The following is a 55,574-nucleotide window of genomic DNA, read 5'->3' as shown; positions in this document are numbered from 1 at the left end:
CACCCAGCGCACGCTGACCGCCGCGCGCATGGCTGGAGTGACCGAGTTCCTGGCCAAGCCGCTGACGGCGCGCGGGGTCATGCACCGGATCAACGAGATCGTGAACAATCCCCGCCCGTTCGTACGGGCCAGCGCCTATTTCGGCCCCTGTCGCCGCCGCCGGATCGACCACGAATTCTCCGGCGTCGAGCGCCGCGCGGTCGAGATAACGGACGCCTTGTCCCAGATGGATCCCGAGGACGTCTACTAGGGTCCGCCGGCTCCCAAAAAACAAAACGCCCCGGAGAAAACTCCGGGGCGTTCCAGTTTCAGGCCGCTCTCGAAAGATCAGCCGTGGGCCAGCACCGCCAGCAGCAGCAGGGCCACGATGTTGGTGATCTTGATCATCGGGTTCACGGCCGGACCCGAGGTGTCCTTGTAGGGGTCGCCGACGGTGTCGCCGGTGACGGCGGCCTTGTGGGTGTCGCCGCCCTTGGTGTGCAGGACGCCGTTCTTATCGGTGAAGCCCTCCTCGATGACCTTCTTGGCGTTGTCCCAGGCGCCGCCGCCGCTGGTCATCGAAATGGCGACGAACAGGCCGGTGACGATCACACCCATCAGCATGGCGCCCAGCGAGGCGAACGCGTCGACCTTGCCGGCGATGGCCTTGATCACGAAGAACAGCACCACCGGCGAAACCACCGGCAGCAGGCTGGGCACGATCATCTCGCGAATCGCCGCCTTGGTCAGGATGTCCACGGCCTTGCCGTATTCCGGCTTGACCTCGCCGGTCATGATGCCCGGGTTCTCGCGGAACTGACGGCGCACCTCGGCGACGACCGACTCGGCCGCGCGACCGACGGCGGTCATCGCCATGCCGCCGAACAGGAAGGGCAGCAGACCGCCGAACAGCAGGCCGACCACGACGTAGGGATTGGACAGGTCGAAGGTCACCGGCCCCATGCCGTCGAAGAAGCTGCCCGGCGTCGCATTGGCCGAGAAGAACTTCAAATCCTCGGTATAGGCGGCGAACAGCACCAGGGCGCCCAGGCCGGCCGAACCGATCGCGTAGCCCTTGGTGACGGCCTTGGTGGTGTTGCCCACGGCGTCCAGGGCGTCGGTGGTGACGCGGACTTCGGGCGGCAGACCGGCCATCTCGGCGATGCCGCCGGCGTTGTCGGTGACCGGACCGAAGGCGTCCAGGGCGACGATGAAGCCGGCCAGCGACAGCATGGTCGTGGTGGCGATGGCGATGCCAAACAGGCCCGCCAGATTGTAGGTCACCACGATGCCGACGATGATGGTCAGGGCCGGCAGTGCCGTGGCTTCCAGCGACATGGCCAGACCCTGGATCACGTTGGTGCCGTGGCCCGAGACCGACGCCTGCGCCACCGACTTCACCGGGCGGAAGTTCGTGCCGGTGTAATACTCGGTGATCATGACGATGGCGGCGGTGACCGCCAGACCGACCAGACCGCAATAGAACAGCCCGTCGGCCGTATAGGTGCGCGCGTCCGTCACGACCGGGGCCGGGATCAGGTCGTGCAGCACGTACCAGACGGCGGGAATCGACAGCAGCCCGGTCACGATCAGGCCCTTGTAGAGGGCCCCCATGATGTTCTGGCTCTTGCCCAGGCGCACGAAGAACGCGCCGACGATCGAGGTGACGATACAGACCGCGCAGATGGCCAGCGGCAGCAGCATCATCGCGCCCACGGCCTCCGTGCCGCGGAAGAAGATGGCGGCCAGAACCATGGTGGCGACGGTGGTCACCGCATAGGTCTCGAACAGGTCGGCGGCCATGCCGGCGCAGTCGCCGACATTGTCGCCCACGTTGTCGGCGATGGTGGCGGCGTTGCGCGGATCATCTTCCGGGATGCCGGCTTCCACCTTGCCCACGAGGTCGCCGCCCACGTCGGCGCCCTTGGTGAAGATGCCGCCGCCCAGACGGGCGAAGATCGAGATCAGCGAGGCGCCGAAGCCCAGGGCCACCAGGGCGTCGACGACGCCGCGGCCGGTCGGCTCAAGGCCCAACGGGCCCGTCAGCACCCAATAGTAGCCGGCCACGCCCAGCAGCGCGAAGCCAGCCACCAGCATGCCGGTGATGGCGCCGGAGGTGAAGGCCAGCGACAGCCCCCTGGCCAGCCCCTCGGAAGCGGCCTGGGCCGTGCGGACGTTGGCGCGGACCGAGATCAGCATCCCCGCGAAGCCGGCCGCGCCCGAAAGCACGGCGCCGACGAGGAAGCCCAAGGCGGCCCATTGGCCGATCAGCAGGTAGACGGCGACGAGAATGACCGCGCCGACGACCGAGATAGTGAGGTATTGCCGGCGCAGGTAGGCTTGAGCCCCCTCCTGGATCGCCGCGGCGATCTCCTGCATCCGCGCATTGCCGGGCGACGCCCGCATCAGACTGGCCGTTTGCACGGCGCCGTACAGCACCGCCAGCAGCCCGGCCCCGATGGCCAGATAAAGCCAAAGACTCATTAGGTTCTTCGCCCCTTCGCGCTTCCAATCACGAGGGGGATGCCGGTCCCGGCGGCTGGAGGTAATGACGCACGTCAAACCGCCGCCCGGATCGACGGGCGGGCCTTTGGCCTCGTGCCCCCTCGATGCTCCCAAAATGACAGCCGAACGGCGTCATGCGAAAGAGACTGTCAGATGGTCGGGGGGCGCGCAACCCGCGTCGGCGCAAGCCTTTTCAGCGGTAAAGCTTGGCGCTGGACCTGGAATCAGGGGTTCAGATCGCCCTGGCCGGCCGGCTTAACGGCGCCGGGCTTGGGCGGCATCAACTGCTGGCGGGGGATCTGCTTGACGATCTCGACCGAGGCGACCTTGCCCTTGCCCATCAGTACGCCGCATTGGCTCAGAACGAAGCTGGTCAGGCGCGGACCGTCGACTTCCTTCCAGCTGTCGGCGCGCGTGAACGGCGTCTTGTAGGCGGCGCGTACGATGGCGTCCCGCAGCATCGGCTCCTGATCCTTCAGGGCCGCGGCGTCGGCGCCCTCCTTCAGCTTCAAGGTCATGGCGACGAAGACGTAGTTCACGATCCGGCCATTGGCGATGATCGGGATGGTCATGGAGCCCAGCTTGTAGGTGGGGTCGAGCGCCTGACCCTCGCCCTCCTTCTTCTCGTCCTTCTTGCCGCTGCTGGCGAAGGCCGGCGCGGCCCCGATGGCGAAGGGGGCGGCGAAGGCCGCGGCGAGCAGGAGACGGCGCGAGGGCGTGACAAGATCGGTCATGGCCAAGGTTCATAGCCGACAGGGCTTGAGATTGACCTAACCGCTTCGCGGGATCAGCCGTGCAGCCAGCCCAGGCGCGAGGGCGTGACGTCGCGGCCCTTATAGTAGGCCGAAACCCCCTCGCCTTCCACGAACTCGCCGATCTCGCTGACCTTCACGCCGGCCGCGGCGGCGGCGACGCGGAAGTTCCAGGCCTCGCTGGGATCGACGGCGCAGACGATTTCGTAGTCGTCTCCGCCGGAAGCCAGCGAGATGCGACCTTCGACCTGCTCGGGCTGCTGGTCCAGCCAGGCCTGGCCGCCCGGCGACAGCGGCAGGCGCTCCAGGTCGACCCGCACGCGGCAGCCGCTGGCCTTGGCGATATGGGCGCTGTCGGCCAGCAGACCGTCGGAGACGTCGGCGGCGGCCTTGGCGTGAACGCGCATGGCCTCGCGCAGAGTGACGCGCGGCTCGGGCTGGCGATAGCGGCGCAGCATGGCGCCGTCGGCGTCGATCACTTCGCCCCACTGGGCCAGGAGACCCAGCCAGCCATCGCCGATCGTGCCAGAGACCATCAGGCGGTCGCCAGGCTTGGCGCCGCGTCGCAGGATGGCGCCGCCCTCGGGAACCCAGCCCAGCAGCGTGGCCGAAACCACCAGCGGGCCCGAGGTCGTGACCGTGTCGCCGCCCAGCAGCGATATGTCGAACAGCGCGCCGTCCTCGGCCAGCCCCCGCGCGAAGGTCTCCCGCGAAATGACGTCGGAGCCCGAAGGCCAGCCCACGGCCAGGAAATAGCCATAGGGTTCGGCCGCCTTGGCCGCCAGATCGGACAGATTGGTGCGCAGCAGCTTGCGCGCGACGACGTCCAGGGCCTCATCGGCCAGGAAGTGAACGCCGGCCACCATGGCGTCCTTGGTGATCACCAGGTCATAACCGGGACGCGACGGCAGCACGGCCGCGTCGTCCAGCAGGTCCAGCGCCGCCGGGTCGCCCCGCGTCAGCGGGCGCAGCAGGCGCGCAATGTGGTCGAATTCCGTCGGGGGCGCCTCCGCCGCGGCGGGCGCGGCGTCGTCATCGGCGAACCAGTCGTCTTCGTCAGTCTCGTGCATCACGGGCGATCGCGTCGAGGGCGCCATTGATGAAGCCTGACTCGGGACCCTCAAAAAAGGATTTAGCGATCTCGACATATTCATTGATGACGACTTCGGTCGGAACGTCCGGCCGGTACATCAATTCGTAGGCGCCGGCGCGCAGCACGGCGCGGGCCGTGGCGTCCAGGCGCTCGAGGCGCCAGCCCGAGGCCAGGCGCTTGACGATGCCCTGGTCGATCTTCGACTGGTTGGCGACCACGCCCTTGGCCAGCTCGGCGAAGAAGGTTTCGTCGGCGGCGGCCAGACGCTCGCCCTCGACGTCGCGGTCGAAGCGGTGCTCGCCGAACTCGCGGACGACGGCGTCGACGCCCGCGCCCGAGACTTCCATCTGGTAGAGGGCCTGGACGGCGGCGAGACGCGCCACCGAGCGCGGTTGGATGCGGTTGCCGCTCATCGGGCCTGTCCCAGCAGTTGACGCTTCAGGGCGATGGTCTCGAGGCAGGCCTTGGCGGCCGAACCGCCGCGGTCGCCTTCGCTGACCCGCGCGCGGGTCCAGGCCTGGGCCTCGTCGTCGACGGCCAGGACGCCGAAGCCGATCGCCAGCCGCCGGCCGATGCCCAGGTCCTGCAGGCCACGAGCGGTTTCGTTGGCGACCAGTTCGAAATGATAGGTCTCGCCCCGGATGACCGCGCCCAGAGCGACATAGCCGTCGTAGCGCACGCCCACGGGGCGGTGACCGGCCTCCTCGGCCATGGCGATGACCGTCGGGATCTGCAGGGGGCTGGAGACCGTGATCACGTCGTATTCCGCGCCCTGGGCCTCGATCGCCTGCACGGCTCCGCGCAGCAGCTCGTCGGAGAGTCCCGAATGGCTTCGGCCCTCCACGATCAGCAAGCGGATGTTGTCTTCAACCATCTAGCTTCGAATCTCCACGGCCGCGCTTGCCGCGCGCACACAAACACACATCAGGGATTAACGGACTATAGCTCTTCTTCGACGCTGTCGCTCAGACCTTCTTCGGTCAGGAACTTGGCGAAGTCGCTGGTTTCCTTGAAATCCCGATAGACGGAGGCGTAGCGGACATAGGCGACGTCATCGAGCGATTTCAACGCCTTCATGACCATTTCGCCCACCGTCGAGGACGGAAGCTCGGTCTCGCCCATGCTTTCCAGCTGCCGGACGATGCCGTTGATCATGCGCTCGACACGCTCGCCTTCGACGGGCCGCTTCTGGGTGGCCAGGGCGATCGAGCGCACCAGCTTGTCGCGATCGAACGGCGAGCGCCGGCCCGAACGCTTCAGGATGATCAGCTCGCGCAGCTGCACCCGCTCGAACGTGGTGAAGCGACCGCCGCACTCGGGGCACATGCGGCGACGGCGGATGGCCGCCCCGTCTTCCGACGGGCGGCTGTCCTTGACCTGGCTTTCGGCGTGTCCGCAGAAGGGGCAGCGCATGATGTGGCCCCTCCCGCGGCGCCTAGACCATATTAGTTGTAGATCGGGAAGCGGGCCGTCAAGGCCAGCACTTCCTCGCGGACCTTGGCCTCGACCTCGGCATTGCCTTCCGGGCCATTGGCGGCCAGGCCGTTGACGACCTCGCCGATCAGTTCGCCCACGCGAGTGAATTCGGCTTCCTTGAAGCCGCGGGTGGTGCCGGCCGGCGTTCCCAGGCGGATGCCCGAGGTGATCGTGAACGGCGCGGTGTCGAACGGCACGCCGTTCTTGTTGCAGGTCATGTGCGCGCGCTCGAGGCTGTGCTCGGCGTCGCGGCCGGTCACGCCCTTGGGACGCAGATCCACCAGCATCAGGTGGCTGTCAGTGCCGCCCGAGACGATGTTGACGCCCGACTTCAGCAGGGCTTCCGACAGCGCCTTGGCGTTGGCGATGATCTGCCGGGCATAGTCCTTGAACGCCGGCTGCAGCGCCTCGCCGAAGGCCACGGCCTTGGCGGCGATCACATGCTCCAGCGGACCGCCTTGCAGACCCGGGAAGACGGCCGAGTTGACCTTCTTGATGATCGCTTCGTCGTTGGTCAGCACCATGCCGCCGCGCGGGCCGCGAAGGGTCTTGTGGGTGGTGGTGGTGACGACGTGGGCGTGAGGGACCGGGCTGGGGAACACGCCGCCGGCCACCAGGCCCGCGAAGTGGGCCATGTCGACCATCAGATAGGCGCCGACGCTGTCGGCGATCTGGCGGAAGCGGGCGAAGTCGATCTCGCGGCTATAGGCGCTGCCGCCGGCGATGATCAGCTTGGGCTTCTCGCGCTCGGCCACCTCGGCGACGTTGTCGTAGTCGATCAGCTGATCCTGCTGGCGCACGGTGTAGGACACCGGCTTGAACCACTTGCCCGACTGGTTGGCGGGCGAGCCGTGGGTCAGGTGGCCGCCGGCGGCCAGATCCATGCCCAGGAAGCCGTCGCCAGGCTGCAGCAGAGCCATGAAGACCGACTGGTTGGCCTGCGAGCCCGAGTGCGGCTGGACGTTGGCGAAGCCCGCGCCGAACAGCGACTTGGCGCGCTCGATCGCGATCGTTTCGATCTCGTCGACATATTCACAGCCGCCGTAGTAGCGCTTGCCCGGGTAACCCTCGGCGTACTTGTTGGTCAGGATGGAGCCTTGGGCCTCCAACACCGCCTTCGAGACGATGTTCTCCGAGGCGATCAGCTCGATCTGGTTCTGCTGACGGTCCAGCTCGCGACCGATGCGGTCGAAGATGTCCTTGTCCGCGGTGGCGAGGTCCGCGCCGAAAAAGGCGCTGGTGTTGGCTTGGGTCATTTCGCTCTCCGGGCGTTTGGGGGAGTCGGCAGAGGCGCCCTCTTTAACGGGATGGGCGCGGCGATCAATCTCGGAACCGCATCCCGCTTTGTGCGTTGCCGTCCTGCAGGGCGGTGCTCAACCCCTGCGGAGTTCCAACGACAACAACGGGAATGGGGTATCTCATGGCGTCTCAGGGCGGCGGCACGGACACGACGAACGACAACAACGTCGATATCCTGGGGCTCAGCGCCGAGATCGTGGCGGCTTATGTAGGTCAGAACACAGTCTCTCAGACGGCCATTCCGGAGCTGATCCGCACGGTCCATCACGCGCTCGCCTCGCTGGGCAACGGCGGCGAAGCTCCGCAACCGGCCGAAAAGGCCAAACCGGCGGTCCCGGTGGGCCGTTCGGTGCAGCACGACTTCATCATCTGCCTGGAGGACGGCAAGAAGCTCAAGATGCTCAAGCGCTATCTGCGCTCGCACTACGACATGAGCCCCGAGGAATACCGTCGCAAGTGGGGCCTTCCGCCCGACTATCCGATGGTGGCGCCGGCCTATGCGGCCCGCCGCTCGGACTTCGCCAAGAAGATCGGCCTGGGCAAAGGCGTGCGGCGCGGAAGCTGACCGCCCCTCGCCGTCCAGGCACACGAACGCCGCCGGACTCCGGCGGCGTTTTTCGTTTCGACGATGTGCTGTTCGGTCGAGGTTGAAGTGCGTGCTGTCCCCTGAACGTGGCGAAGGCCACGTTCAAAATGTTTGAGATAGAGCCTGTTTATCCGTTTCGGATGGACGTCCGAAACGGACAGGTTCTACGCCGCGTAGCCGCCCATGCGGGCGACATTGCAATGCGCCCACAGCTTTTCCATGGCCGAGACCAGCTTGCGCATCATGTCGTCGGTATGGAACGGCGTCGGGGTGAAGCGCAGGCGCTCGGTGCCGCGCGGAACCGTCGGATAGTTGATCGGCTGCACATAGACGCCGTGATCGGCCAGCAGCATGTCGCTGATCATCTTGGTGTGGACGGGGTCGCCGACCAGCACCGGAACGATGTGGCTTTCGTTCTCCATGACCGGCAGACCGGCGGCCTTGAACATGGCCTTCAGGGTCGCGGCGCGCTCCTGATGGATCTCGCGCACTTCGGGGTGCTGCTTCAGCCAGCGGACGCTGGCCAGGGCGCCGGCCACCAGGGCGGGCGGCAGAGAGGTCGTGAAGATGAAACCCGAAGCCATCAGACGGATGGCGTCGATCACCTCGGCGTCGCCGGTGATGTAGCCGCCCATGACGCCGAAGGCCTTGCCCAGGGTGCCCTCGATGATGTCGATCTCGCCCATCAGGCCGTCGCGCTCGGCGACGCCGCCCCCGCGCGGGCCGTACATGCCGACCGCGTGGACCTCGTCCAGATAGGTCATGGCGCCATATTTCTTGGCCAGGGCCGCCGTGGCGCGGATGTCGGCGATGTCGCCGTCCATCGAATACACGCTCTCGAACGCGACCATCTTGGGCGCGTCGGCCGGGGCGGCCGCCAGCAGCTCTTCCAGATGCGCCAGATCGTTGTGGCGGAACACCTTGCGCGGACCGCCGCCGTTGCGGATGCCGGCGATCATCGAGGCGTGGTTCAGCTCGTCCGAGAAGATGATCAGGCCGGGCAGAATCTTCTGCACCACCGACAGGCTGGCCTCGTTCGAGACGTAGCCCGAGGTGAACAGCAGCGCGCCTTCCTTGCCGTGCAGGTCGGCCAGCTCGGCTTCCAGCAGGACGTGGTCGTGGTTGGTGCCCGAGATGTTACGGGTGCCGCCCGAGCCCGAGCCGTGCGCGTCGACGGCGGCCTTCATGGCGTCCATGACGACGGGGTTCTGCCCCTGGCCGAGATAGTCGTTGCTGCACCAGACCACGACTTCGCGTTCAGAGCCGTCCTGGCGGGTCCAGGTGGCGCGGGGGAACTGTCCGCGCTGTCGCTTCAAGTCGGCGAAGACCCGGTAACGGCCCTCTTCACGGATCTGTTCGACGGCGCTGCGGAACGCGGCTTTGTAGTCCATGTCGGTCTCTAAACCACCGGCCAGATGGTCCGGAGGTCCCCTTAATTCATGGCTCGGCTTTTCGCACCAAGCGCCGTCAGTGTCCATCTAGGGACTTTTACCTAGAAAATTGAATTGGGCGATTGGCCGCATCGACTTCGTCAATGAACACCGTCTCGAACGCGGCCTGTTCGACGATTCATCCAATCTCCGTCAGCTTTCCCCGGAGCAACTGGATGATGGCCGAGAAGTCCTTGCCGCCGAAGCCGTTGCCGTCGAACAAGGCGTACAGCGCCTCGGCCTGTGCGCCCATCGGCGTGCTGGCCCCGGCCTTGGCGGCGGCCTCCTGGGCCAGCTTCAGGTCCTTCAGCATCATGGCCGAGGCGAAACCGCCCTCGTAGTGACGGTCGGCCGGGGTCTGGGGCCCCACGCCCGGGACCGGGCAATAGCTGGTCACCGACCAGCACTGGCCAGACGACTTGCTGGCGATCTCGAAGAAGCGATCGGCGTCCAGGCCCAACTTCTCGGCCAGGGCGAAGGCTTCGCAGGTTCCCAGCATCGACACGCCCAGCAGCATGTTGTTGCAGATCTTGGCCGCCTGCCCCGCCCCGTGGTCGCCGGCGTGGATGGTCACGCGCGACATCGGCTCCAGCGCCGCCTCGATGGCCGGAAAGTCCACGGCCGCGCAGCCGACCATGAAGGCCAGCGCGCCCGCCTCGGCGGCCATGATTCCGCCCGACACCGGCGCGTCGGCGAAGCGGAAACCCGCCTCGGCCGCCTGCCCGGCGACGGCGCGGGCGCTCTCGACGTCGATCGTCGAGCTGTCGATCAGCAAGGCGGACTTGGGCGCGCTCTTCAGGACCTGATCGCCATAGACGGCGCGCACGTGCGGACCGGCCGGCAACATGGTGATCACCACCTCGGCGTCGGCCACCGCCTCGGCGACCGAGCCGGCCGCCCGACAGCCGGCCGCCACCGCCCGCTCGACCGCCGCCGCCGACAGGTCGAAGGCGTGGACCTCGTGGCCGGCCTTGGCCTGATTGGCGGCCATGCCGCCCCCCATATTGCCCAGGCCGATGAAGGCGATGCGGGTCATTGTGAAGCTCCCGGAAAATGCGAACCGCGCCTCATGGGCGCGGCTCTTATCATTGAGGATCCCGACGCTTTTCGGTCAGCGCGCCGTGGCCGGCTTGCGGAACTTGTAGACGAACTGGTCGGTCTTCCCGCGGATCGAAGGGTCGTAGACGTTGGCCTTGCGGGAGTCGGCCGGATCCTTCAGCACGCGGCTCTCGCCCTCGAAGATGAAGCCGGCGGCCGTGACCTCGGACCTCACCACCGCCGAGTCGATGCGGTGCAGGGTCTCGGTGTCGCGCAGGCCCGAGCCGGCCTCGGCCGAGTGGTCGATGACCAGGTAGACGCCGCCCGGCTTCAGGGCCCTGAAGATCTGGCGGTTGACGACCGACAGGTCGGCCGGCCCCATGAACTTGTCGTGCATGTCGTGATAGTTCTGGGCGGTGAACACCAGATCCAGCCTCTCCGGCGTGGAGAAGTTGGGCAGCGTGTTCAGGATCACCTTCACGTTCGAATAGGCCGGATCACGGGCGATGGCGTTCACCGCCGGCTCGCGATTGGCCAGCTTGGTCAGCTCGTCGGGAACGTAGGCATAGACCACGCCCCTGGGACCGACCGACTTGGCCAGGATGCGGGTGAAGTAGCCGCCGCCGGGGATCAGATCGGCGACCTTCGCGCCTGGGCGCACCCCGGCGAAGGTCAGAACCTCGCCCGGATGCCGGTTGACGTCTCGGACCATGTCGGCGGCCGGACGCGACGGATCGCTGAGCGCGGCGGCGATGTTCGGCGAGATGGCCGCGGCCACCGGGCCCGAAGGCGGCGGCGGGGGCGGTCCCATCATCGGCTGGGTGGCGCAGGCCGCGAGGCCCAGCACGGCGACGAGACTGAGAAGCGGCTTACGCATGGCTATCCTTCCGAACCGACGTGTTCTTATTTCGCGACCCTAGCCTAGCGTGACGGCTACGTCAGCGGCCTCCATTCTTCCCCGCGGGGAAGCGGAGCGAAAATCTCCTCCAGCATGGCGTCCGTAACCCCCTCGAGGGTCTCGGGATTCCACTTCGGGGCGTTGTCCTTGTCGACGATCACGGCCCGGACGCCTTCGATGAAGTCGTGCTTCATCACCACCCGCGAACCGATCCGGTACTCCATGACCATGTTGTCGGCGAAGTCGGTCATGGCCGCGCCGCGCTTCAGCTGCTCGAAGGCCACCTTCATCGTCTGCGGCGATTTGGTCCGCATCACGGCCAGCTGGGCCTTGCCCCAGTCGCTGGAGTCGAGGGTCAGGAACTCCACGATCTCCTCGACGGTCTCGCCGACGAACAGACGGTTGAGATCCTGTTCGAAGCCCAGCAACGCGGCCTTGCCGGCGTCGGCGCGATATTTCTTCAGGGTCTCGTCGATCCGGCGCGGGTCGGCGATGATCGCCTTCTTGAGCCCCTCGATGGCTCCGAACTCGACGAAGTGAGTGGCGATTCCCAAACGCATGCAGTCCGCGCCCTTGATCCGCGCGCCGGTCAGGGCCAGCCACAGCCCCGCCTTGCCCGGCAGGCGCGGCAGGTACCAGCCGCCCCCGACGTCCGGGAACAGGCCGATGCCGGTCTCGGGCATGGCGAAGGTCGTCCGCTCCGTGGCGATCCGCACGTGGGCCGGCATCGAAATGCCGACACCGCCCCCCATGACGATGCCGTCCATCACCGCCACGACAGGCGTGTCGTAGGTGAACAGCAGGTGGTTCAGCTGATACTCGGTGTGGAAGAACCGCCGCGCCTCGACGCCGTCCTTGGCCCCGCTGTCGGCCAGCATGCGGATGTCGCCGCCCGCGCAGAAGCCGCGTTCGCCCGAATGGTCGATCAGCACCATGTAGATCTCGGGATCCTCCCGCCAGTCCAGCAAGGCGCCGATCATGGTCTCGCACATGGAGAGCGTCAGGGCGTGCAGGGCCTTGGGGCGATTGAGCGTGATGCGGCCGACGTTCTTCTCGACGCGGATCAGGACTTCGGGTTCGTCGGTCATGGGAGTCCTAGGCGTGTTCGGCGATGGGCGCGCAGTCGAAGCGCTCGATCTGGCCAGCCATCAACCGATAGACGGCGTCTTGCGGAATGTCCTGGGCCAGGGTCTCGGCGCGTGACAGGCCGGCATAGGCGCCGCGCAGCAGCCGGCCCGCGACGCCGTGGCTGACCACGATCAGCCGGCGCTCGGGCTCACTGGCCTGTTCGTCCAGCCAGTGGGTGATCCGGGCCATCATGGCCTCATAGGTCTCGCCGCCCGGCGCGTGGAAGCCCCAGGCGTCGTCGCCGTGCAGATGCGGGTTTTCGCCCCTCACCTCTTCGCGCAGTCGGTTGGACCATTCGCCGACGTCGATCTCGACAAGGCGCTCGTCGGTCGCGACCGGCAGGCCCAGACGCGCGCCGATCGTCTCGGCCGTGTCCCGCGCCCGACGCAGCGGGCTGGCGACGATGCGCCAATCGGCCGGCGGGTCGCGGCGGACCAGATCGAACAACAACTCGCCCATGGCGCCCGCCTGGGCCCGGCCCAACGGCGTCAGGTCCGACTCCGACCGTCCCTGCAGGCGCCCCTCCCGATTGTGGAAGGTCTGGCCGTGGCGACAGAGATAGATCATCCGCGGCTCATTGGCGGAACATCTCGCGGGCGATGATGACGCGCATGATCTCGTTGGTCCCTTCCAGGATCTGGTGCACCCGCAGGTCGCGCACGATGCGCTCCAGCGGATAGTCCTGGAGGTAGCCGTAGCCGCCATGCAGCTGCAAGGCGTCATTGGCCACCTGGAAGCCGGCGTCGGTGGCGAAGCGCTTGGCCATGGCGCACAGCTTGGTCGCCTCGGGGTGGCGACTGTCCAGGGCGTGGGCGGCCCGGCGCACCATCAGACGGGCGGCCTCCAGCTCGGTGGCCATGTCGGCCAGCTTGAACTGCAGAGCCTGGAACTCCTTCAGCGCTTTGCCGAACTGGTTGCGGGTCTCCATATAGGCCTTGGCCGTATCAAGGGCGAACTGCGCTCCGCCCAGCGAGCACGAGGCGATGTTCAGCCGCCCGCCGTCCAGACCCATCATGGCGAAGCGAAAGCCCTCGCCTTCCTGGCCGATGCGGTTCTCGACCGGCACGCGGCAGTTGTCGAAATTGACCTGGGCGGTCGGCTGGGCGTTCCAGCCCATCTTGCGTTCGTTGGCGCCGAAGCTGAGCCCCTCGGTCCCCTTCTCCACCACGAAGGCCGAGACGCCCTTGGCGCCCTCGCCGCCCGTGCGGGCCATGACGACATAGACATCCGACACGCCGCCGCCCGAGATGAAGGCCTTGCCGCCGTTCAGGACGTAGTGGTCGCCATCCAGCTTGGCGCTCGTGCGCATGTTGGCCGCGTCCGAGCCCGAGCCCGGCTCGGTCAGGCAGTAGCTGGCGATCAGCTGCATGGTCGTCAGGCGCGGCAGGTAGCGCTTGCGCAGATCATCGGAGCCGAAGCGGTCGATCATCCACGACGCCATGTTGTGGATGGTCAAATAGGCGGCGGTCGGCACATCCCCGTAGCTCAGCGCCTCGAAGATGATCGAGGCGTCGAGGCGCGAAAGACCGCTTCCTCCGACATCCTCGTTCACATAGATGCCGGCGAAGCCCAGCTCGGCGGCTTGGCGCAGGGTCTCGACCGGGAAATGCTTCTTCTCGTCCCACTCGGCCGAGAAAGGGGCAAGCTGTCCTTCGGCGAACGCGCGAGCAGCGTCCTGGATTGCGAGTTGATCCTCGCTCAGCGCGAAATCCATGCTCACTTCCTCCCGTTCGGGGCAAAGCCGCCCTCACCTTCTTGGCCGCTGACCTGCCGCGCCGTGCGCCGGCTGTCAACGCGTGTCGCGCGGGCATCCAAGTGTGGCCTGAAATCCTCCGTTACACGGTGTGTAGCGGCTCAGGCGTCGCACCCCCTTGATAACCATCGCCTTTCGGCCCAAATGCCGATCTCGAGTCTGGGCGTTCTCAACAATAACATTTGCATCGACGATTATGCGCTTCGTGAAACTTGCACTCGCCGCTCTTGTCGCGGCCCTGGGAATGGCCGCGGCCACGGTCCCGGTCTATGCGGCCGAGGGCGGCGATATCTCGCGCAGCTACGGCGTGTGGCGTAACCCGCACAACACCGTGCACCTGGAAATCAAGGACTGCGGCCCCAGCACCTGCGGCGTCGTGGTGTGGGCCAGCGCCAAGGCCGAGGCCGACGCGCGCAAATCGGGCACGGACACCCTGATCGGCAAGCAGCTGCTGCGTGACTTCGAAGCCCAGAACAACGGCTCGCTAAAAGGCCGCGTCTGGGTTCCGACCCTGAAGGTCACCCTGGTGGGGTCGGCCGACATCATCGACCCCAAGACCATGCGCGCCAAGGGCTGCGTGATCGGCAACTTCCTCTGCAAGTCGCAGCTGTGGACCCGCATCGACAGCCCGTCGGTGCTGGCCTCGCGCGCCGCGCCCTGACCTTTTCACCCGAACGCGCAAACGCCGCTTGATTCAGCGCAAACGGCGCAGCACCCTCTAAGTGTACGTTGATAACTCAGGCGTCCGAAGAGACGCCGGGGCAACTTGGCCGCCTGTCGGCCGACACGGGAGGAACGGCATGACCGAGGCGGCGACGCTTTCGAAGACCGCGCCAGGCGCGGCTGTGCAGCATTTCGATGTGATCATCGTCGGCGCGGGCATTTCCGGGATCGGAAGCGCCTACCACCTCGGCGCGCAACGACCGGGGACGACCTTCACGGTGCTGGAGGCGCTCGACAGTTTCGGCGGCACCTGGCTTACGCACACCTACCCCGGCATCCGCTCGGACAGCGACCTCTACACCTTCGGCTATCGCTTCAAGCCCTGGGTCGGCCCGCCGATCGCCACCGCCGCGGAAATTCTCGACTACATGGGCGAGGTGATCGCCGAGAACGATCTGGCGCGCCACATCCGCTATCGGCGACGGATCATCTCGGCCAGCTGGTCGTCCGCGGACAAGCTCTGGACGCTCGAGGTGGCCGGTCCCGACGGCGCGGAGCGCTACACCACCAACTTCCTGTGGATGTGCCAGGGCTATTACCGGCACGCGGTAGGCTATACGCCCGACTGGCCCGGCATGTCGGACTACAAGGGCCGGATCGTGCATCCGCAAACCTGGCCCGACGACCTCGACTTGAAGACCAAGCGGGTGGTGGTGATCGGTTCTGGCGCGACGGCCGCGACCCTGGTTCCCAACATCGCCGGCGACTGCGCCCATGTCACCGTGCTGCAGCGTTCGCCCACCTACTTCGTGCCCGGCCGCAACGAGAACGAACTGGCCAACGTCCTGCGCCAGCTGGAAATCGACGAGACCTGGATCCACGAGATCGTCCGCCGCAAAGTGCTGTTCGACCAGAACGAATTCACGCGGCGCTCGGTCGAGGAGCCCGAGGTGGTCAAGGCCGAGCTGCTGGAGGGCGTGAAGGCCTTCCTGGGTCCGGACTTCGACATCAAGACCCATTTCACGCCGCGCTATCGTCCCTGGCGGCAGCGCATCGCCTTCGTGCCGGACGGTGATCTCTTCCAGGGCATCGCCTCCGGCAAGGCGTCGGTGGTGACCGACGAGATCGAACGCTTCACCGAGACAGGCCTGCTGCTCAAGTCCGGCGAGACGCTGGACGCGGACGTCATCGTCACGGCGACGGGCTTCGACCTCAGCGTCCTGGGCGACATCGCGTTCGCCGTGGACGGCAAGCCGCTCGATTTCGCCAAGACGGTCACCTACCGCGGCATGATGTTCACCGGCCTGCCGAACCTGGTCTGGGTCTTCGGCTATTTCCGGGCCAGCTGGACCTTGCGCGCCGACATGATCGGCGACTTCGTCTGCCGCCTGCTGGCGCACATGGAGGCGAGAGGCGTGCGGCAGGTCGAGGTCGCCCTGCGGCCGCAGGACGCGGACATGAAGATCGGCGAATGGATCGATCCCGAGGACTTCAATCCCAGCTATCTGATGCGGAACATGCATCTGCTGCCAAAGGCCGGCGACAAGCCGGAATGGCGACACACCCAGGACTACTGGACCGAGAAGGATCTCTTCCCGACCCTAGACCTGGACGATCCGGCCTTCCGCTATTCTTGAGCCTCTTAAGGGCCCCATGAACTTGCCTAGAGAGGCGGCGCGGTCCAAATCAACGCCATGACCGTTCCGCCCCTCGCCCCCTACCCCGCTTCCCGCCTGCGCCGCGTACGCCAGGCCGACTGGACCCGCCGCCTCGTCCGCGAGACCGAGGTCCGACCGTCCGACCTGATCTGGTCGATGGTGGTGCACGAGGGCGAAGGGACGATCCCCGTCGCCTCGATGCCGGGCGTCGAGCGCCTCTCCGTCAAGGAAGCCGCCAAGGCCGCCGTCCGGGCCCGCGATCTCGGCATCCCCGCCATCGCCATCTTCCCGCACATCGACGGCTCGCGGAAAGACGCGACCGGCTCGATCGCCGCCGATCCGGACGGCGTCATCCCCCGCGCCGTCAAGGCCATGAAGGACGCCGCCCCCGAGGTCGGCATCATGTGCGACGTCGCCCTGGACCCCTTCACCGACCACGGCCACGACGGCGTCGTCGAAGGCGGCAAGATCCTCAACGACCCGACCATCGAGCGCCTGATCGAGCAGGGCCTGATGCAAGCCGAGGCCGGCGCCGACATCCTGGCGCCCTCCGACATGATGGACGGCCGCATCGGCAAGCTGCGCGCGGCGCTGGAAGGCGCGAACTTCCAGGACACGATGATCATGTCCTATGCCGCCAAGTACGCTTCGGCCTTCTACGGCCCGTACCGCGACGCCATCGGCTCGGCCAAGCTCTCAGCCGGTCAGGGCGACAAGAAGACCTACCAGATGGATCCGGCCAACACCGAGGAGGCCATCCGCGAGGTCGCGCTCGACATCGCCGAGGGCGCCGACATGGTCATGGTCAAGCCGGGCATGCCCTATCTCGACATCGTCCGGCGCCTGGTCGACGAGTTCCGCATGCCCACCTACGCCTTCCAGGTGTCGGGCGAGTACGCGATGATCATGGCCGCCGCCCGGAACGGCTGGATCGACCACGACCGCGCCATCCTGGAAAGCCTGACCGCGTTCAAGCGCGCCGGCGCGGCCGGGATCATCACCTATTTCGCCCCCTGGGCCGCCGAGAAGCTGGGTTAGGATGGCTTCGCCGAGAACCGCCTTCAGCCAAGGCCGGTTCTATGGCGCGCCGACGGTCGAGCGCCAACTGCCAGGCGTCCGCCTCGCGCATTTGGAAGCGACGAAACGCGCCGAGCACGTCGACGAACACAGCCACGACGACGCCCATTTCGTGCTGGCCACCCATGGCCGCTACATCACCACCGCCGCCGGCCCCGAAACCGAGGGGCCGGTGCTGGTCTTCAACCCGCCCGGCGTCGTCCACCGCGACCGCTTCGTGGATATCGGCGGCTATTTCCTGGCCGTCAGCTTCGGCCCTTCGGACTGGCGCGCCCTGGCCAACGCCGGACGCGGCGCGGCGATCGACGCTCTGCGGCTGACCGGTCCCGCCGCCCGCCGCGCGGCCCTGCGCCTGACCCGCTCGCTGCTGGCCCGCGACGCCGAGACGCTGTCGCTGGAGGGGCTGAGCCTGGAACTGGCGGCCCAGGCGCTGACGCCGGCCTCGGACGGCGACAAGCGCCCCCCATGGCTGGACCGCGCCGAGACCTATCTGGCCGATGCGTTCGACCAGCCGATCAGCGTCGCGGATCTGGCCGAGATCGCCGGGGTGCATCCGGTCCACCTGGCGCGCGGCTATCGCCGCTGGCTGGGCGCGGCGCCGGGCGACCGGCTGCGCGCGCGACGGCTGGAGCGCGCCGCCGACCTGCTGATGCGCGGCCGCGACCCGATCGGCGAGATCGCCCTGGCCTCCGGCTTCTGCGACCAGAGCCACCTCAATCGCCAGTTCCTCAAGGCCTATGGCGTCACGCCTGGCGAGTTCGCCCGGCTGTGCGGTCGCCGGCCGGAAGTTTCAAGCGTCCAAGACGAGGCGGCCGGCTCAGCCTAGACGGCGGAGGTTCCCTTTGGAGTTCCCGTCTTGAAAGCCTTCGCGTTCGCCGCCGCCCTCGTCCTGACTCCGCTCGGCGCCCAGGCCGCCGACTGGCCCACGGCCACGCCCGCCGCCGAAGGCCTCTCGGCCTCCAAGCTCGACGCGATGTCGGCCGCCATCAAGGCCGGACAGTTCCAGCAGATCACCAGCGTCCTGATCGCCCGCCACGGCAAGCTGGTTTTCGAGGCCTATTATGACGAGGGTCAGAAGGACGGCGGCCCCGAGGCGCGGCGCAACACCCGCTCCACGACCAAGACGGTCACCGCCATGCTGGCCGGGGCCGCGATCGCGCGCGGGGCGCTACCGAGCGTCGACGCGCCGATCAAGGCTTATCTGAAGGACCGCCCGCCGGTCGCCAATCCCGATCCGCGCAAGGACAAGGTCACGGTCGAGGACCTGCTGACCATGAGCTCGATCGCCGAGTGCGATGACGACAACGAATATTCGCGCGGCAACGAGGAGCGGATGTACCTGATCGAGGACTGGGTCGGCTTCTATCTCGATCTGCCGGTGCGCGGCTTCCCGGACTGGATGCCCAAGCCCGAGGCTTCGCCCTATGGCCGCAGCTTCAGCTACTGCACCGCCGGCGTCACGACGCTGGGCGCGGTGATCCAGAGCGCGGTGAAAAAGCCCCTGCCCGCCTTCGCCGACGAAGCGCTGTTCAAGCCGCTCGGGATCGAGAACCCACACTGGCAAAAGTCGCCCCTCGGCCTGGCCCAAGGCGGCGGGGGCCTGGGTCTGCGCAGCCGCGACCTGCTGAAGCTGGGCCAGCTCTACGCCAATGGCGGTCAGTGGGAGGGTAAGCCGGTGCTGCCCGCCGACTTCGTGAAGGCCGCCGTCGCACCGCACGCCAATGCCCGGGAGAACACCGACTACGGCTATCTGATCTGGCTGCAGAGCTTCCCAGGCTCAGATGGCGCCGGCCACAAGGCCTGGGTGATGAGCGGCACGGGCGGTCAAAAAGTCGCCGTCGTACCGGATCTCGATCTGGTGGCGGTGATCACCACGACGAACTTCGGCGTCCGCCAGCCGCACGTCATCGCCGAGAAGCTGCTGACCGAGCATGTCCTGGCGGCGGTCGAGAAGTAGCGACACGAAGACCGGAACAAGAATCGAGGACGCGGCTATCCTGCCGGGATGAGCCGCGTCCTCGACATCGTCACCGCCGTGATCCGCGACGAGCGCGGCCGCATGCTGCTGGTCCGCAAGCGCGGCACGACCGCCTTCATGAAACCCGGCGGCAAGCGCGACGCCGGCGAGGACGACCTGACCACCCTGGCCCGCGAGCTCGACGAAGAGCTGGGCTGCCGACTGGTCGAGGCCGAGCTGCTGGGTCGCTTTTCCGCGCCGGCCGCCAACGAGGCCGGCTTCACCGTCCAGTCGGCGACCTATCTCGCCAGGGTCGAGGGCGCGATCGCCGCGCGGGCCGAGATCGAGGAGCTGGCCTGGATCGACCCGGCCGCGCCGGGCGACCTGCGCCTGGCGCCCCTGCTGACCCAGGCCGTTCTGCCGGCTCTATTGGCCCGGACCTAACCTTTCGTCCCGGATGGCGGTGATCCGCCCGACGACCAGCTCCAGCGCCAGTTCGCGCGCCCGACCCGACGGCCGCCCCAGAAGCTCGCTCAGCGTCGGCCCGAACAGCCCAACCCCGATCGCCAGGATGATGTTCAGCAGGATGAAGTCGATGATCTTCTCCCGCTCGACGCCGACCTCGCGCGCCAATCGGGTCTGAACCACCGCGTCGACGACCTCGCGCACCAGGGTCATCCGCCGCCCCTCGCCGGTCAGCTCCAGCCAGGCCGCCAGCCGCGCCGCGCCCTTGGCCTCGAAGGCGTCGAACAGGGCCTGGGCCCCGAAGCCCGGCGAGGCGCCGTGGGCGTTGAAGCCGACGATGATCTTGTCGGCCAGTTGACGGATCATCCGCTCCATCAGCGCCGCCTCGACCCCGGCGATCGAGCCGAAGTGGTGGATGACATTGGCGTGCACCACCCCGGCGGCCTTGGCGACATCGGCCAGCTTGATGGCCTGCGGGCCCTGCTCGACCAGCAGAACCTCGGCGGCGGCGAGGATGTTCTCGCGCGCGGCTTCGGGCGTGCGGCGCACGCGCGTCTTCGGGGCGTCGAGGGAGGCGGGCGTCTCTATTGACATTTTTGTCAGTATAACTCAGAGTGCATCACAACACAGGCTGAACAAGCCCTAATCCGGTGGAGCGCACAACGCCATGACCGAGACCCAAACCCCGCAAGGCAAGACGACCCCGGCCGACCTGGACGTCACCCCGCGCGACATCCGCTTTGACCTCGCCGACGCCCAGAAGGGCCACTGGTTGGGCGGCGATCCCGTCGGCACGGCGGTGTTCAACGCCCTGTCCCTGACCTTCCCGGACGGCGAGCGCCTGTTCATGGACGCGGTGCGCAACTACCGCCACCTGCTGACCGGCAAGCTGCTGGACGACGCCAGGAACTTCATCGCCCAGGAAGCCATCCACTCGCGCGAGCACCATCAGCTGAACAGCCTGATCGACCGCGACCGCTATCCGGTCGCCGAGATCGAGGAGACGGTGCGGGGCCGCGTGAAGATGGCCCGCGAGCGCGGTCAGATGGCCATGCTGCTGTCGACCATCGCGCTGGAGCACTTCACGGCGATGATGGCCGAGACCCACGCGCGTCATCAGGACCTGTTCGACAAGGCCAACCCCGAAGTCGAGAAGCTGTGGCGCTGGCACGCCATGGAGGAGACCGAGCACAAGGCGGTCGCCTATGACGTCTTCATGGTCGCGACCAAGGACTGGTCGGCCCGCCGCCGCTATTTCACGCGCTGCCGGGCGATGTTCTTCGTGACCATCATGTTCACCCGCAACATCTGCCGCTACGCCGCCCGCCTGCTGGAGGCCGACGGCTATTCGCCCAAGGCGGCGCTGAAGGCGGTCAACGCGTTCGTGTGGGACAAGCCAGGCGTCTTCAGCCGCGGCTGGAAGACCTATTTCGCCTGGTACCGCCCCGGCTTCCATCCGTGGGACCAGGACGACCGCGCCGCCTTCGCCGGCTGGAAGGCCGAGTTCGACGCGGCGGCGGCCTAGACACAAAAACGGCGGCCCGAAAGGCCGCCGTTTCCGTTTGGACTTTAGCTTGGATCAGCCGGCGATCAGGCCGAAGTCCGCCACCTGGCCCATGGCGTCGCGGACGGCGGCCAGGGTCTTCAGGCGGTTGTCGCGGTGCTCGGGCTCGTTGACGAAGACGCCGTCCAGATAGGCGTCCACCGGACCGCGCAGCTCGGCCAGCTGGGTCATGGCGCCGGTGAAGTCTTCCTTGGCCAGGGCGTCCTTCAGCGGTTTGTCCAGCAGGCGCAGGGCGTTGTAGAGCCCCACCTCGGCGGCGCTGTCGGCGGCCGGCCCCTCGGGCGCCCCGACCGGCAGAGCGCCCTTCTTCTCCTCGGCCTTGAGGATGTTGGAGGCGCGCTTGTAGCCGGCCAGCAGGTTCTTGCCGTCGTCGGTCCTCAGGAAGCCGTCCAGGGCCTCGACCCGCGCGACGATGCGCGCCAGATCGTCGTCGCCCAGGGCGAAGACGGCGTCGACGAGGTCGTGGCGCTTGCCTTGGTCGCGGAGGGTGACCTTCAGGCGGTCGGCGAAGAAGGCGATCAAATCACGCGATGACGCTTCGACCCACGCTATGCGATCTGTGAGTTCACTTTCATTGTAAGTGTCGGCGGCCAAATTCCTATTTGCTGCGTATCCGCGACCGATACGTTCCCAGACATCAGTCAAAGCGGCGCGCCAATCGCTATCAAAGGGAGGGCTAGCAACCTCGGAAGCCCAAAGGCAGGCAACGGCAGCAACCTTGGTAACGCCCTGCAGCGAGATTCGCAGCCCATTCTCCAGAACAATCCGGATCACGCCCAACGCCGCGCGGCGCAGCGCATAAGGATCCTTGCTGCCCGTTGGCTTCTCGTCGATCGCGAAGAAGCCGACCAGCGTATCAAGCTTATCGGCCAACGCCACCGCCACGCTCACCGGCGCGGTCGGGACGGAGTCGCCCGGCCCCTGCGGCTTATAGTGGTCGCGCACGGCGTCGGCGATCTCACCGTCCAGGCCGAAAGTCCGAGCGTAGTACCCGCCCATGATCCCCTGCAGCTCGGGGAACTCCCCGACCATCTGCGAGGCGAGATCCGCCTTGGCCAGACGCGCGGCCTCCTTGGTCTTGGCGACATCCGCATTGACCAGCGGGGCGATCTCGCCGGCCAGGGCGACGATACGATCGACGCGCTGGGCCATCGTGCCAAGCTTGGCGTGGAAGGTGACGCCGTTCAGCTTCTCGAGCCACGGCTCGAAACCGACCTTGACGTCCTCGTCCCAGAAGAAGCGAGCGTCGGACAGGCGCGAGGACAGCACCTTGGCGTTGCCGGCGGCGATCACCGCGCCGCCGTCGGCGGCCTGGATGTTGGCGATGGTGATGAAGTGCGGCGCCAGGCCCTGCTCGCCGGCCTTGCGGACGGCGAAGTACTTCTGGTGCGTGCGCATCGAGGTGCGGATCACCTCGGGCGGCAAGCTCAGGAACACCGGATCCATGTCGCCCAGCACCGGCGTCGGCCATTCGGCCAGGCCCGCGACCTCTTCCAGAAGGCCCTGGTCCTCGACCAGCTCCAGATGACGGGCGAAGCACAGGGTCTTGCAGCCTTCGAGGATGCGCTGCTTGCGCTCCTCGACGTCGAGCACGACGTAGTGGGCTTCCAGGCCGGCGGCGTATTCGTCGAAGTCACGCGCCACGAATGGCTTGGCGTCGCCCATGAAGCGGTGGCCTTCGGTCACGTCGCCGCTCGGGATGCCCTCGATGGCGAACGGCACGATCTCGCGGTCCAGCACGCACAGGATCCGCTTCAGCGGCCGCACCCAGCGCAGCTTCTTGGTCCCCCAGACCATCGACTTGGGCCACGGGAAGCCGCGGACGATGGCCTCGACCATCTCGGCGACGATCTCCGGCGTCGGGCGGCCCTTCTTCTCGATGAAGGCCATCCAGACGCCGTCGCGCTCGACCAATTGGTCCTGGGTCAGGCCGGCCTTGCGCAGGAAGCCTTCCATGGCTTGCGGCGGCGCGCCGACGCGCGGGCCCTTCAGCTCTTCCTTGCGGTCGGCCTGGGCCAGCGGCAGGCCTTCGGCCACCAGGGTCAGGCGGCGCGGGCCGGCGAAGGTCTTCAGGGCCTCGGGCAGGAAGCCGGCGGCGGCCAGGTGCTCGCGCGCCATGCGCTCCAGGTCCTTGGCGGCCTGGGCCTGCATGCGGGCGGGGATCTCTTCCGAGAACAGTTCGACGAGAAGTTGGGGCATCAGACTTTACGCGGCTTCCTGCTGCTCGACCCAGGCGCTGGCGCACAGCTTGCAGAGGTCGCGGATGCGGCCGATGTAGCTGGCGCGCTCGGCGACGGCGATCGCGCCGCGGGCGTTCATCAGGTTGAAGAGGTGGCTGGCCTTCAGGACCATGTCGTAGGCGGGCAGGACCAGAGCCTTGTTGTGGTACGAGCGGGCCAGCATCAGCGGCACCTGCTCTTCCATCTGCTCGAACTGCTGCTTGAGCACCGCGACGTCATAGCCGTGGAAGTTGGCTTCCGACTGCTGGCGTTCGTTCTCCAGGAACACGTCGCCATAGGTGGTCGCGCCCAGCGGCGAGTCCGGATCGTTGAACGGCAGGTCGTAGACGTTGTCGACCCCGAACACGTACATGGCCAGACGTTCCAGGCCGTAGGTTAGCTCGCCGGCCACCGGCGAGACGTCCAGGCCGCCGACCTGCTGGAAGTAGGTGTACTGCGACACTTCCATGCCGTCGCACCAGACTTCCCAGCCCAGGCCCCAGGCCCCGACGGTCGGGTTCTCCCAGTCGTCCTCGACGAAGCGGATGTCGTGGGTGCGGAGGTCCAGACCGATCGCTTCCAGCGAACCCAGATACAGGTCCTGCATGTTCTCGGGGTTCGGCTTCAGGATCACCTGGTACTGGTAATAGTGCTGCAGGCGGTTGGGGTTTTCGCCATAGCGCCCGTCGCCCGGACGGCGCGAGGGCTGCACATAGGCCGCGTTCCACGGCTTGGGGCCCAGGGCGCGCAGCACCGTGGCCGGGTGCAGGGTTCCCGCCCCCACTTCCACGTCATGCGGCTGCAGGATGATGCAACCCTGCCGGCTCCAATAGTCATGGAGCGTCAGGATCAGGCTTTGGAAGGACTTGGGTTTTTCGCGCGACATCAATCGAAGCAGGCCTAGAAAAAAGTCGGCGGACCATAGGGCCCGCCGACCGGTGCTTCAAGCGATGTCCGGAACGGTAAGGGCTTTAGTTGCCCTTCGGCACGGTGTGCTTGCCGGCGTTCGACTCCGGGGCGCCGTACTTGGCGCGGTTGGCCTTGGTGTCGGCGACCGGCGGGTTGGAGACGACATTGGCGTCGCCGGCCTTCAGCGAAGCCTGGGCCTCCGGCGATTGCGAAGACACCGGCACGACACCCGAGGTGTTGACCCCGGCGTCCGGCGCCGCCGTGGCCGCCGGCATGGCGGGGCTCGCGGCCGGGTCAGAGGCCATATCGGTCGGGGCGGCCGGGGCCGGCGTCATGGCCTGGCCGGCCGGCGCCTGCTGCTCGTTGGCGGCGACCTGCATCGTCGCATTGGCGTCCGTCGCCGCGGCGGCGGACTGCAGCCCCGGGACGTCCTTCGGGATCAGCACCTTGTCCACCACGTGCAGCACGCCATTGGTGGCCATCACATCGGTCTGGGTGATGGTGGCGGTGTCGACCATGGGGGCCGCGCCCGAGCCGTCCAGCAGCAGCGGCGAGCCCTCGACGCTCTTCACCTCGCCCTTGGCGCCCTTGATCTTGGTGGAGTCCACCTTGGCGTTGATCAGGTGATAGGTCAGCACCTTCTGCAGCATCGGCCCGTTCTCGGGCAGCATCAGCTTATCCAGCTCACCGGCCGGCAAGGCGGCGAAGGCCGCGTCGGTCGGGGCGAACAGGGTCAGGTTCTGGTTGGTCTTTAGAACGCTGGTCAGGTTCACGGCCCCGACAGCCTTCAGGAAGGTGTTGAACTGACCCGAGGCCTCGGCGGTCTGGATCAGATCGCCCTTGGCGACGACGGGCGAGGACGCGGCCGGCGCTGGCGCGGCGGGCGCCGTCGCGTCCTGGGCGTGGGCGAAGCCGGTCATCAGGGCGACCGCGGCGGCGGCGGTCAGGAGACGCTGAGTGATCATGATCGAGTTCCTCTCGGTTCGAGCGGAGTACGCTCGGACCGGGGAGTCGGTTCCGTGATCACGGGCACGTGATCACGGAAAGCGTCACCGGAAATAGAATATGACCGCGACGCCGGCGACGATCAGGCCAAATCCAGCGACAGTCGACCACTTGATCGCTTCGCCGAGATAGAAATACGAGAACAGCATGAAGACCATCAGGGTGATGAACTCCTGACCGACCTTCAACTCCGCTGTCGAATACACGGCGTGCCCGATCCGATTGGCCGGCACCGCCAGCAAGTATTCGGGCAGGGCGATCAGCCAGCTGGAGATGATCGCTACGGGCAAGGCCATCGGCTTGCCCTTCAGGTGGCCGTACCAGGCGAAGGTCATGAAGACGTTCGACATGACCAGCAACAGCCAGGGAGCGATCTTCATGACCAGCGGCGACATGGGCGGGCTCCGAAGCGGGGCGTTGGGGATTCCGCCAACCTAGGACAAGCCGGCCCGTCGGAGCCAGAACTTACCGACAGGTCGAATCGCCGGTTTCTGACGCAGCGGCAGCGCTGCGCGCCTATATTTTGGGCGCCTTGCCCATTTCCTTTCCAAAACCTTGCCCGCGCCACCCGTCATGGAACCGTCGCCGATAGCGTGGCCAAGCCGGGGAACGATGCAGCGCGTGATGGCGGCGTCGGCGGTGATCGCACCGGGGGCGAGAACGCTTCCGAACAACCAAGCAAAGCAAGCCCGTGGCTCAACGGGTCGGAGCAAGGCGGATGAAACTGATCATAGCGGTCGTCAAACCCTTCAAGCTGGACGAGGTGCGCGAAGCGCTCGTCGCCGCCGGCGTCGAAGGTCTGACGGTGTCGGAAGTGAAGGGCTACGGCCGTCAGAAGGGGCAGACCGAGATCTACCGGGGCGCCGAATACCAGGTGAATTTCGTGCCGAAAGTGAAGCTGGAAGCGGTCGTGGACGACGCGTCCGCCGCCAAGGCCGTCGAGGCGGTCAAGGCCGCCGCGGCCACCGGCAAGATCGGCGACGGCAAGATCTTCGTGCTGAACGTCGAAGAAGCCGTCCGCATCCGCACCGGCGAAACCGGCTCGGCCGCTCTGTAACGCATCGGGAAAAGGGGATACCGACGATGAAACTCACCTTCAAACCGCTGGCCGGGCTTTTGCTCGCCGCGACGCTGGCGGGGGCTCCGCTGGGCGCCACCGCCTTCGCCCAGGAGGCCGCGCCCGCGCCGGCCGCCGCCATGACGGCCGCCGCGCCCGCCGAGGCCGCGCCCGCCGCCACGCCCGCCCCCGCTCCGGCCGCCGCGCCCACCATCGTCGACAAGAACGACAAGGGTGACAACGCGTGGATGCTGACGTCCTCGCTGCTGGTCCTGCTGATGATCATCCCGGGTCTGGCGCTGTTCTACGGCGGCCTGGTGCGCGCCAAGAACATGCTGTCGGTCATGATGCAGGTCTCGACCGTCGCCCTGATCGGCTTCGTCGCCTGGGTCCTGTGGGGCTACAGCTTCGCCTTCACCGACGGCGGCAGCTGGGACAGCTTCGTCGGCGGCCTGGGACGCCTGTTCCTGAAGGACGTGACCCCGGCCAGCAACGTCGCGACCTTCTCGACCGGCGTGGTGATCCCCGAGTTCACCTTCATCTCGTTCCAGTCGACCTTCGCGGCCATCACCGCGGCCCTCGTGGTCGGTTCGCTGGTCGAGCGCATGAAGTTCGCCGCCATCGTCGCCTTCGCCGTCCTGTGGCCGCTGCTGTCGTACTATCCGATGGCGCACATGGTCTGGTGGTGGCCGGGTCCTGACGCGATCGCCCTGGCTCCGACCGCTCCGGTCAAGTCGGGCCTGATCTGGAGCTTCGGCGCTCTCGACTTCGCCGGCGGCACCGTCGTCCACATCAACGCCGGTATCGCCGCCCTCGTGGGCGCCCTGATCCTCGGCAAGCGTCAAGGCTACGGCAAGGAGCCGATGCCCCCGCACTCCCTGACCCTGACCCTGGTCGGCGCCGGCCTGCTGTGGGTGGGCTGGTTCGGCTTCAACGCCGGCTCGAACCTGGAATCGAACGGCTACGCCTCGCTGGCCATGATCAACACCTTCGTGGCCACCGCCGCCGCCGGCCTGTCGTGGATCGTCGTCGAGTGGGTCACCCGCAAGAAGCCGTCGGCCCTGGGCCTGGCCTCGGGCATCGTCGCCGGCCTCGTCGCCGTCACCCCGGCCGCCGGCTTCGCCGGTCCGATGGGTTCGGTGATCCTGGGCCTCGTCGTCTCGCCGATCTGCATCTTCTTCTGCTCGGTCGTGAAGAACGCCCTGAAGTACGACGACAGCCTGGACGCCTTCGGCATCCACGGCATCGGCGGCATCGTCGGCGCCATCGGCACCGGCCTGCTGGTCAACCCCGCCTGGGGCGGCGCCGGCATCGTCGACTACACGAGCTGCGCCAAGGACGGCGACATCTCGACCTGCGACAACGCCGTCTACAGCCTGGGCACCCAAGTGATGGCCCAGCTGAAGGGCGTCTGCGTCACGGTCGTGTGGTCGCTGGTCGCCTCGCTGATCGTCTTCTTCGTGATCAAGCTGGTCATCGGTCTGAAGGCTTCGCCGGAAGCCGAAGAGGAAGGCCTGGACATCTCGGAACACGGCGAACGCGCCTACCACAGCTAAGGCTGGCGTAGGTTCCAAGTCGAAGGGCGCGGAGAGCGATCTCCGCGCCCTTTCTCTTTGGGCGATCCCCGGCTGGTCTGGCCGAAGCGATCAGAGCCGCCGCGCCGTGACGATCGGCACGACCGGGTCGAGCATCTGCCCCTTCATCACCGGATTGATCGCCACGCCGGGCGTCGGCAGGTTCAGGATCTCGCGGACGATCTCCATGCCCTTGACCACCTGACCGAAGGCGGCGAAGCCCAGATTGTCCCCCTCGGCGGCGGGGTTGGCGTCCAGGTACGGGGCGTCACCGGCGCAGATGAAGAAGTCGCTGTCGCCGCTGCCGGGCTCGCGCCGCGCCAGGGACAGCGTGCCGTCGACATGGCGCAGACCCGTCTGGGTGGTCGGTTCGTGGGCGACGGGTTTCAGCACCTTCTTCGGGTCGCCGGCCAGGCCGCCTTCGATCAGGCCGTAGGTGGTCGAGCCTGGCGCCTTGGCGGCCCGCCAGAAGCTGGCCCCGTCATAGAGCTTGCCATCGACATACCGCAGGAAGTTGGCCGTGGTCAGCGGCGCCTGCCGGGCCTTCAGGGCGATGACGATGGCGCCCAGGCTGGTGTCCAGGCTGACCACGACGTCGCCGGCGCCGGGCACGATCGGCGTCGGCGCCAGGTTCAGGATCTGGGCGTCGGCCAGCCCCGGCGCGGCGGCGAGGCCCCAAATGGGACTTAGACCGAGGGCGGCGAGAACGTCACGGCGCTTCATGTCCATTTCCTTAGCTCAGGCGGCAACGCCGCACCCACCAGTCCGGTCGCATCGACTCGAGACGGTCGACCAGACCCTCGGCCTCGATGTCGCCGGCGCAGAGGGCGAAACAGGTCGCGCCCGAGCCCGACATCCGGACCAGCAGGCTCTCGGGCTCGTCCCGCAAGGCGTCCAGCACCTCGCCGATGCGCGGCTCCAGCGCCACGGCCGGCGCCTCCAGGTCGTTGCGAGTGGCCACGGCCAGCCAGCCGGCGACTTCCTCGACGCTTTCCAGGTCGGACGGCAGAAAGGGCGCCGTCGCGCCGTCCGGATGCACGGCGACGTCATAGGCGCGATAGACCGCTCCGGTCGGCGACGGCGCGCCGGGATTGACCAGCACCGCGTGCAGCTCTGGCAAGGTCGGGGCCGGCGACAGGATCTCCCCTCGCCCCTCGGCCATCAGGGCCGTAGCCCGCAGGCAGGCCGCGCCGTCCGCGCCCAGGCTGGCGGCCAGCGGCTCCAGGTCGTCGTCGGACAGGTTCGGGGCCAGGGCGTCGCGCAGCAGCTTCAGGGCCGCGCCGGCGTCGCTGGAGCCGCCGCCCAGGCCGGCGGCGATCGGCAGGCGCTTCTCGAGGATCAGGCGATACGGCGGGATAGGCCCGCCCAGCCTGGCGTGGAAAGCGCGCGCGGCGCGAACCACCAGGTTTTCGCCATCGGCGGGGATCGCGCCGCCGAACGGGCCCGAGGTCTCGAAATCCGGGACGTCGGCGGGCTGGATCATCACCTGGTCGCCGACATCGGCGAAGACCATCAGGCTGGAGATCGGGTGATAGCCCTCAGCGTCCGGCCCGCCCACGTGCAGGAACAGATTGACCTTGGCCGGGGCGAAGGCGGAAAGCCGCATGATCTCTCGGACTCCGCAGTGAAGGAAGACAGCCCGATAGCCTAGTTGTGGGCCACCGTCGACGCGGTCGCCGGCGCGCCGGTCGCGGCCAGGCCGTTCTTCAGCTTGGCTTCAGACTCGGCCTTCTGCTTGTCGTCCGGCTCCAGGCTCAGCACGCGCTGCCACTGGAACTTGGCCTCGGTCTTGCGGCCGATCCGCCAGTAGGCGTCGCCCAGGTGGCCGTTGACGTCCGGATCGCCGGGCTCAAGCTCGACCGCGCCCTCCAGCTTCTCGACGGCGGTCTTGTAGTCGCCCAGGCGGTAATAGGCCCAACCGAGACTGTCGAGCATGGCGCCCGACTGCGGGCGGGCGGCGACGGCCTTCTGGACCATGGCCAAGGCCTCGGCGAGGTGCTCGTTGCGGTCGATCCAGCTGTAGCCGAGGAAGTTCAGCAGTTCCGGCTCGTTGGGGTTGATCTTCAGGGCCGCCTGCAGGTCGCGCTCGGCCTCGGGCCAGCGCTTGGCCTGTTCCAGAGAGACGGCGCGCAGATAGAGCACGCGCCAGTCGGGGGTGGCGCTCTCGCGCTCGACCACCTTGTCCAGCACCGCCACCGACTCGTTCCACTGGCCGCCGGCCCGCAGCAGGTCGGCCAGGGCCAGCTGGGCGTCACGGTCGTTGGGCGCGGTCGTGGCGGCGGCGCGGGCCACGTCCAGCGCCTTGGCCTTGTCGCCGAGCTCGTTCCAGGCCCAGGCGATCTTGCTCTGAGCCGAGGCGTATTGCGGCGCGCCGGCCGGCACGTGGCCATAGGCCTCGATCGCGCCCTGCGGATCGTCGCCCTGGTTCAACAGGTCCCCGACCAGGATCCAGGCTTCATCGCGGGCCGGATCCAGGCGCAGGGCCAGACGCAGATAGGCCAGGGCGAACTGGGCCTGGCGCTCGCCGGCGAAGGTGGCGGCGCAGGCCACCAGCCCCTCGGCCGCGCCCTGGCGCAGGGTCGGCATCGGGGGGGGCGCGCCCTTGGCGGCGGCGCGGGCGCGCGCCCGCAGCAGGCCCGTGTCGTTGGGCGCCGCGCGAAGGGCCGTGTCGTACAGGGCCACGGCGTCTTCGTGACGCTTGCGGCGCTCCAGGAACGCCCCATAGTCCAAGGTGAAGATGCTGGCCGTGGCGACGTTGCCGGTCAGGGCCTTGTAGTCGGTCTCCGCCTCGTCGTAGCGCTTGGCGCGCTCATAGAGGCGCGCCTGGCCCTGCTGGCCGAAATACTGCACCAGCCTGTCGTTGCGCAGGGTCGGCTGAACGATCGCGCCCTCGTTGTCGCCGGCGGCCGCCGCAGCCCACGGGGCCAGCAGCGCGGCGGCCTGCTGGTGCGGGAAGCCCGGCGGATCGGCCTTCAACAGCGCCCGGGCGTCCTTGCCCTTGTTGGTGGCCAGCGCCTCGACCACGCGGGTCAGCACGCCCATGCGCTGGACGGCCTCGGTGGCGTCCGGACCGGTCGGCGCCGCCGCCGCGGCGCGGGTGATCTCACCGGCCAGCAGCAGGGCCGAGAACGAACGCTCGCCGATCACGCCGGGGTCCTCGCCCAGCACCGCAGCCGTGCCGAAATAGGTGGCCGCCTCCTTCGACCTGCCGTCGCGGAGCGCCGCCTGGCCCGCCAGGAACTGGCCGTACGAAGAGCGGGTGTCGAACAGCGGCGAGCCCGCCACCGGGCCTCGCAGCGTGACCGTGCTGGGTCCCTGAACGCAGGCCGCCAGGGCCGAAACGGAAACGCAGGCGAGGAGAACTTTGAAACGCGTCATCCCGCCACCCTCGGCGGTTTCGAGGTCGCTCGCAAGAAAAAGCCTCCCGGCCGAGGGCCGGGAGGCGGCAAGCGTGACAGCCGAAAGTGGATGCCGGTTTCGGCGGCCGTCACGCGCCCAACAAAGTTACATGTTCGGATAGTTCGGTCCGCCGCCGCCTTCCGGCGTGGTCCAGACGATGTTCTGCGACGGATCCTTGATGTCGCAGGTTTTGCAGTGGACGCAGTTCTGGGCGTTGATCTGGAAGCGCGGGTCCTGGCCCTGCTCGTTGTAGAGCACCTCGTAGACGCCGGCCGGACAGTAGAGGCGCGCCGGTTCGCCGTACTTGGGTAGATTGACCGAGATCGGGATCGACGGGTCCTTCAGCTTCAGGTGCGCGGGCTGGTCTTCCTCGTGGTTGGTCGCCGAGAGGAACACCGAGGAAAGCTTGTCGAAGCTGATCACGCCGTCGGGCTTGGGATAGACGATCGGCTGATAGTCCTTGGCCAGGCCGGTCGAGGCCGCGTCGGTCTTCTCGTGCTTCATGGTGCCGAAGAACGAGAAGCCGCCCAACAGGTGCGTGCACCACATGTCGAACATGCTGACCGCGCCGCCCAGGGCGGTGCCGAACTTGCCCAGCATCGGCTTGGCGTTGCGGACGACCTTCAGCTCCTTGGCGACCCACGAGTTGTCGTAGGCGGTCTGGTAGCCCGTCAGTTCATCGCTGGCGCGGCCGGCCTGAACGGCCTCATAGGCGGCCTCGGCGGCCATCATGCCGGTCTTGACGGCGTTGTGGCTGCCCTTGATGCGCGGCACATTGACGAAGCCGGCCGAGCAGCCGATCAGCACGCCGCCCGGGAAGGTCAGCTTCGGCACCGACTGGTAGCCGCCCTCGGTGATGGCCCGCGCGCCGTAGGCGATGCGCTTGCCGCCTTCCAGATAGGGCTTCACCCTCGGATGCTGCTTGAAGCGCTGGAACTCGTCGAATGGCGAGATCCACGGGTTCTTGTAGTTGAGATGCACGACGTAGCCTATGGCCACGTAGTTGTCCCCGAAGTGATACATGAAGCTGCCGCCGCCCGTCTGGTTGTCCAGCGGCCAGCCGGTGGTGTGCTCGGCCAGGCCCGGCTGGTGCTTTTCGGGCGGGACCTGCCACAGCTCCTTGATGCCGATGCCGTACTTCTGCGGCGACTTGCCGGCCGAGAGGTCGAACTTCTCGATCAGTTGCTTGGCCAGCGAGCCCCGCACGCCCTCGGCGATGAAGACATACTTGCCGTGCAGCTCCATGCCCGGCTGATAGTCCGGCTTGTGGTGGCCGTCCTTGGCGATGCCGACCACGCCGACGACCACGCCCTTGACCGAGCCATCCTCGTTCCAGACCAGATCCGAGGCGGCGAAGCCCGGATAGATCTCGACGCCCAGCTCTTCGGCCTTGCCGGCCAGCCAGCGCGTGAGGTTGCCCAGCGAGGCGATGTAGCAACCGTGGTTGTGCATGAACGGCGGCATGGCGAACATCGGCAGGGACAGCTCGCCCTGCGGCCCGAGCAGCTTGAAGCGGTCCTTGGTGACCGGCGTCTCCAGCGGCGCGCCCTCTTCCTTCCAATTGGGGAAGAGTTCGGCCAGACCCTTGGGATCGATCACCGCGCCTGACAGGATGTGGGCGCCGACCTCGGAGCCCTTTTCCAGCAGGGCCACCGAAATCTCGGCCCCCGCCTTGGCGGCCAGTTGCTTCAGACGGATCGCCGCGGAGAGCCCGGCGGGACCGCCGCCGACGATGACGACGTCGTATTCCATCGACTCGCGTTCGAGATCTTCGCTCATAAGGTCTCCCGATCGGGCCCAACCCTCGTTCTTGGGGCCGCCCGTCTTATGACTGTTTGAATCACAGCTTATCCGAACGTGACGCGGCGGTGGTCAAGCACTCCGCTCCGCTTTTTTGCTGCATCGCAGCGTGGAGACCTTGAACAATCCGCGCTAAGACGGTCGCATGAGCCTCGCCGTCGATCAACGCGCCATCGAAAGCCTGCTGGCCTTCTGGGCTGACGCGGGCGTCGAGGTCTCGTACGCCGACGCGCCGATCGATCGCCTGGCCGAGGGCGCGGCGATGCTCCGGGCCCGCAGCCAGCCGACGCCTCCCCCGCCGCCGGTCGCCCGTCCGGGCCTGGCCCTGGCGCGCGGTCCCGATGTCGGCGCGGCCATCGCCGCCGCCAAGGCCGCCGCGGCCGCCTGCGACGACCTGGAGAGCCTGGCCGCCGCCATCGCCGCCTTCGACGGCTGCGCGCTGAAGACCCAGGGCGCCAAGCAGGCCGTGTTCTCGCGCGGGGTCGGCGACGCGCCGCTGATGATCATCGGCGAAGGCCCCGGCGCCGACGAGGACGCCCAAGGCCAGCCGTTCGTCGGCCGCGCGGGCAAGCTGCTGGACCGCATGTTGAAGGCCGCCGGCCTGGAGGGCCGGGTCTTCATCACCAACACCGTCTTCTGGCGTCCGCCCGGCAACCGTACGCCGACGCCCCAGGAACAGGCGACCTGCGCGCCCTTCGTCGAACGCGCCATCGCCCTGGTGAAGCCGAAGATGCTGCTGCTGGCTGGCGGAGCCTCCGCGAAGGCCATGCTGAAGCGCGAGGAAGGCATCCTGTCGATGCGCGGCCGCTGGTTCGAATGGACCTCCGAGGACAAGTCCATCGAGCTTCCGGCCATGCCGACCCTGCACCCGGCCTTCCTTCTGCGCACCCCCGCCCAGAAGAAGAAGGCCTGGCAGGACCTTCTCACGCTGACCGAGCGACTTGATCGCCCCGACCGCCCGCACTAGAACTGCGTTCGACCAGTCGGAACGGGGGACGTGCGCCTGCGGGGGAGCGCGGAACGGTTTTTGCGGATTTGGACTCGCCTCTTGGCCGTGTTGTCGGCCCTCTTCCTGTGCGCGGCGGCTTTCCTACCCATGGGAGGCGTCGCGCGAGCGGGCGCCCTTGAGCCTTTGTCGCCGGAGGATGTCCGCGCCTATCGCGCCGCCTTCGCCGCCACCGATCGCGGTGATTTCGACGCCGCCGCCGCGGCCTTCGCCAACGCCCATGATCGCAGCCTGGCCGGCCGCCTGGCCTTCGCCAAGATCATGCATCCCACTCGCTTTTCGGCCAGCTACGACGACCTGACCCGTTGGCTGCGCGCCTATGCCGACGAGGCCGGCGCCGACCGCGTCTACGCCCTGGCCGTCAAGCGCAAGCCGGCCGGCAAGCGGGTCGCCGCCGCGCCGGTTCCAGAACTGTTCATCGGCGACGAGACCGCCCCGCCCCCCGCCGACAAGGGCCGCGCCGCCCGCGAGGCCTACTACTCAGGCGACGTCCAGAAAGCCCTAAGCCTGGCCGTGGCGGGCGGCGAGACCTGGATCGCGGGCCTCTCGGCCTATCGCCTGGGCGACTATCGAACCGCCCAGGCCTATTTCGAACAGGTCGCCCACGACCAGCACGAGGACGAGTGGCTGCGCGCCGCCGGCGCCTTCTGGGCCGCCCGCGTGGCCAGCCAGGCCGGCCACGGCCGCGACGCCCTGACCCTGCTGAACGAGGCCGCCCGCTCGCCGCACACCTTCTACGGCATGATCGCCGTACGGCAGCTGGCCATGGCCGGCGCTCCCATCGCCGAAGATAACTACGATCCGATCGCCAGCCTGCTGACCCGCGCCAGCTATGTCGGTCCCGACACGGCTTCGCTGGAACAGCTCGTAAGGAACGACCCGCGCGCCCGTCGCGCCACCGCCCTGGCCCAGGTCGGCCGTTGGCGCGAGGCGGGCATGGAGCTTCGCGCGGGCTTGTCTCTGGCTGAAACCCAAGAGCTTCGCGACGACTGGACGGCCCTGGCCCTGGCGCTCAACGCCAACGCCCCGCTGAACGCTGGCCGCCCGGTGCGCCGGGTCGGCGGCGAGGACTATCCCCTGCCGCCGCTGGATCCGGTCGGCGGCTTCACCATCGACAAGGCCATGGTCTACGCCCTGGTGCGCCAGGAGAGCCGCTTCGACCCGATGGCCGTCTCGGCCGCCGGCGCCATGGGCCTGATGCAGGTGCGCCCGAGCTCAGCCGCCGACGTCGTGGGCGATGACAAGCTGCTGGCCGACAACAGCCCGCTGTTCGATCCCGCCTACAACCTGCGGGCCGGGCAGGACTATTTCACCTGGCTGATGAACCGCGGCGTCAAGAGCCCTGACCTCCTGCGCGCCGTCGCGGCCTACAACGGCGGGCCGGCGACCTTGAACCGCACGGCGGCCCAACTCGGCGCCGACTGCGACACCCTGCTGCTGATCGAGAGCCTGCCGTTCAAGGAGACCCGCAACTACGTCGAGAAGGTGATGGCCAGCTACTGGACCTATCGCCGGCTGATGGGCGCGGAGAACAAGACCCTGGACGCCGTGGCCAGCGGCGCGCGGACCGTCGACTTCCGCCTCGACCCGCAGGTCGCCGCCCCGACCTCGATTGACCAGCTGATGACCCAGCTCGCGCAGGTCCAACCCTAGCCAGCACGCTCATCTCCGCTCAGGCTGCGCCCCACGCGGACGGGACGTTCCTAATAGGCCAGCCGCCTGGCTCGCAGCGTCTTCGCCAAGGTCTTCTCGTCACCGCCGCTCGCGGGCCAGTCCAGCCGTCGAACCAGGACGCCATGCAGGCGCGGCGCAAGCTTGCCGAGCAGGCCGCCCGGAGCGGTCAGAACCGCGGGAGCCCCCGCCCCGCCCGTCACATGCTTCTCGACCGGCTCGCGCCAACCTTCGCGGAGAACCGGCGCCGCGCGCAGAGTCAGAATCCAGTCGCCACGAACCACCGCGGCGCCCGCCGCCAGGCGATCGCCTGAAGTCGTCACCAGCCGCGCCCCACTGTCCTCAGCCAGGGCCTCGACACCCGGTTCGCCGCCGGAGACCAGCACCACCTCCTTGACCAGCCCGTCCACGGCGGCGGGCACCAGCATGGTCATCTGGGCGGCCAACCCTTGCAGGTCTTCGGAGGCGACGAGGATGACGGAGATCATGGCCTTGCTTGGCCAGAGCGCCACGCAGGGTCAAGCCCTTTACCCAAACAAGTCCATCTGCGCGCTTGGCTTGCTTGGCGGGGTGAACTGGGTGGCGTCCAGCGGCGTCCATGGCCGATCCAGCCCGAACTTCTTGACCGCCAGATGGAAGCGCTGGCGCAGCACCTCGGCCACCGGCCCGTCGCCGACCATCCGTTCGCCCCAGCTGGCGCTGTAGGTCTCGCCCTTGCGGATCTGGCGCACCAGCGACATCACCTTCCTGGCCCGATCTGGATGGTCGGTCTCCAGCCACTCCTGGAACAGTTGGGCGATCTCGCGCGGCAGGCGCAGGGCGACATAGCCGGCGCCGCGCGCCCCGACCTTGGCCGCCGCCTCCAGCACCGCCTCGCACTCATGGTCGTTCAAGCCCGGAATGGCCGGGGCGAACATCACCGTCACCGGCACGCCGGCCTCGGTCAGCCGGCGCACCGCCTCGATCCGCTTGCCCGGCGTGGCCGCGCGCGGCTCCATGCTGCGGGCCAGCTTGCGATCCAGGGTCGTTATCGAGATCGCCACCCGGGTCAGTTTTCGCTCGGCCATCCGGCTCAGCACGTCGAGATCGCGCAGGATCAGGGCCGACTTGGTGATGATCGTGAAGGGATGGCTGACGCGCTCCAGCACCTCGATGATCTGTCGCGTCACCCGAAGTTGCTTCTCGTCGGGCTGGTAGGGATCGGTGTCGCCGCCAATGTGGATCGTCGCCGGCTTGTACGAAGCCTTGGCCAGCTCCTTCTCCAGCAGTTCGCCCGCGTGCGGCTTGAAGAAGATCTTGCTCTCGAAATCCAGGCCCGGCGACAGGCCCAGATACGCATGATTGGGCCGCGCATAGCAGTAGATGCAGCCATGGCTGCAGCCGCGGTACGGGTTGATCGAGCGGTCGAAGCCGACGTCGGGGCTCTGGTTGCGGGCGATGATGGTCCGCGACTTCATCGGCTGCAGCTCGGTCTTCAACTGCCCAGGCGCGTCGTCTTCGCTCCAGCCGTCGTCGAACGTCTCTCGCGTCTGGGACTCAAAACGTCCGGTTCGATTGGATTTCGCGCCCCGCCCGCGCGACGCGGGCCCCAGTTTCGCTGTCTCGGCCATGGCGGCGAATATGCTGAAATCAGCAGAACATAACAAGAACATTATGCAAGGAGGGAAGCCGCGCCCCATGCTCGCCATGCGACAGTAAGTCGCTGGCGGTCCTAGCGTGGCGATAACCTGGCGCGCCTATCATGGCTCCATGACCGCGCTCGCTTGTCTCAAGATCATGGTCGGCGACACGCTGATGTTCGCCGATACCGAAACCATGGCCGGCATCGTGGCCAAGGTCGCTGGGGCGTATCTTGAGACCACGTGGCTCTGGCCGCGCCGCTATGGCCTGGTCGCGCCGTTCTCGTTCGTCCTGGCCGACCCTCGCGCCATCCTGCTGGACCCGCGCGAGCTGCAGGCCCTGGCCCGGGCGCTTCAGACCAAGCTGTTCGGCCAGACCAGCGACGGTGAGGTGTCGTTGCTGATGCTGGAGGGCGACAAGGCCGAGGTGATGCGCTTCGCCGGCATGCCGCCTCAGCAGTTGAAGGCGATGCTGGACGCCGACGACCTGGGCGAGGCGATCGGACGGGTCTGCCGCATCACGCCCGACGGCGTTGTGTCGCTGGCGCCGCCCGGCGGTCCGGTCGCGGGCGAGCCGCCGGTCGAGACCCTGGGGGAGCTCGAGCCCGAAGCAAAAACCCGCATCGTCTATCGCGGCGTCTATCATTCGCCACGCGAACTCTTCGTCGGCAATGTCGCCCTATGGCGCGAGGACGCCACGCCCACTCTCGACTTCGACGCCCCAACTCCGGCCGTCCATGGCCGTGAAGCCGACCATGACATCCCGATCCTGGAGAGCGCCAAGGACATCCTGGGCCGCCAGGAGTCCGGCGTGCTGTTCTTTCCGATCTGCTTCTCGACCCTGATCAAGCCCCGCGCCCGCGACGCTCTGCTGCCGCACCTGGAGGCCCTACCCCGCGCCGCTCGGCAACGGCTGGCGGCGGCCGTCTACGATACGCCCCGCGCGCCATCGTTCTCGGCCATGCAGACGATCCAGGCCTATCTCAAGCCGCACTTCGCGCGTCTGGACCTGCGTGTCTCGGACCCGGCGTTCCAGGTGGAGGATCTGCCGGCCGACTTCGCCAGCTCGGTGACGCTGATCCTTCCGGAAGGCAGCGAGAGCGTGCGCCTCTCGGCCGCGACGCGATTCCTGCGCGACGCGCCTCTCTATGCGCGCAAGCGCATCTGGCAAGGGATCAGCGAATTGCGCACGCGCCGCGAACTGAACGCCTGTGTCGATCTGCGCGCGCCGTTCCTCAGCGGGCCGGCGATCACCGACCTGCTGGAAGCGCCGACACCGACCACCGCGTGCCCATCGCTGCACCTGCCGCTTCACGACTGGTCGCAGATCGACACCGGAGAGATCCGCGTGGCGTAATCAGGAGGGCTCTTCGGCCTCGGCCTTGATGTGGGACAGCCCCGCCTCGAAGTCCTTGCTGACCACCGATGCCTCCGCCTCGACGGCGACGCGGTCCAGATACTGGCGGATGTTGGCGGCCTCGGCCGCGGTGCTGGCCAGCGAAATCGCGCGATCGAAAGCCCGCCGCGCCTCGGCCTTGCGACCGGCCTGCAGCAGGAAGGCGCCCCGCGCGCCGTGATAGTGGAAATAGCCGTCCAGCCGCGCGCCGAGAGGCTCGATCATCTGCAGCGCCGCCGCCGGTCCCCGAACCCTGGCCGTCGCCACCGCACGGTTCAGGGTGATCACCGGCGAGGGCCGCATGATCTCCAGCGTGGCGTAGAGCGCGTCAATGCCCGCCCAGTCGGTGTCTTCCGGCCGCGCGGCGCGGGCGTGCAGGGCGGCGATGGCGGCCTGGACCTGGTAGGGCCCAGGATCGCGCTTCAGCATCGCCTTGTCGATCAAGGCGAGCCCCTCCCCGATCATCTTGCGATTCCAGAGGCTTCGATCCTGATCCTCCAGCAGGATCGCCGCGCCGTCGGCGGCGAAGCGCGCCTCCGAACGGGCGTGCTGCAGCAAGAACAGCGCGGTCAGACCCATCATCTCCGGCTCGGACGGGAACAGTCGCAGCAGCAGGCGCGCCAGGCGGATGGCCTCGTCGCACAGTTCCCCCTTGGCCTCGACCGCCTGGCCGCTGGCCGAATAGCCCTCGTTGAAGACGAGATAGAGCATGGCCGCCACGGCCGCGAAGCGCTCGGCGCGCTCGATGGGTCCTGGGGTCTCGAACGGCGCGTCTCCAGCCCCGATACGGGCCTTGGCGCGCGTGATGCGCTGTTCCATGGCCGCCTCGGTCACGACGAAGGCGCCGGCGATCTCACGAACCGAAAGGCCCGAAACGACGCGCAAGGCGAGAGCGATCTGCTGGGTGGCCGGCAAGTCCGGGTGGCAGCAGATGAACAGCAGCCGCAGGACGTCGTCGCGATAGTGCGAGCCATCCAGCCGCTCGGCGGCCCGCGCCTCGGCGTCCTCCAAGTCGGACAGCAGCTCCTCCGGCGGCAGGACCGTGTGGCGGCTGATCTTGCGGACGGCGTCGATGGCGGCGTTGCGACCGACCATGATCAGCCACGCGGTCGGATCGCGAGGCGGACCATTCTTGGGCCAGGCCTTCAGGGCGCGCAGACAGGCGTCCTGAAACGCCTCTTCGGCCGCGTCCATGTCACGGAAGTAGCGCAGCAGCGCCGCCATGGCCTGGGGCCGCGCGGCGCTGATCGCGCCCTCGATCCAGCCCAGCTCGGTCACGTGCCGGCGAACTCCGGACTAGCGGGGTTGAACAGCGCGATCGGGCGGATCTCATAGGAGCCGCCGGGATTGACCTTGCCCAGGTCCTTGGCGATGTCGAGCGCGCCGTCCAGGCTGTCGCAGTCGACGACGTAGAAGCCCAGCAGTTGCTCCTTGGTTTCGGCGAACGGGCCATCCAGCACCAGCGGCGGCTCGCGGTCCTTGCGCAGGGTGGTGGCGGCCGTGGTCGGCATCAGGCGGGCGACGGGGCCGAGGCGGCCTTCCTGGGCCAGTTTGGCCTGCACGGCGCCCAGCTTCTCCATGACCTCGTCGTCGTGCTCCTTGGACCAGGCGCAGATCACGTCCTCCTGGTTGTAGCAGAGTATGGCGTACAGCATGGACGGTCCTCTCTTCCGGTCCCTAGGACGGCGAACTATGCCCGCATCCGACAAACGGCCCAGAAATTTCTAGAGGCGCCGCAGCCGGCGGCGGACCGGCTCGTCGTAGAGCTTCAGCACCGCCCAGGCGAAGGCCAGGATCACCGGGACCGCCACCGCCGCGAAGGCCAGCGGGTACCCCTGGCCGCCCAGAGCCCTGAACAGCCGCAGCATCAGTTCCCAGCCCAGCCAATGCAGCGCGTAGAGGGGATAAGAGATCGCGCCGGAGATGCGGGCCAGCCTCCCCTGGAGGCCCTCCGGGTCCCGCCGCCCGGCCAGCACGATCAGCGGGAAGACCAGGCTCATGCAGACATAGTCGTAGAGCCAGTTCAGCGGCGTCCACGGGAAGCACAGGACCGCGGCCAGGATCAGGGCCAGCAGCCAAGGGGGCGCCGTGAAGCCGGTGAACGGCTGGATCCGATAGCAGCCCCAGCCCAGCAGGAACGAGAACACCGTCCGCAGAAAACTGATCAGGAAGGTCGCCCGGTCCCAGCCGGTCAGCACGCCGCCCATGCCGTGGGCGATATAGGCCATGACCGGGATCAGCAGCACGATCATCAATACGTGCCCCATGACGCCCAGCCGCCGGATCGGGAACCACAGCGCCCCGACCGCCAGCTCGAAGAACAGCGACCAGGCCGGCGGATTCAAAGGGAAAATCGGCGCGAAGCCCGGCTCCTCGGCCCATAGACGCGGGATCATGAGCAGGCCCAGGACCAGCCACTCCGGCACGCGCTCGCGATGCTGGATGATCACCGTCGCTCCGGCCAGCATGGTCAGCGCGATCAGCGGCCACAGCCGGACCAGCCGCTGGCGCAGGAAGCCCCACCAGCCGATCTCGCGCCGGCCATAGGCGTGGGCCAGCACGAAGCCGGAGAGGCAGAAGAAGAAGTCGACGGCCAGGTAGCCGTGGCCGACCAGCCAGGGCCGGCCGGTCCAGCCGCCGATGTGATAGAGCATGACGCCCACGGCCGCGACGCCGCGCAGGCCGTCCAGCGCCTCGTACCGTCGTCCCGACTCGTAAGCCTGCAAAACGCCGTCCCCCCATCCTTGCTTAGCTGAGGGGTTTCTCCAGCAGCAAGGCCTTGGTCAGGAAGGCGCGGTCCTCGCCGATCGGCTTCAGGCCCACCTCGGCGAACAAAGCCGCCAGATCGGTCTGCGCGTAGCTGCCGTAGTAAGGCTCATGGAAATAGACTGGGAAGGCTTCCAGCAGGCGCGCCAGGTCCGGCGTGTCCGAGGGCTGCACGGAGTCGACGAAGACCAGCACGCCGCCGGGCTTCAGGGCCCGCGCCAGGCTGGCCGCCACGACGGGCCGCACCCTCGGCGGCAGCTCGTGGAAGAGATAGACGCAACTGACGGCGTCCAAAGACGAATCCGCGATCGGCAGGATTTCGGCGTTGGCCTTGATACCGCCGACGCCGGCGCGCTTGCGGGCCCGCGCCAGATAGGCCTCGGAGAGATCCAGCCCCGCGATCGCCGCGCGCGGGAACGCCGCCTTCAGGTCCTTGAGGAAGGCGCCCGAACCGCACGCCGCGTCGAGGATTTTCGCGTCACGGTGATCTCGGCCGCGCCAGTGTTTCGCCAGCAGCGACAGGCCTCGCCGGCGCATGGCCCCGGCCGTGCCGGAGAAAAGAGCCTCGACCTGGGCGTCGTAGCGACGCGCGCTCGCCTCGGTGAACCAGCCGCCCGACTGGTAGTGGAAGTTCTGCCGATAGTAGGTTGGATAAGCTAGACTATTGACCTCATCGCGCACCTCGACGCCGTCGCCGCGACGGCGCCTCCGGTCGACCTCGAAAGCGTCGGCGATGAAGTCGGCGGCCTCGCGCACGGCGGCCGAAGGGCGGACGGGACCGTCCTCGACGGCGGGATAGAGGCCCGCGGCGACATCGCGGGCGTCCTTCTCGAACGCCTCCAGATAGGCGCGACGCAAGGATCCCTTGTCCGGCGGCGCGGAAGTCGGTTCGAAGCTGCGCGCCTGCTCGCCCCGGGTCGGTCGGGTCATGGAGCGGGCCAGCGAGCCCGTCGCCGTCCACCAGGCCGCCTTGACCGCCGCCCTCGCGCGCTGACCTACCGCATCGACCGCGAAGGCCGTTCTTGTCCGCCGCTCATCCATGCTGGCCTCAGCGCGTGAAGACTCCGACCAGTTCAATATGGGGCGACCAGACGAACTGGTCCACGGGCAGCACCTTCTCAAGGCGGAAGCCGGCGTCGACCAGGACGCGGGCGTCCTTGGCGAAGGTGCCGGGGTTGCACGAGACGCTGACCACCTTGGCGACCTTGGATTTGGCGATCTCAACCGTCTGCTCGGCGGCCCCGGCGCGCGGCGGGTCGATGACCACGACGTCGGTCTTGGCCAGTTCGGTGCTCAGCACGGGGCGTTTGACCAGGTCGCGAGCCTCGGCGGTGATCGGCTTCAGGCCCGACGCCGCGCCGAGCGCGAACTTCAGGGCGGCGATGGCCGGCGGGCTCATCTCGGCGGCGTAGACCGCGCCGATCTCGGCCAGGCGGAAGGTGAAGGTCCCGACACCGCAATAGAGATCGGCGATGCGCGCCGCGCCCTGGGCCTGGGCGACCGCGAATTCCACCATGGCGCGCTCGGCGGCCGGCACGGCCTGCAGGAAGCCGCCGGGCGGCAGGGCGACCACGGCGGGGCCCAGCTTCACCATCGGCTGGCGCGCGCCGTAGACGGTCTCGCCAGCCAGGGTCACCCGCGCGAAGTCGCCCTCGCTGGCCGCCATGGCCGCGCGCATGCGGGCGTCGGCCGACAGTCCGCCGCTCTTGCGCTCCACCCCGGTGACGTCGATGTCGAGGCCTGTGGCGGTCAGGGTGACGTGCAGGGTCGGGGCCGACTTCGGGTGCTCCAGGAACGGCTCGGCCAGACGCGCCAGGGCCGGGAACGCCGCCACCAGGCGCGGATCGGTGACCGGGCACTCTTCGATCGTCACCAGGCTCCACGAGCGACGCTCCTTGAAGCCCAGCAAGGCGCCCTGCCCCTTGGCGCCCCTGCGGGCGTGCAGCGCCACGCGGCGGCGCGAGGCCGGCGGCGCGGCGAAGGTCGGCAGGATTTCGGTCTCCAGGCCTTCCATCGACAGCTGGATACGGATCTGTTCGGCCTTCCAACCGAGATAGGGGCCCGCCGCCCAGTGCTGCAGGGCGCAGCCGCCGCAATGGCCGAAGTGCTTGCAGGGCGGCGCCACGCGGTCGTTGCTGGCCGTCAGGATATCGACGACCTCGCCGCGCGAACCGTCCATTCGCGCGCGAACGGTTTCCCCCGGCAGAGTCAGGGGCACGAAGGCCGGCTTGCCGTCGTCGAACCGAGAGAGCCCGTCGCCTTGCGCGCCGATGGCGGTGATCGTCATGTCTTGCATCGCGCGTCCATACCCTAAAACCGGGGCTTGAGCGCGGCCCGCGAACGATTTTCAGTGTGATAGCGGTGAAGCTGAATAACCCCGTCAGCGATCGTTCATGTTGGCCATGTCACACCCTACATCAACGGATGGGCCTCGGCGGCCCGGCGCGAGCCGGACGCCCACAAAAAGACAAGCTCTCTCATGACCATGACCGCCTCAACGCGCAGGACTCCGATGATCAAGACCGTTCTGGGCGTCACCGCCGCCCTCGTCTGTGGCGTGCTGACGCCGACCCTGGCCTCGGCCCAATCCTACGGCGCGACGCCCTACGGCTCGAGCTACGGCGGGGCGTACAACAACCAGGGCTACTATTACGACCAATGCCAGCGCTCGACGACCAACCGCACCACCGGCGGGGCCCTCGCTGGCGGCGCGATCGGCATGGCGCTGGGCAGCGGCATCGCCGCCCGCGGTCACCGCACCGACGGCTCGGTCGTCGGCGGCCTGCTGGGCGCTGTGGTCGGCGGCATGGCCGGCAAGTCCTCTGCGGCTTGCACCCCGGGCAGCAACATCGCCCCGCCGCCGCCTCCCCCGCCGCCGCGCGCCTACAACGACGGCTATGACGACGATTACCGCCCGGTCCCCTACGATCAGGTCCGTCGCGACGCTCAGCGCGACAGCTACTACGAGCAATCGTATGAGCATCGCGACGGCTACCGCGTGAACGATCGCGTCGGCGGTCGGGCCGACGTCAACGGCTGCACCCTGGCCGAGAGCCCGATCTACCTGCCGGACGGCCGCGTCCAGAAGCGCTTCGTGCGCGTCTGCCCGGACGGCAACGGCAAGTACCAGGTCGTCGACTAAGTCACCGACCTAGCTTGTGTGGAAGACGATCGGCCGCCCTCAATGGGGCGGCCGATTTCGTTTCAGGCCTTGGTCGCCCAGACCAGGCGTTCGACCTGGCCGTCACCGCCCGTGATCGGACTTTCGGTCAGGCCGTTCACCGTCCAGCCGGAAGCTTCGAGGAACGCGACGACCTCGCGCTCCACGCGGGCGATGATCTCGGGATCCTTGACCAGCCCGCCCTTGCCGACGAAGTCGCGGCCCGCCTCGAACTGAGGCTTGATCAGCGCCACCAGGTCCGCGCCCGGCCCCGCCAGGTCCAGCGCCATCGGCAGGGCCTTGGTCAGGGCGATGAAGCTGACGTCGCTGACCACCAGCATCGGCGCCGTCGGGATCACCGTCTCGTCCAGCGCCCGGGCGTCGACGCCCGACAGGTCGACGACGCGGGGGTCGCCCCTCAGCTTGGCGTGAAGTTGGTCACGGCCGACATCGACCGCGAACACCTTCTCCGCGCCGCGCGACAGCAGGACCTCGGTGAACCCGCCCGTCGACGCGCCGACGTCGAGCGCGACGCGCCCTTCCACGACGATCGGCCACAGGTCCAGCGCGTGGACGAGTTTCAACGCCCCGCGCCCGACCCAAGGATGGGCCGCCTCGGCGACGATCTCGGCGTGCTGGTCGACCGTATCGGCCGGCTTGGTGATCACCTTGCCGTTGACCGTGACCAGCCCGGCCTCGACAGCCGCGCGGGCCTTGGCGCGGCTGTCGACGACGCCCCGTTCGACGAGCAACAGATCGATACGCTTGCGGGCCACGCGGCCTCCTCGAAAGTTCAGACCGCCGTCTAGCACGGGCTTGCGGCCCAGGTCTCTTCGGGTTCAACTGAACGCCGATCACCGGCGCATCAGACGCTGGCCATTTGACTGGGCGTGGCGAGACCACGCTTTGGGGGAGAGAAACCGATGCGATTCACCCGTCGCGGCCTGCTGGCCGCATCCGCCGCCGTGGCGGCCGCATCTTCAGTGGAGGCTAAGCCCAAATCGATGTCCGCACCCGCGCCCTGGACTCCCGACGCCACCGAGATGGCTGGCCGCATCCGTCGCAAGGAGGTCAGCGTCGCCGAGGTGGTCGAGGACGCCATCCGCAAGGCCGAGGCCCTGCAGCCCCAGGTCGGCGCGATCGTCACCTCGGACTTCGACCGGGCCCTCGCCAAGGCCAAGGCCGGCCAGCTGTCGGGTCCGTTCGCGGGCGTGCCGTTCATGGTCAAGGACCTGGACCCCTATAAGGGCCTGCCCACCCGCAACGGCTCGCGCAGCGGTCTGCGCGCCCCGCCCGAAACCACCCAGACCCCATATGTCGACGCTTTCGACACAGCCGGCTTCGTGGTGATCGGCAAGTCGGCGACGCCGGAGTACGGCTTCCTGCCGACCACCGAGCCGATGGGCTTTCAGCCGACGCGCAATCCCTGGAACACGGCCCGCTCGTCCGGCGGCTCCTCGGGCGGCGCGGCGGCGGCCGTGGCCTCGGGCATGATCCCGCTCGCCCACGCCACCGACGGGGGCGGCTCGATCCGCATTCCGGCCAGCAACTGCGGCCTTTTCGGTCTGAAACCCTCGCGGGGCCGCATGTTGCAGGGCCGTCCGGTGTCGCGCGGCCTCGACATCTCGGTCTCGCACTGCGTGTCGCACAGCGTCCGCGACTCGGCCGCCCTGTTCGCCGCCACCGAACGCACGGGCGGCGACGCGGTGTTCAAGCCGATCGGCGTGATCTCCGAACCGCTGAAGAAGAAGCTGAAGATCGGGCTGGTCATGGTCACCGGCACGGGCGTCACGCCCGATCCCGAGGTGCAGACCGCCGTCAACAACGCCGCCAAGCTGCTGGAGAGCCTGGGTCACAAGGTCGAGCCGACGACCTGGCCGATGGACGGCGGCCAGTTCGGCCAGGATTTCACCGTGCTATGGGCCAGCGGCGCGGCCGAACTAGTCGCCGGAATCGGCAAGGCCATCGGCCACAAGCCCGATTCCAGCGTGCTGGAGCCGTTCAGCCTGGGCATGGCCGAGTTGGTCGGTCAGCTGCCGCAAGGCGCCTTGCCCGCCGCCATCGAGCGCCTGAACGCCAACACCAAGGCCTATGACGCCTGGCTGACGAAGTACGACGTCATCCTCTCGCCGGTGCTAGGCAAGCCCCCGGTCGAGCTGGGCTATGTCGCCGGCTGGGTCCCGTTCCAGGAACTGCAGGCGCGGCTGATGACCTATGTCGGTTACACCCCGGTCCAGAACGTCGCTGGCGCGCCGTCGATGAGCGTGCCGCTGCATTGGACGCCGGACGGCTTGCCGGTGGGCGTCCAGCTGGCCGGCCGCGCGGGCGGCGAGGCGCTGCTGTTCCAGCTGGCCTATCAGCTGGAGGACGCCCAGCCCTGGGCCCACCGCAAGCCGCCGGTGAGCCTGTAATCTCACGCGGGGCGGTCAGCAGCCGCCCCGCCCGCTGGCCCGTATATGGTCCAGAATGTCCGCGATCAGCTCGAAGTCCATCTTCTCGGGCTTCCTCCAGCGCGCGCAGCCGCCGCCACGATCGACACCGGCCATGCGCTCCTGGACCGCATCCAGCGCCGCCTTGCCCGCATAGAGAGCGATGTACTGCTTCTGGCTGTTGAACGCGAAGAAAGGGGTCTTCGGATCGCCATAAGCCGGCATGCCGAACGCCATCCGCTCCATGTCCGCACCGAAGCGCTCAATGCACATGGCGCGCAGGCGGTCCAGCGCCGGGCGGCGCTCGGGCGCGACCTCCTCCATGAAGTCATCAACCGTCGTCGCCTTGGACTGGACCATCCGCGCTTCTCCCAGGGGGCTACCCCTCGACGAACACCTTCTTCAGTTCGTTCTTCATGATCTTGCCATTGGCGTTGCGCGGCAAGGTCTCGTGCCAGAAGACGATCTTCACCGGCACCTTGAAAGCAGCGAGACGATCGGCGACGAAGGCGCGTAGCTCGGCTTCGTCGGCCTGCGCCCCGGGCTTCAGGGTGACCACGGCCGCCGGCTCCTCGCCCAGGGTCTTGTGCGGGATGCCGACCAGGGCCGCGTCCATCACCGCCGGGTGGTCGTAGAGGCAGTTCTCGACCTCGATGCAGTAGATGTTCTCGCCGCCGCGGATCAGCATGTCCTTGGCCCGGTCGATGATGAAGCAGAAGCCCTCGGCGTCGAGGCGCGCCAGGTCGCCCGTACGCACCCAGCCGTCGACGAAGGTCTGGCTGGTGGCTTCCGGCTTGTTCCAGTAGCCGCGCACGACCTGCGGGCCCTTGCACCACAGCTCGCCGACCTCGCCGATCGGCAGCTCGCGGTATGGGGCCTCCACGGTCATGATCTTCAGGTCGGTGACCGGCACGGCGGGGCCGCACGAGTCGGGACGGTTCTCATAGTCCTCGGCCGAATTGCTGGTGGCGGTGGCCGAGGTCTCGGTCATGCCCCAGCCGTTGCCGGGCGCCGCCTTGGGCCAGACTTCCTTGATCTTGCGGACCAGTTCCGGGGCCGAGGGCGCGCCGCCATAGGCCACGGCCTCGATGGACGAAAGGTCGTACTTATCGCGGTTGGGATGCTCGATGATCTGCCAGGCGATCGTGGGCACGCCGCCCATCGAGGTCAGGCGCTCGTCCTGGATCAGCTGCATGGCCTTGTCGGGATCCCACTTGCGGATCATGGCCAGCTTGGCGCCGCCGAACAACGAGGGGTTCAGCACCGCGAAACAGCCCGTGGCGTGGAAGAACGGCACGGAAATCAGCGCGCCCTTCTGTGGCAGGCTGGGATCGGGCTCGGGGGGGGCCTCGCCGCGGCGCAGGAAACTGCGCGCGCTGGCGGCGGCGGCGGCGAAGATGTTGCTGTTGATGTTGCGATGGGTGCCGATGGCGCCCTTGGGCTTTCCCGTGGTGCCGGAGGTGTAGAAGATCGTCGCGTCGTCATCCGCCGCCAGGGGCGTGGTCGACAGCGGCTTTTCCTCCAGCCCCGCCCAGTCGTTGGGACCGCCGATCACCGCCTCGAGGTGGATCACGGCCGGGTGGCTGATCTCCTCGGGAGAGCGGCTGACATAGACATTGCGCAGCTCGGGGCAGTTGTGCAGGTGTTCGGTCAGGCGCTCATAGCGTTCGACATCGACCACGAGGACCGACGCGCCGGAATCGAGCAGGCCATATTCCAGCTCCGCGCCGGTCCACCATGCGTTCAGCGGCGTGACGATCGCGCCCAGGGACAGGCCGGCATAGAAGGCCACGGGCCATTCGGGCAGGTTGCGCATGACGATGGCGACCCGGTCGCCCTTCTGAACGCCCTTGGCCGCCAGCTCCGCCGCGAACACGGTGACGGCCCGATAGAAGGCCTCGAAACTGACGCGCTCATCCTCATGGACCATGAAGATCTTGTCGCCGTGCGTGCGCCCCATCAGCAGGGTGTCGCGCAGGGTCGGCGGCGCGTTCTTCCAGACCCGGGTCTTCACGCCCCGGATCTCGATCTCCTCCATCTCGCCGGGGGTCCCGGGCTGAGTGATCAGGGCGTACGCCTGTTGGACGGACATCGCTGGCCACGGAACGGACGCGGTGACGGGGGCGGCCTGGCTCATTCTACTCTCCCGGTTAGGTGTCGCGCCCTGTTTGATCGAGCGCGTTCGCCGACCAGAGAGCACAGCCGCAAGCCGGATGCAAACGTCCGTTTGATCCTAGGAGAACATTGATAACCTAGACGCTCCGCCCCAGCCTGGACAGCGCGCGCTGGAAAGCCGATGACCTAGCGTCATTTCCAGAAACCGGAGCGCCGCCTTGGCCGAATCCCCGCTCTTTCCCGATCGCGAATTCGCCGCCTTCCTGTTCGATATGGATGGTACGGTCCTGACCTCGATCGTCGCCGCCGAGCGGGTCTGGGGCGCCTGGGCGCGCAAGCATGGACTGGATGTCGAGGCGGTGCTGAAGCAAATCCACGGTCGGCGGGCGATCGAGACAGTGCGTAGCTTCAACATCCCCGATGTCGACGAGGCGGCCGAGGTCCTGGCGCTGATGGAGGGCGAGATCGCCGACGTTGAGGGCATCGACGCCATCGAGGGCGCGGTCGCCTTCCTCAGCGCCCTGCCCGCCGATCGCTGGGCCGTCGTCACTTCAGCCCCACGCGAACTGGCCACGGTGCGGTTGATGGCGGCGGGCCTGCCCCTCCCCGCCGTGCTGGTCACCGCCGAGGACGTCGAGCGCGGCAAGCCGGCGCCGGACTGCTTCCTGCTGGCGGCCCAGCGCCTGGGCCATCCGATCGAGGCCTGCCTGGTGTTCGAGGACGCCCCGGCGGGCATCGCCGCGGCCGAGGCGGCCGGGGCCAGCGTCGTAGTGATCACCGCCACCCACAGCCATCCGCTGGAGACGCCGCATCCGGGCGTCTCCAGCTATGGTCCATTGAGGGTCACACCCGAAGGCGCGCTCAGCTTCTAGCCTACCGACTCCAGCCGGCTCAGCGCCGCTTGGAGCTTGGCCTTGGCGGCCTCGGCCTCGGCCAAGCGTTCGCGGTTTTCCTCGACGACCTCTTCCTTGGCGCGGGCGAGGAAGTCGGGATTGCCGAGCTTCTTGTTGACCTTCTCGATCTCGCCGGCGTGACCGGAGATTTCCTTGGTCAGACGCGCCTTCTCGGCCGTCAGGTCGATGAAGTCGGCGATGGCCAGGGCGCCGGTGGCCTCGCCCATCACGATCGGCACGGAACCGGCCGGAGCCGCCTCGACTTCCCGGACGCTGTCGAGGCGCGCCAGGGTCAGCAGAAGGTCGCGGTGACGGGCCAGCCGGGCCTTGGTCTCGGCGCCCGCGCCGACGACGCTGAGCGCCGGCTTGGCCGAGGGCGGCACGTTCATCTCGGCGCGGATCGAGCGGATCTCGCCGACGGTCTCGACCAGCCAGCCGATCTCGGCCTCGGCCTCGGCGTCGATCCAGCTCTCCGGCAGTTCGGGCCACCGGGCCGAGATCAGCATGGAGTCGCGGGCGGGGCCGAACTTGGCGGTCTTCTCCCACAGCTCCTCGGTGATGAACGGCATCACCGGGTGCAGCAGCTTCAAAATCACGTCCAGCGTCCAGGCGGCCATGGCACGGGTCTCGGCCTTGGCCGCGGCGTCATCGCCGTTCAGGATCGGCTTGGCCAGTTCCAGGTACCAGTCGCAGAACACGTTCCAGACGAAGCGGTACAGGGCGCCGGCGGCCTCGTCGAAGGCCGGGGCTTCCAGGGCGCGGGTGACCTCGGCGACGGTCTTGACCGTCTCGCCGCGGATCCACTTGTTGATCGGCTGCTGCACGGTCGAAGGATCGAAGCCCTCGATACGGACGCACTCGTTCATCTGGGCGAAGCGCGAGGCGTTCCACAGCTTGGTGCCGAAGTTGCGATAGCCCTCGATGCGCTGCTTGGAGAGCTTGATGTCGCGCGCCTGGCCCGACATCGCCGTCATGGTGAAGCGCACCGCGTCGCAGCCCAGCTCATCGATCAGGATCAGCGGATCCATCACGTTGCCCTTGGACTTGCTCATCTTGGCGCCCTTCTCGTCACGGACGAGGGCGTTGATGAACACCTGCTTGAACGGAACTTCGCCCATGAAGTGGATGCCCATCATCATCATCCGGGCGACCCAGAAGAAGATGATGTCGAAGCCGGTGACCAGGGTGCTGGTCGGATAGAACTTGGCGAGGTCGGCGGTCTTTTCCGGCCAGCCCAGGGTCGAGAACGGCCACAGGGCCGAGCTGAACCAGGTGTCGAGAACGTCCTCGTCCTGGCTCAGGACGACGTTCTCGCCGAACTGGGCCTTGGCGGCGGCGTAGGCGGCTTCCTCGGTTTCCTCGACGAAGATCGAGCCTTCCGGCCCGAACCAGGCCGGGATGCGGTGGCCCCACCAGAGCTGGCGCGAGACGCACCACGGCTCGATGTTGCGCAGCCATTCGAAGTAGGTCTTTTCCCAGTGCCTGGGTTCGAAGACCGTCTGGCCCTTTTCCACCGCCTTCAGGGCCGGCTGGGCCAGGGTCTTGGCGTCGACGTACCACTGGTCGGTCAGGAACGGCTCGATGACCACGCCCGAACGGTCGCCGTGCGGGACCATATGCCGGGTCTTCTCGATCTCCTTCAGCCAGCCCTCTTCCTCGGCGCGAGCGACGATGGCCTTGCGCGCGACGAAGCGGTCCATGCCGACGAATTCGGCCGGAACCGAGTCGTTCAGCTTGGCTTCGGCGGTCAGGATGTTGATCGCTTCCAGGCCGGCGCGCTTGCCGACCTGGAAGTCGTTGAAGTCGTGGGCCGGGGTGATCTTCACCGCGCCCGAGCCTTTGGTCGGGTCGGCGTAGTCGTCGGCGACGATCGGGATGCGGCGGCCGACGATCGGCAGGGTCACGAACTTGCCGACCAGGCCCTTGTAGCGTTCGTCATCCGGATGGACCGCGACGCCGGTGTCGCCCAGCATGGTCTCCGGACGCGTCGTGGCCACGACGATGTAGTCGCGGGTCTCGAACTCGGTCGGCTTGCCGTCGTCATCGAAGGCGATCGGGTGCTGGTAGGTGACGCCGTCGGCCAGCGGATAGGCGAAGTGCCAATAGGCGCCGTCGACCTCCTTCTGCTCGACCTCCAGGTCGGAGATGGCGGTCTGGAACTGCGGGTCCCAGTTGACCAGGCGCTTGTCGCGATAGAGCAGGTTCTGCTTGTAGAGCTGGACGAACACCTTGCGGACGGCTGCCGACAGGCCCTCGTCCAGGGTGAAACGCTCGCGCGACCAGTCGCAGCTGGCGCCCAGGCGACGCAGCTGGTTGGTGATGGTCCCGCCGCTCTCGGCCTTCCATTCCCAGACCTTGGCGACGAAGGCCTCGCGGCCCATGTCGCGGCGACCGATATTGCCGGCGGCGGCCAGTTGGCGCTCGACCACCATCTGGGTGGCGATACCCGCGTGATCGGTGCCCGGCAGCCACAGGGCGGCCTTGCCGCGCATGCGGTGGAAGCGGGTCAGCACGTCCTGCAGCGTGTTGTTCAGCGCGTGGCCGATGTGCAGCGAGCCCGTCACGTTCGGCGGCGGGATCACGATGACGAACGGCTCGGCGTTCGGATCCTCGCTCGGCTTGAAGGCCCCGGAGGCCTCCCAGGCGGCGTACAGGCGGGGTTCGACGGACTTGGGATCGAAGGTCTTTTCAAGCATGGCGGAGCGGATATGCCATCTGCGGCCCCGGCGCGAAACCGGCGGGCCTGGGTTTTCTGACGGTTGGAAACGAAAAAGGCGGCCGCCGCAGCGACCGCCTCGATATTTCGGGTCCTGGAAGCGCGACAGCCGAAAGTGGAAACCGGTTTCGGCGCCTGTCGCGCGTCTTTTCTAGGAAGCGCCTTCGCGACGCGAAGGCGTGGGCTCTAGACGCCGCGACCGCGGGCGATCCGGTGCACTTCTTCCTCGACCTTGGTCTCGACGATGCGCGGGAGGTTTTCGTCAAGCCACGCCTTGAGCAGCGGGCGCAGCAGTTCGCGTACGACGTCTTCCAGCGTGCGCCCGTCCTTGGGCATCAGCAGGGCCGAGCTCAGGCTGCCGAACGCGCTGGCGGCGGCCGAGGCGGCGTGGTCGCCGACCAGATTGTCGGCCACTTCGTCGCGGTTGAACACCGGCGCCGAGGGCGGCGGGGTATAGGCGGGCTCGGGCGCGGGCTCCGGCGGCGAATAAACGTCGATGTCGCCAACCGTTTCCAGCGGCGGCAGCTCGGGCTCCGGTTCCGAAACGATCGGATCGGTCAGCTCGAGGATGTCGTCATCGACGGGCTCGGGTTCGGGCTCCGGCGGCGGAGGCGGCGCGGCCTCGGCCGCAGGCTCCGCCGGCGCGTCATCCTCCGAGATGATGCGTCGGATGGAGGCGAGGATCTCCTCCATCGTCGGTTCTTGAGAGCTCTGATCGGACATGTGCGGGGGCCGTCGTAAAGGGTACGAATCCTTGCGCGCCCTAGGACGCGCTTGGCCGCGATGGTGCAGACTTACGCGTGTTAAGCAAGCGTAAGTCCACGCCTGAGCGGAATCGACGCGGCGGGAAGCCTACTTCGAGCCCGCCCGCGACTTGGTGGAAGGCGCGCCGACCTTGTCGATCGCCTGAACCACCGGCTCCCACGGCACCCAGCCCACGCCGTGCGTCACGCGGTTGTAGGAGGCCTTGGGATCGTAGGGCGTCGCGCCGGTCGACAGCTTGTTGACGTCCAGTTGGCCCATGGCCTGCAGGACGACGGCGCTGGCCACGTATTCGTCGCGGCGCGCGCTGACCAGGGCCAGCTCGGCGTTCGACAGCTCCAGCTGGGCGTTCAACACGTCCAGCGTGGTGCGCAGGCCGACCTGCTGCTCCTGGCGCACGCCTTCGAAGGCGATGCGGGTGGCGCGCACCTGTTCCTCGTTCGAACCCAGCTGGGCGCGCGAGGCCAGGAGGTTGCTCCAGGCGTTCGAGACCTGCTGGATCGCGGTGCGCTTGGCGCTTTCGGTGGCGCTGCGGGCGGCGTTCTCGCGTTCAGTGGCGGCGCGAACCTGCGAGGTCGTCAGGCCGCCGGTGAAGATCGGCACCGAGGCGGTGACCGAACCCGAGACGGTGCGCGAATAGTCGTCGAACTGGCTGCCGACGCCAGCGCTGCGACCGGCGTCGAAGCCGAGGCCGGCGCGGGCCGAGATCGTCGGGCGATAGCCGGCCTTGGCCACCGCGACACGGGCGGCGGCGGCCTCTTCGTTGTACTGGGCCGAGGTCACGCCCGGATTGGTCGTCTGGGCGGCCTCGAAGGCCTGATCGACCGAGGCGGGTAGCAGGCCGGCCAGGGTCGGCTCCGGCGCCAGGTCGCCCGCCGTCTGACCGACGATGGCGGCGTAACCGGCGCGGCTGACCTCGAGTTGGGCCTGGGCGCCCGACAGGCCTGCCTTGGCGGCCGCCAGGCGCGCCTGCGACTGGGCCACATCGGTGCGGGTGATCTCGCCCACTTCGAAGCGGGCGTTGGATTCGTCGAGCTGGCGCTGCAGCACCGCGACGTTTTCCTTGGCGATGCGCAGGCGTTCCTGGTCGCGGCGGACATCGACATAGGCCTGAACGACGTTGACCAGTACGCTCTGTTCGACCGAGCGCAGGCTTTCGCGGGCCGACAGCACGTCGGCCTCGGCGGCGCTCAGCGTCGCGCTGGCGCGGCCGCCGGTGTACAGCGGCTGGGTCACCGAGACCGTGGCGCTGCTGCCCGAGGACTTGACGTTCGGGCCGGAACCGGCCGGGTTGAGGTCCGCGCCAGTCACGTCGAGCACGGCGCCGACCGTCGGGCGGAAGCCCGTCTTGGCCTGCACGACCCCCTCGTCGGTGATGCGAGCGCTGGCGCGCTGCTGCTGCAGCGTCGGATTGGTCTGATAGGCCAGGGCGATCGCATCGGCCAGGGTGTCAGCGTGAGCGGTGGAAAACGCGCCGGCCAGCAGACTGGCGCAGCAAGCGGCGGCCAGCAGCCCGGCCCGTCGACGGTTCGACATCAAATTCTATCCCCAATCCCCGCGAAGCGCGCTCGCCACAATATGACCGCGTGTAAGTCCAGCCGCCAGAAGCCGCTAGTTAAGCTTTTTTCACGCAGACGTTGCGGCAGGCTACCGCCCAAGGGTGTCTAGAAGCTGAAACCGGCCTCGACCTCGAAACCGGCCAGCATCGGCGGCGAGGCGTCGAAGGCCTGGCGACGGCCCACGCCGTCCTCGGCGCG

53 protein-coding genes (2 of these 53 running past the window's edge) are annotated in these 55,574 nt (G+C 67.9%); 17 read left to right on the top strand and 36 right to left on the bottom strand.

Annotated elements, in window-relative coordinates; all coding sequences use genetic code 11:
• A protein-coding gene (locus EIK80_RS16465; protein ID WP_199743510.1) for a response regulator crosses the window boundary here: on the top strand, nucleotides 1-250 show its 3' portion. It extends 284 nt beyond the left edge of the window; only the last 250 of its 534 coding nucleotides appear in the window; its start codon lies beyond the left edge, outside the window; it ends in the stop codon at nucleotides 248-250.
• Nucleotides 251-327: 77 nt separating this feature from the next.
• Here the strand turns inward: EIK80_RS16465 and EIK80_RS16460 are convergent, their stop codons facing one another.
• The 7 genes from EIK80_RS16460 to glyA form a co-directional block, all read right to left on the bottom strand.
• On the bottom strand, nucleotides 328-2,463 hold the full coding sequence (locus tag EIK80_RS16460) for a sodium-translocating pyrophosphatase (protein ID WP_125158103.1): 2,136 nt from the start codon (nucleotides 2,461-2,463) through the stop codon (nucleotides 328-330).
• A 245-nt stretch (nucleotides 2,464-2,708) separates the two neighbouring features.
• The gene (locus EIK80_RS16455; protein WP_125158102.1) at nucleotides 2,709-3,218 is read right to left on the bottom strand and encodes a flagellar basal body-associated FliL family protein; all 510 of its coding nucleotides are present in this window, start codon (nucleotides 3,216-3,218) and stop codon (nucleotides 2,709-2,711) included.
• Nucleotides 3,219-3,271: 53 nt separating this feature from the next.
• Nucleotides 3,272-4,333 carry a thiamine-phosphate kinase gene (gene thiL, locus EIK80_RS16450; RefSeq protein ID WP_125158101.1) on the bottom strand — a complete coding sequence of 354 codons (1,062 nt, stop codon included), beginning with the start codon at nucleotides 4,331-4,333 and terminating at the stop codon, nucleotides 3,272-3,274.
• Nucleotides 4,293-4,742 carry a transcription antitermination factor NusB gene (gene nusB, locus EIK80_RS16445; RefSeq protein WP_125158100.1) on the bottom strand — a complete coding sequence of 150 codons (450 nt, stop codon included), beginning with the start codon at nucleotides 4,740-4,742 and terminating at the stop codon, nucleotides 4,293-4,295. The genes thiL and nusB overlap by 41 nt, the downstream gene beginning before the upstream one ends.
• Nucleotides 4,739-5,203, bottom strand: coding sequence for a 6,7-dimethyl-8-ribityllumazine synthase (locus EIK80_RS16440; RefSeq protein ID WP_125158099.1), 465 nt, complete (start codon nucleotides 5,201-5,203; stop codon nucleotides 4,739-4,741). The genes nusB and EIK80_RS16440 overlap by 4 nt, the downstream gene beginning before the upstream one ends.
• 65 nt (nucleotides 5,204-5,268) lie before the next feature.
• A complete protein-coding gene (gene nrdR / locus EIK80_RS16435; protein WP_125158098.1) occupies nucleotides 5,269-5,742 on the bottom strand; it encodes a transcriptional regulator NrdR in 474 nt (157 codons plus the stop codon).
• A 32-nt stretch (nucleotides 5,743-5,774) separates the two neighbouring features.
• Entirely contained in the window at nucleotides 5,775-7,061 is a 1,287-nt protein-coding gene (glyA, locus tag EIK80_RS16430; protein WP_125158097.1) for a serine hydroxymethyltransferase, read from the bottom strand.
• 164 nt (nucleotides 7,062-7,225) lie between these two features.
• Between glyA and EIK80_RS16425 the strand changes: the two genes are divergently transcribed.
• Complete coding sequence (locus tag EIK80_RS16425; protein WP_125158096.1) at nucleotides 7,226-7,669, top strand: MucR family transcriptional regulator; 444 nt, start codon at nucleotides 7,226-7,228, stop codon at nucleotides 7,667-7,669.
• Nucleotides 7,670-7,854: 185 nt separating this feature from the next.
• Here EIK80_RS16425 and hemA read toward each other — a convergent pair whose 3' ends face one another.
• The 6 genes from hemA to EIK80_RS16395 form a co-directional block, all read right to left on the bottom strand.
• A complete protein-coding gene (hemA, locus tag EIK80_RS16420) occupies nucleotides 7,855-9,081 on the bottom strand; it encodes a 5-aminolevulinate synthase (protein WP_125158095.1) in 1,227 nt (408 codons plus the stop codon).
• Between the two features lie 178 nt (nucleotides 9,082-9,259).
• Nucleotides 9,260-10,216 carry a 3-hydroxyisobutyrate dehydrogenase gene (mmsB, locus tag EIK80_RS16415; protein ID WP_255414600.1) on the bottom strand — a complete coding sequence of 319 codons (957 nt, stop codon included), beginning with the start codon at nucleotides 10,214-10,216 and terminating at the stop codon, nucleotides 9,260-9,262.
• Between the two features lie 15 nt (nucleotides 10,217-10,231).
• Nucleotides 10,232-11,035, bottom strand: a complete 804-nt coding sequence (locus EIK80_RS16410; RefSeq protein WP_125158093.1) for a class I SAM-dependent methyltransferase — start codon at nucleotides 11,033-11,035, stop codon at nucleotides 10,232-10,234.
• A 56-nt stretch (nucleotides 11,036-11,091) separates the two neighbouring features.
• On the bottom strand, nucleotides 11,092-12,144 hold the full coding sequence (locus tag EIK80_RS16405) for an enoyl-CoA hydratase/isomerase family protein (RefSeq protein WP_125158092.1): 1,053 nt from the start codon (nucleotides 12,142-12,144) through the stop codon (nucleotides 11,092-11,094).
• A gap of 7 nt (nucleotides 12,145-12,151) precedes the next feature.
• The gene (locus tag EIK80_RS16400) at nucleotides 12,152-12,751 is read right to left on the bottom strand and encodes a histidine phosphatase family protein (protein ID WP_125158091.1); all 600 of its coding nucleotides are present in this window, start codon (nucleotides 12,749-12,751) and stop codon (nucleotides 12,152-12,154) included.
• 7 nt (nucleotides 12,752-12,758) lie between these two features.
• On the bottom strand, nucleotides 12,759-13,904 hold the full coding sequence (locus tag EIK80_RS16395; protein WP_199743509.1) for an isobutyryl-CoA dehydrogenase: 1,146 nt from the start codon (nucleotides 13,902-13,904) through the stop codon (nucleotides 12,759-12,761).
• A 229-nt stretch (nucleotides 13,905-14,133) separates the two neighbouring features.
• On the opposite strand from EIK80_RS16395, the gene EIK80_RS16390 reads away from it, so the two are divergent.
• The 6 genes from EIK80_RS16390 (at nucleotide 14,134) to EIK80_RS16365 (ending at nucleotide 19,736) form a co-directional block, all read left to right on the top strand.
• Complete coding sequence (locus EIK80_RS16390; protein ID WP_125158089.1) at nucleotides 14,134-14,598, top strand: DUF2147 domain-containing protein; 465 nt, start codon at nucleotides 14,134-14,136, stop codon at nucleotides 14,596-14,598.
• 139 nt (nucleotides 14,599-14,737) lie between these two features.
• On the top strand, nucleotides 14,738-16,237 hold the full coding sequence (locus tag EIK80_RS16385) for an NAD(P)/FAD-dependent oxidoreductase (protein WP_125158088.1): 1,500 nt from the start codon (nucleotides 14,738-14,740) through the stop codon (nucleotides 16,235-16,237).
• A 57-nt stretch (nucleotides 16,238-16,294) separates the two neighbouring features.
• On the top strand, nucleotides 16,295-17,296 hold the full coding sequence (gene hemB, locus EIK80_RS16380; protein WP_125158087.1) for a porphobilinogen synthase: 1,002 nt from the start codon (nucleotides 16,295-16,297) through the stop codon (nucleotides 17,294-17,296).
• A gap of 1 nt (nucleotide 17,297) precedes the next feature.
• Nucleotides 17,298-18,161, top strand: coding sequence for an AraC family transcriptional regulator (locus EIK80_RS16375; RefSeq protein ID WP_125158086.1), 864 nt, complete (start codon nucleotides 17,298-17,300; stop codon nucleotides 18,159-18,161).
• A gap of 30 nt (nucleotides 18,162-18,191) precedes the next feature.
• Entirely contained in the window at nucleotides 18,192-19,292 is a 1,101-nt protein-coding gene (locus EIK80_RS16370; RefSeq protein WP_125158085.1) for a serine hydrolase, read from the top strand.
• Nucleotides 19,293-19,340: 48 nt separating this feature from the next.
• Nucleotides 19,341-19,736: an NUDIX domain-containing protein gene (locus EIK80_RS16365; protein WP_125158084.1), complete on the top strand. Its 396-nt coding sequence runs from the start codon at nucleotides 19,341-19,343 to the stop codon at nucleotides 19,734-19,736.
• Here EIK80_RS16365 and EIK80_RS16360 read toward each other — a convergent pair.
• On the bottom strand, nucleotides 19,719-20,351 hold the full coding sequence (locus tag EIK80_RS16360; protein WP_199743508.1) for a TetR/AcrR family transcriptional regulator: 633 nt from the start codon (nucleotides 20,349-20,351) through the stop codon (nucleotides 19,719-19,721). The two genes, EIK80_RS16365 and EIK80_RS16360, sit on opposite strands and share 18 nt — an antisense overlap.
• A 73-nt stretch (nucleotides 20,352-20,424) precedes the next feature.
• Here EIK80_RS16360 and EIK80_RS16355 point away from each other — a divergent pair, with 73 nt between their 5' ends.
• Nucleotides 20,425-21,282, top strand: a complete 858-nt coding sequence (locus tag EIK80_RS16355; RefSeq protein ID WP_125158082.1) for a metal-dependent hydrolase — start codon at nucleotides 20,425-20,427, stop codon at nucleotides 21,280-21,282.
• Nucleotides 21,283-21,336: 54 nt separating this feature from the next.
• On the opposite strand, the gene glyS is transcribed toward EIK80_RS16355, so the two are convergent.
• The 4 genes from glyS to EIK80_RS16335 all read right to left on the bottom strand — a co-directional run bounded on the left by glyS (nucleotide 21,337) and on the right by EIK80_RS16335 (nucleotide 25,849).
• Entirely contained in the window at nucleotides 21,337-23,520 is a 2,184-nt protein-coding gene (gene glyS, locus EIK80_RS16350; RefSeq protein ID WP_125158081.1) for a glycine--tRNA ligase subunit beta, read from the bottom strand.
• 6 nt (nucleotides 23,521-23,526) lie between these two features.
• On the bottom strand, nucleotides 23,527-24,426 hold the full coding sequence (locus EIK80_RS16345) for a glycine--tRNA ligase subunit alpha (RefSeq protein WP_125158080.1): 900 nt from the start codon (nucleotides 24,424-24,426) through the stop codon (nucleotides 23,527-23,529).
• A gap of 85 nt (nucleotides 24,427-24,511) precedes the next feature.
• Entirely contained in the window at nucleotides 24,512-25,414 is a 903-nt protein-coding gene (locus tag EIK80_RS16340) for a fasciclin domain-containing protein (protein WP_125158079.1), read from the bottom strand.
• Nucleotides 25,415-25,498: 84 nt separating this feature from the next.
• Nucleotides 25,499-25,849 carry a DMT family protein gene (locus EIK80_RS16335; RefSeq protein ID WP_125158078.1) on the bottom strand — a complete coding sequence of 117 codons (351 nt, stop codon included), beginning with the start codon at nucleotides 25,847-25,849 and terminating at the stop codon, nucleotides 25,499-25,501.
• Between the two features lie 323 nt (nucleotides 25,850-26,172).
• On the opposite strand from EIK80_RS16335, the gene EIK80_RS16330 reads away from it, so the two are divergent.
• Both EIK80_RS16330 and EIK80_RS16325 read left to right on the top strand, forming a co-directional pair.
• Nucleotides 26,173-26,511: a P-II family nitrogen regulator gene (locus EIK80_RS16330; protein ID WP_004623580.1), complete on the top strand. Its 339-nt coding sequence runs from the start codon at nucleotides 26,173-26,175 to the stop codon at nucleotides 26,509-26,511.
• Between the two features lie 26 nt (nucleotides 26,512-26,537).
• A complete protein-coding gene (locus EIK80_RS16325; RefSeq protein ID WP_125158077.1) occupies nucleotides 26,538-28,067 on the top strand; it encodes an ammonium transporter in 1,530 nt (509 codons plus the stop codon).
• Between the two features lie 90 nt (nucleotides 28,068-28,157).
• Here the strand turns inward: EIK80_RS16325 and EIK80_RS16320 are convergent, their stop codons facing one another.
• The 4 genes from EIK80_RS16320 to EIK80_RS16305 form a co-directional block, all read right to left on the bottom strand.
• Entirely contained in the window at nucleotides 28,158-28,808 is a 651-nt protein-coding gene (locus EIK80_RS16320; RefSeq protein WP_125158076.1) for a peptidylprolyl isomerase, read from the bottom strand.
• A 10-nt stretch (nucleotides 28,809-28,818) separates the two neighbouring features.
• Nucleotides 28,819-29,691: a 4-(cytidine 5'-diphospho)-2-C-methyl-D-erythritol kinase gene (locus tag EIK80_RS16315; RefSeq protein WP_125158075.1), complete on the bottom strand. Its 873-nt coding sequence runs from the start codon at nucleotides 29,689-29,691 to the stop codon at nucleotides 28,819-28,821.
• Between the two features lie 41 nt (nucleotides 29,692-29,732).
• A complete protein-coding gene (locus tag EIK80_RS16310; RefSeq protein ID WP_125158074.1) occupies nucleotides 29,733-31,463 on the bottom strand; it encodes a lipopolysaccharide assembly protein LapB in 1,731 nt (576 codons plus the stop codon).
• Nucleotides 31,464-31,589: 126 nt separating this feature from the next.
• Nucleotides 31,590-33,263: an electron transfer flavoprotein-ubiquinone oxidoreductase gene (locus tag EIK80_RS16305; protein ID WP_125158073.1), complete on the bottom strand. Its 1,674-nt coding sequence runs from the start codon at nucleotides 33,261-33,263 to the stop codon at nucleotides 31,590-31,592.
• Between the two features lie 166 nt (nucleotides 33,264-33,429).
• Here EIK80_RS16305 and EIK80_RS16300 point away from each other — a divergent pair, with 166 nt between their 5' ends.
• On the top strand, nucleotides 33,430-34,251 hold the full coding sequence (locus EIK80_RS16300; protein ID WP_125158072.1) for a uracil-DNA glycosylase: 822 nt from the start codon (nucleotides 33,430-33,432) through the stop codon (nucleotides 34,249-34,251).
• Nucleotides 34,252-34,380: 129 nt separating this feature from the next.
• On the top strand, nucleotides 34,381-35,943 hold the full coding sequence (locus EIK80_RS16295; protein ID WP_370450236.1) for a lytic transglycosylase domain-containing protein: 1,563 nt from the start codon (nucleotides 34,381-34,383) through the stop codon (nucleotides 35,941-35,943).
• A gap of 50 nt (nucleotides 35,944-35,993) precedes the next feature.
• Here the strand turns inward: EIK80_RS16295 and EIK80_RS16290 are convergent, their stop codons facing one another.
• Together EIK80_RS16290 and EIK80_RS16285 are read right to left on the bottom strand one after the other, a co-directional pair.
• Nucleotides 35,994-36,449, bottom strand: a complete 456-nt coding sequence (locus EIK80_RS16290; protein ID WP_125158070.1) for a cell wall biosynthesis glycosyltransferase — start codon at nucleotides 36,447-36,449, stop codon at nucleotides 35,994-35,996.
• 39 nt (nucleotides 36,450-36,488) lie between these two features.
• Nucleotides 36,489-37,571 (bottom strand): PA0069 family radical SAM protein, encoded by a 1,083-nt coding sequence (locus EIK80_RS16285; protein ID WP_125158069.1) that lies wholly within the window; start codon nucleotides 37,569-37,571, stop codon nucleotides 36,489-36,491.
• Between the two features lie 139 nt (nucleotides 37,572-37,710).
• Between EIK80_RS16285 and EIK80_RS16280 the strand changes: the two genes are divergently transcribed.
• The gene (locus tag EIK80_RS16280; protein WP_125158068.1) at nucleotides 37,711-38,937 is read left to right on the top strand and encodes a hypothetical protein; all 1,227 of its coding nucleotides are present in this window, start codon (nucleotides 37,711-37,713) and stop codon (nucleotides 38,935-38,937) included.
• Here EIK80_RS16280 and EIK80_RS16275 read toward each other — a convergent pair whose 3' ends face one another.
• The 5 genes from EIK80_RS16275 to EIK80_RS16255 form a co-directional block, all read right to left on the bottom strand.
• On the bottom strand, nucleotides 38,938-40,254 hold the full coding sequence (locus EIK80_RS16275; protein WP_125158067.1) for an RNA polymerase sigma factor: 1,317 nt from the start codon (nucleotides 40,252-40,254) through the stop codon (nucleotides 38,938-38,940).
• Nucleotides 40,251-40,631: a YciI family protein gene (locus tag EIK80_RS16270; protein WP_125158066.1), complete on the bottom strand. Its 381-nt coding sequence runs from the start codon at nucleotides 40,629-40,631 to the stop codon at nucleotides 40,251-40,253. The genes EIK80_RS16275 and EIK80_RS16270 overlap by 4 nt, the downstream gene beginning before the upstream one ends.
• Before the next feature lie 69 nt (nucleotides 40,632-40,700).
• Nucleotides 40,701-41,702, bottom strand: a complete 1,002-nt coding sequence (locus EIK80_RS16265; protein ID WP_125158065.1) for an acyltransferase — start codon at nucleotides 41,700-41,702, stop codon at nucleotides 40,701-40,703.
• Between the two features lie 22 nt (nucleotides 41,703-41,724).
• The gene (locus EIK80_RS16260; protein WP_125158064.1) at nucleotides 41,725-42,783 is read right to left on the bottom strand and encodes a class I SAM-dependent methyltransferase; all 1,059 of its coding nucleotides are present in this window, start codon (nucleotides 42,781-42,783) and stop codon (nucleotides 41,725-41,727) included.
• Between the two features lie 7 nt (nucleotides 42,784-42,790).
• Complete coding sequence (locus EIK80_RS16255; protein ID WP_125158063.1) at nucleotides 42,791-44,038, bottom strand: class I SAM-dependent RNA methyltransferase; 1,248 nt, start codon at nucleotides 44,036-44,038, stop codon at nucleotides 42,791-42,793.
• Between the two features lie 216 nt (nucleotides 44,039-44,254).
• On the opposite strand from EIK80_RS16255, the gene EIK80_RS16250 reads away from it, so the two are divergent.
• Nucleotides 44,255-44,884 (top strand): hypothetical protein, encoded by a 630-nt coding sequence (locus EIK80_RS16250; protein WP_233586714.1) that lies wholly within the window; start codon nucleotides 44,255-44,257, stop codon nucleotides 44,882-44,884.
• Nucleotides 44,885-44,946: 62 nt separating this feature from the next.
• On the opposite strand, the gene EIK80_RS16245 is transcribed toward EIK80_RS16250, so the two are convergent.
• Nucleotides 44,947-45,678, bottom strand: coding sequence for a TlyA family RNA methyltransferase (locus tag EIK80_RS16245; RefSeq protein ID WP_125158061.1), 732 nt, complete (start codon nucleotides 45,676-45,678; stop codon nucleotides 44,947-44,949).
• Between the two features lie 147 nt (nucleotides 45,679-45,825).
• Here EIK80_RS16245 and EIK80_RS16240 point away from each other — a divergent pair, with 147 nt between their 5' ends.
• Nucleotides 45,826-47,313, top strand: a complete 1,488-nt coding sequence (locus EIK80_RS16240) for an amidase (RefSeq protein ID WP_125158060.1) — start codon at nucleotides 45,826-45,828, stop codon at nucleotides 47,311-47,313.
• Nucleotides 47,314-47,328: 15 nt separating this feature from the next.
• Here the strand turns inward: EIK80_RS16240 and EIK80_RS16235 are convergent, their stop codons facing one another.
• On the bottom strand, nucleotides 47,329-47,691 hold the full coding sequence (locus EIK80_RS16235) for a DUF1801 domain-containing protein (RefSeq protein WP_125158059.1): 363 nt from the start codon (nucleotides 47,689-47,691) through the stop codon (nucleotides 47,329-47,331).
• Nucleotides 47,692-47,710: 19 nt separating this feature from the next.
• Nucleotides 47,711-49,468, bottom strand: a complete 1,758-nt coding sequence (locus tag EIK80_RS16230; RefSeq protein WP_125158058.1) for a class I adenylate-forming enzyme family protein — start codon at nucleotides 49,466-49,468, stop codon at nucleotides 47,711-47,713.
• Between the two features lie 196 nt (nucleotides 49,469-49,664).
• On the opposite strand from EIK80_RS16230, the gene EIK80_RS16225 reads away from it, so the two are divergent.
• The gene (locus EIK80_RS16225; protein WP_233586712.1) at nucleotides 49,665-50,318 is read left to right on the top strand and encodes an HAD-IA family hydrolase; all 654 of its coding nucleotides are present in this window, start codon (nucleotides 49,665-49,667) and stop codon (nucleotides 50,316-50,318) included.
• Here EIK80_RS16225 and EIK80_RS16220 read toward each other — a convergent pair.
• From EIK80_RS16220 to EIK80_RS16205, 4 genes are all read right to left on the bottom strand, one after another.
• On the bottom strand, nucleotides 50,315-53,035 hold the full coding sequence (locus EIK80_RS16220; RefSeq protein WP_125158057.1) for a valine--tRNA ligase: 2,721 nt from the start codon (nucleotides 53,033-53,035) through the stop codon (nucleotides 50,315-50,317). The two genes, EIK80_RS16225 and EIK80_RS16220, sit on opposite strands and share 4 nt — an antisense overlap.
• Before the next feature lie 206 nt (nucleotides 53,036-53,241).
• Complete coding sequence (locus EIK80_RS16215; protein ID WP_125158056.1) at nucleotides 53,242-53,778, bottom strand: DUF2497 domain-containing protein; 537 nt, start codon at nucleotides 53,776-53,778, stop codon at nucleotides 53,242-53,244.
• A gap of 129 nt (nucleotides 53,779-53,907) precedes the next feature.
• Complete coding sequence (locus EIK80_RS16210) at nucleotides 53,908-55,353, bottom strand: TolC family outer membrane protein (protein WP_125158055.1); 1,446 nt, start codon at nucleotides 55,351-55,353, stop codon at nucleotides 53,908-53,910.
• Nucleotides 55,354-55,481: 128 nt separating this feature from the next.
• A protein-coding gene (locus EIK80_RS16205) for a protein-L-isoaspartate O-methyltransferase (RefSeq protein ID WP_125158054.1) crosses the window boundary here: on the bottom strand, nucleotides 55,482-55,574 show its 3' portion. 480 nt of this gene lie beyond the right edge of the window; only the last 93 of its 573 coding nucleotides appear in the window; its start codon lies beyond the right edge, outside the window; its stop codon occupies nucleotides 55,482-55,484.

Origin of the sequence: Caulobacter sp. 602-1 (assembly GCF_003931565.1) — a bacterium.
Taxonomy (GTDB): domain Bacteria; phylum Pseudomonadota; class Alphaproteobacteria; order Caulobacterales; family Caulobacteraceae; genus Caulobacter.
This window is presented reverse-complemented; position numbering and strand designations above follow the sequence as displayed.

Excerpts from the sequence above, each read along its gene's own strand:
- EIK80_RS16460 (WP_125158103.1), bottom strand. The coding sequence starts at position 2,463 with ATGAGTCTTTGGCTTTATCTGGCCATCGGGGCCGGGCTGCTGGCGGTG.
- EIK80_RS16455 (WP_125158102.1), bottom strand. The coding sequence starts at position 3,218 with ATGACCGATCTTGTCACGCCCTCGCGCCGTCTCCTGCTCGCCGCGGCC.
- thiL (WP_125158101.1), bottom strand. The coding sequence starts at position 4,333 with ATGGCGCCCTCGACGCGATCGCCCGTGATGCACGAGACTGACGAAGAC.
- nusB (WP_125158100.1), bottom strand. The coding sequence starts at position 4,742 with ATGAGCGGCAACCGCATCCAACCGCGCTCGGTGGCGCGTCTCGCCGCC.
- EIK80_RS16440 (WP_125158099.1), bottom strand. The coding sequence starts at position 5,203 with ATGGTTGAAGACAACATCCGCTTGCTGATCGTGGAGGGCCGAAGCCAT.
- nrdR (WP_125158098.1), bottom strand. The coding sequence starts at position 5,742 with ATGCGCTGCCCCTTCTGCGGACACGCCGAAAGCCAGGTCAAGGACAGC.
- glyA (WP_125158097.1), bottom strand. The coding sequence starts at position 7,061 with ATGACCCAAGCCAACACCAGCGCCTTTTTCGGCGCGGACCTCGCCACC.
- EIK80_RS16425 (WP_125158096.1), top strand. The coding sequence starts at position 7,226 with ATGGCGTCTCAGGGCGGCGGCACGGACACGACGAACGACAACAACGTC.
- hemA (WP_125158095.1), bottom strand. The coding sequence starts at position 9,081 with ATGGACTACAAAGCCGCGTTCCGCAGCGCCGTCGAACAGATCCGTGAA.
- EIK80_RS16410 (WP_125158093.1), bottom strand. The coding sequence starts at position 11,035 with ATGCGTAAGCCGCTTCTCAGTCTCGTCGCCGTGCTGGGCCTCGCGGCC.
- EIK80_RS16405 (WP_125158092.1), bottom strand. The coding sequence starts at position 12,144 with ATGACCGACGAACCCGAAGTCCTGATCCGCGTCGAGAAGAACGTCGGC.
- EIK80_RS16400 (WP_125158091.1), bottom strand. The coding sequence starts at position 12,751 with ATGATCTATCTCTGTCGCCACGGCCAGACCTTCCACAATCGGGAGGGG.
- EIK80_RS16390 (WP_125158089.1), top strand. The coding sequence starts at position 14,134 with ATGCGCTTCGTGAAACTTGCACTCGCCGCTCTTGTCGCGGCCCTGGGA.
- EIK80_RS16385 (WP_125158088.1), top strand. The coding sequence starts at position 14,738 with ATGACCGAGGCGGCGACGCTTTCGAAGACCGCGCCAGGCGCGGCTGTG.
- hemB (WP_125158087.1), top strand. The coding sequence starts at position 16,295 with ATGACCGTTCCGCCCCTCGCCCCCTACCCCGCTTCCCGCCTGCGCCGC.
- EIK80_RS16375 (WP_125158086.1), top strand. The coding sequence starts at position 17,298 with ATGGCTTCGCCGAGAACCGCCTTCAGCCAAGGCCGGTTCTATGGCGCG.
- EIK80_RS16365 (WP_125158084.1), top strand. The coding sequence starts at position 19,341 with ATGAGCCGCGTCCTCGACATCGTCACCGCCGTGATCCGCGACGAGCGC.
- EIK80_RS16360 (WP_199743508.1), bottom strand. The coding sequence starts at position 20,351 with ATGTCAATAGAGACGCCCGCCTCCCTCGACGCCCCGAAGACGCGCGTG.
- EIK80_RS16355 (WP_125158082.1), top strand. The coding sequence starts at position 20,425 with ATGACCGAGACCCAAACCCCGCAAGGCAAGACGACCCCGGCCGACCTG.
- glyS (WP_125158081.1), bottom strand. The coding sequence starts at position 23,520 with ATGCCCCAACTTCTCGTCGAACTGTTCTCGGAAGAGATCCCCGCCCGC.
- EIK80_RS16345 (WP_125158080.1), bottom strand. The coding sequence starts at position 24,426 with ATGTCGCGCGAAAAACCCAAGTCCTTCCAAAGCCTGATCCTGACGCTC.
- EIK80_RS16340 (WP_125158079.1), bottom strand. The coding sequence starts at position 25,414 with ATGATCACTCAGCGTCTCCTGACCGCCGCCGCCGCGGTCGCCCTGATG.
- EIK80_RS16335 (WP_125158078.1), bottom strand. The coding sequence starts at position 25,849 with ATGTCGCCGCTGGTCATGAAGATCGCTCCCTGGCTGTTGCTGGTCATG.
- EIK80_RS16330 (WP_004623580.1), top strand. The coding sequence starts at position 26,173 with ATGAAACTGATCATAGCGGTCGTCAAACCCTTCAAGCTGGACGAGGTG.
- EIK80_RS16325 (WP_125158077.1), top strand. The coding sequence starts at position 26,538 with ATGAAACTCACCTTCAAACCGCTGGCCGGGCTTTTGCTCGCCGCGACG.
- EIK80_RS16320 (WP_125158076.1), bottom strand. The coding sequence starts at position 28,808 with ATGAAGCGCCGTGACGTTCTCGCCGCCCTCGGTCTAAGTCCCATTTGG.
- EIK80_RS16315 (WP_125158075.1), bottom strand. The coding sequence starts at position 29,691 with ATGCGGCTTTCCGCCTTCGCCCCGGCCAAGGTCAATCTGTTCCTGCAC.
- EIK80_RS16310 (WP_125158074.1), bottom strand. The coding sequence starts at position 31,463 with ATGACGCGTTTCAAAGTTCTCCTCGCCTGCGTTTCCGTTTCGGCCCTG.
- EIK80_RS16305 (WP_125158073.1), bottom strand. The coding sequence starts at position 33,263 with ATGAGCGAAGATCTCGAACGCGAGTCGATGGAATACGACGTCGTCATC.
- EIK80_RS16300 (WP_125158072.1), top strand. The coding sequence starts at position 33,430 with ATGAGCCTCGCCGTCGATCAACGCGCCATCGAAAGCCTGCTGGCCTTC.
- EIK80_RS16295 (WP_370450236.1), top strand. The coding sequence starts at position 34,381 with ATGGGAGGCGTCGCGCGAGCGGGCGCCCTTGAGCCTTTGTCGCCGGAG.
- EIK80_RS16290 (WP_125158070.1), bottom strand. The coding sequence starts at position 36,449 with ATGATCTCCGTCATCCTCGTCGCCTCCGAAGACCTGCAAGGGTTGGCC.
- EIK80_RS16285 (WP_125158069.1), bottom strand. The coding sequence starts at position 37,571 with ATGGCCGAGACAGCGAAACTGGGGCCCGCGTCGCGCGGGCGGGGCGCG.
- EIK80_RS16280 (WP_125158068.1), top strand. The coding sequence starts at position 37,711 with ATGACCGCGCTCGCTTGTCTCAAGATCATGGTCGGCGACACGCTGATG.
- EIK80_RS16270 (WP_125158066.1), bottom strand. The coding sequence starts at position 40,631 with ATGCTGTACGCCATACTCTGCTACAACCAGGAGGACGTGATCTGCGCC.
- EIK80_RS16260 (WP_125158064.1), bottom strand. The coding sequence starts at position 42,783 with ATGGATGAGCGGCGGACAAGAACGGCCTTCGCGGTCGATGCGGTAGGT.
- EIK80_RS16255 (WP_125158063.1), bottom strand. The coding sequence starts at position 44,038 with ATGCAAGACATGACGATCACCGCCATCGGCGCGCAAGGCGACGGGCTC.
- EIK80_RS16250 (WP_233586714.1), top strand. The coding sequence starts at position 44,255 with ATGATCAAGACCGTTCTGGGCGTCACCGCCGCCCTCGTCTGTGGCGTG.
- EIK80_RS16240 (WP_125158060.1), top strand. The coding sequence starts at position 45,826 with ATGCGATTCACCCGTCGCGGCCTGCTGGCCGCATCCGCCGCCGTGGCG.
- EIK80_RS16235 (WP_125158059.1), bottom strand. The coding sequence starts at position 47,691 with ATGGTCCAGTCCAAGGCGACGACGGTTGATGACTTCATGGAGGAGGTC.
- EIK80_RS16230 (WP_125158058.1), bottom strand. The coding sequence starts at position 49,468 with ATGAGCCAGGCCGCCCCCGTCACCGCGTCCGTTCCGTGGCCAGCGATG.
- EIK80_RS16220 (WP_125158057.1), bottom strand. The coding sequence starts at position 53,035 with ATGCTTGAAAAGACCTTCGATCCCAAGTCCGTCGAACCCCGCCTGTAC.
- EIK80_RS16215 (WP_125158056.1), bottom strand. The coding sequence starts at position 53,778 with ATGTCCGATCAGAGCTCTCAAGAACCGACGATGGAGGAGATCCTCGCC.
- EIK80_RS16210 (WP_125158055.1), bottom strand. The coding sequence starts at position 55,353 with ATGTCGAACCGTCGACGGGCCGGGCTGCTGGCCGCCGCTTGCTGCGCC.